Annotated in this window: 43 protein-coding genes (2 of these 43 only partly in view); 35 read left to right on the forward strand and 8 right to left on the reverse strand. The window is 63.0% G+C overall.

The genetic code is table 11. The features are described from left to right. The 5 genes from DLM86_RS22000 to DLM86_RS22020 all read left to right on the forward strand — a co-directional run. Positions 1 to 581, forward strand: partial view of an ATP-binding protein gene (locus DLM86_RS22000; RefSeq protein WP_158289611.1) — the 3' end only. Its footprint begins 2,764 nt before the window's first position; only the last 581 of its 3,345 coding nucleotides appear in the window; the start codon falls outside the window, past its left edge; it ends in the stop codon at positions 579 to 581. A 102-nt stretch (positions 582 to 683) separates the two neighbouring features. Then, positions 684 to 1,457, forward strand: coding sequence for a stalk domain-containing protein (locus DLM86_RS22005; protein WP_110842223.1), 774 nt, complete (start codon positions 684 to 686; stop codon positions 1,455 to 1,457). Positions 1,458 to 1,495: 38 nt separating this feature from the next. Further along, positions 1,496 to 3,352 (forward strand): S-layer homology domain-containing protein, encoded by a 1,857-nt coding sequence (locus tag DLM86_RS22010; RefSeq protein WP_110842224.1) that lies wholly within the window; start codon positions 1,496 to 1,498, stop codon positions 3,350 to 3,352. A 32-nt stretch (positions 3,353 to 3,384) separates the two neighbouring features. Continuing rightward, entirely contained in the window at positions 3,385 to 6,072 is a 2,688-nt protein-coding gene (locus DLM86_RS32510) for a tail fiber protein (RefSeq protein ID WP_110842225.1), read from the forward strand. A 346-nt stretch (positions 6,073 to 6,418) separates the two neighbouring features. Continuing rightward, positions 6,419 to 9,898 carry a carbohydrate binding domain-containing protein gene (locus DLM86_RS22020; protein ID WP_110842226.1) on the forward strand — a complete coding sequence of 1,160 codons (3,480 nt, stop codon included), beginning with the start codon at positions 6,419 to 6,421 and terminating at the stop codon, positions 9,896 to 9,898. Between the two features lie 68 nt (positions 9,899 to 9,966). Here the strand turns inward: DLM86_RS22020 and DLM86_RS22025 are convergent, their stop codons facing one another. Beyond that, positions 9,967 to 11,571: an extracellular solute-binding protein gene (locus DLM86_RS22025; RefSeq protein WP_158289612.1), complete on the reverse strand. Its 1,605-nt coding sequence runs from the start codon at positions 11,569 to 11,571 to the stop codon at positions 9,967 to 9,969. A gap of 215 nt (positions 11,572 to 11,786) precedes the next feature. On the opposite strand from DLM86_RS22025, the gene DLM86_RS22030 reads away from it, so the two are divergent. Together DLM86_RS22030 and DLM86_RS22035 are read left to right on the forward strand one after the other, a co-directional pair. Further along, positions 11,787 to 14,018 (forward strand): helix-turn-helix domain-containing protein, encoded by a 2,232-nt coding sequence (locus DLM86_RS22030; RefSeq protein WP_110842228.1) that lies wholly within the window; start codon positions 11,787 to 11,789, stop codon positions 14,016 to 14,018. Positions 14,019 to 14,280: 262 nt separating this feature from the next. Beyond that, positions 14,281 to 18,249, forward strand: a complete 3,969-nt coding sequence (locus DLM86_RS22035) for a heparinase II/III domain-containing protein (RefSeq protein ID WP_158289613.1) — start codon at positions 14,281 to 14,283, stop codon at positions 18,247 to 18,249. A 204-nt stretch (positions 18,250 to 18,453) separates the two neighbouring features. Here the strand turns inward: DLM86_RS22035 and DLM86_RS22040 are convergent, their stop codons facing one another. Both DLM86_RS22040 and DLM86_RS22045 read right to left on the reverse strand, forming a co-directional pair. Beyond that, positions 18,454 to 19,176 (reverse strand): response regulator transcription factor, encoded by a 723-nt coding sequence (locus DLM86_RS22040; RefSeq protein WP_110842230.1) that lies wholly within the window; start codon positions 19,174 to 19,176, stop codon positions 18,454 to 18,456. A gap of 108 nt (positions 19,177 to 19,284) precedes the next feature. Then, positions 19,285 to 20,301, reverse strand: coding sequence for a ketoacyl-ACP synthase III (locus tag DLM86_RS22045; RefSeq protein WP_110842231.1), 1,017 nt, complete (start codon positions 20,299 to 20,301; stop codon positions 19,285 to 19,287). A gap of 347 nt (positions 20,302 to 20,648) precedes the next feature. On the opposite strand from DLM86_RS22045, the gene DLM86_RS22050 reads away from it, so the two are divergent. The 11 genes from DLM86_RS22050 to DLM86_RS22100 all read left to right on the forward strand — a co-directional run bounded on the left by DLM86_RS22050 (position 20,649) and on the right by DLM86_RS22100 (position 38,195). After that, positions 20,649 to 21,461, forward strand: a complete 813-nt coding sequence (locus tag DLM86_RS22050; RefSeq protein WP_110842232.1) for a CAP domain-containing protein — start codon at positions 20,649 to 20,651, stop codon at positions 21,459 to 21,461. A 136-nt stretch (positions 21,462 to 21,597) separates the two neighbouring features. Beyond that, positions 21,598 to 22,386 carry a YhcN/YlaJ family sporulation lipoprotein gene (locus DLM86_RS22055; RefSeq protein WP_158289614.1) on the forward strand — a complete coding sequence of 263 codons (789 nt, stop codon included), beginning with the start codon at positions 21,598 to 21,600 and terminating at the stop codon, positions 22,384 to 22,386. A gap of 158 nt (positions 22,387 to 22,544) precedes the next feature. Further along, entirely contained in the window at positions 22,545 to 24,302 is a 1,758-nt protein-coding gene (locus tag DLM86_RS22065; RefSeq protein WP_146250270.1) for a cache domain-containing sensor histidine kinase, read from the forward strand. Positions 24,303 to 24,323: 21 nt separating this feature from the next. Beyond that, positions 24,324 to 25,856 (forward strand): response regulator, encoded by a 1,533-nt coding sequence (locus tag DLM86_RS22070; protein WP_110842236.1) that lies wholly within the window; start codon positions 24,324 to 24,326, stop codon positions 25,854 to 25,856. Positions 25,857 to 26,123: 267 nt separating this feature from the next. Further along, positions 26,124 to 27,092, forward strand: a complete 969-nt coding sequence (locus DLM86_RS22075; protein WP_110842237.1) for an ABC transporter permease — start codon at positions 26,124 to 26,126, stop codon at positions 27,090 to 27,092. A gap of 16 nt (positions 27,093 to 27,108) precedes the next feature. Continuing rightward, positions 27,109 to 27,984 carry a carbohydrate ABC transporter permease gene (locus DLM86_RS22080; RefSeq protein ID WP_110842238.1) on the forward strand — a complete coding sequence of 292 codons (876 nt, stop codon included), beginning with the start codon at positions 27,109 to 27,111 and terminating at the stop codon, positions 27,982 to 27,984. A 43-nt stretch (positions 27,985 to 28,027) separates the two neighbouring features. Next, entirely contained in the window at positions 28,028 to 29,692 is a 1,665-nt protein-coding gene (locus DLM86_RS22085) for a type 2 periplasmic-binding domain-containing protein (RefSeq protein ID WP_110842239.1), read from the forward strand. An 89-nt stretch (positions 29,693 to 29,781) separates the two neighbouring features. Continuing rightward, a complete protein-coding gene (locus DLM86_RS32165) occupies positions 29,782 to 29,919 on the forward strand; it encodes a hypothetical protein (RefSeq protein WP_158289615.1) in 138 nt (45 codons plus the stop codon). A 66-nt stretch (positions 29,920 to 29,985) separates the two neighbouring features. Beyond that, complete coding sequence (locus DLM86_RS22090) at positions 29,986 to 35,397, forward strand: CBM96 family carbohydrate-binding protein (protein WP_211326569.1); 5,412 nt, start codon at positions 29,986 to 29,988, stop codon at positions 35,395 to 35,397. Positions 35,398 to 35,450: 53 nt separating this feature from the next. Then, a complete protein-coding gene (locus DLM86_RS22095) occupies positions 35,451 to 37,151 on the forward strand; it encodes a hypothetical protein (RefSeq protein ID WP_110842240.1) in 1,701 nt (566 codons plus the stop codon). A gap of 147 nt (positions 37,152 to 37,298) precedes the next feature. Next, the gene (locus DLM86_RS22100) at positions 37,299 to 38,195 is read left to right on the forward strand and encodes a hypothetical protein (RefSeq protein WP_110842241.1); all 897 of its coding nucleotides are present in this window, start codon (positions 37,299 to 37,301) and stop codon (positions 38,193 to 38,195) included. A 66-nt stretch (positions 38,196 to 38,261) separates the two neighbouring features. On the opposite strand, the gene DLM86_RS22105 is transcribed toward DLM86_RS22100, so the two are convergent. After that, positions 38,262 to 38,576: a DMT family transporter gene (locus DLM86_RS22105; protein WP_110842242.1), complete on the reverse strand. Its 315-nt coding sequence runs from the start codon at positions 38,574 to 38,576 to the stop codon at positions 38,262 to 38,264. Continuing rightward, positions 38,576 to 38,917 carry a DMT family transporter gene (locus tag DLM86_RS22110; protein WP_110842243.1) on the reverse strand — a complete coding sequence of 114 codons (342 nt, stop codon included), beginning with the start codon at positions 38,915 to 38,917 and terminating at the stop codon, positions 38,576 to 38,578. Before DLM86_RS22110 ends, DLM86_RS22105 begins: the two co-directional genes overlap by 1 nt. Before the next feature lie 162 nt (positions 38,918 to 39,079). Between DLM86_RS22110 and DLM86_RS22115 the strand changes: the two genes are divergently transcribed. The 6 genes from DLM86_RS22115 to DLM86_RS22140 all read left to right on the forward strand — a co-directional run bounded on the left by DLM86_RS22115 (position 39,080) and on the right by DLM86_RS22140 (position 45,627). Further along, a complete protein-coding gene (locus tag DLM86_RS22115; RefSeq protein WP_110842244.1) occupies positions 39,080 to 39,934 on the forward strand; it encodes a LysR family transcriptional regulator in 855 nt (284 codons plus the stop codon). Positions 39,935 to 40,200: 266 nt separating this feature from the next. Next, the gene (locus DLM86_RS22120; RefSeq protein ID WP_138877617.1) at positions 40,201 to 40,425 is read left to right on the forward strand and encodes a helix-turn-helix domain-containing protein; all 225 of its coding nucleotides are present in this window, start codon (positions 40,201 to 40,203) and stop codon (positions 40,423 to 40,425) included. 403 nt (positions 40,426 to 40,828) lie between these two features. Further along, positions 40,829 to 41,509 carry a response regulator transcription factor gene (locus DLM86_RS22125; protein WP_110842246.1) on the forward strand — a complete coding sequence of 227 codons (681 nt, stop codon included), beginning with the start codon at positions 40,829 to 40,831 and terminating at the stop codon, positions 41,507 to 41,509. Continuing rightward, positions 41,506 to 42,882 carry a sensor histidine kinase gene (locus DLM86_RS22130; protein WP_110842247.1) on the forward strand — a complete coding sequence of 459 codons (1,377 nt, stop codon included), beginning with the start codon at positions 41,506 to 41,508 and terminating at the stop codon, positions 42,880 to 42,882. The genes DLM86_RS22125 and DLM86_RS22130 overlap by 4 nt, the downstream gene beginning before the upstream one ends. 81 nt (positions 42,883 to 42,963) lie before the next feature. After that, positions 42,964 to 45,177 (forward strand): MMPL family transporter, encoded by a 2,214-nt coding sequence (locus DLM86_RS22135; protein ID WP_110842248.1) that lies wholly within the window; start codon positions 42,964 to 42,966, stop codon positions 45,175 to 45,177. A 6-nt stretch (positions 45,178 to 45,183) separates the two neighbouring features. Next, the gene (locus tag DLM86_RS22140) at positions 45,184 to 45,627 is read left to right on the forward strand and encodes a hypothetical protein (protein ID WP_110842249.1); all 444 of its coding nucleotides are present in this window, start codon (positions 45,184 to 45,186) and stop codon (positions 45,625 to 45,627) included. 122 nt (positions 45,628 to 45,749) lie between these two features. On the opposite strand, the gene DLM86_RS22145 is transcribed toward DLM86_RS22140, so the two are convergent. Beyond that, a complete protein-coding gene (locus DLM86_RS22145; protein ID WP_110842250.1) occupies positions 45,750 to 46,469 on the reverse strand; it encodes a stalk domain-containing protein in 720 nt (239 codons plus the stop codon). Positions 46,470 to 46,725: 256 nt separating this feature from the next. Here DLM86_RS22145 and DLM86_RS22150 point away from each other — a divergent pair, with 256 nt between their 5' ends. The 7 genes from DLM86_RS22150 to DLM86_RS22180 all read left to right on the forward strand — a co-directional run bounded on the left by DLM86_RS22150 (position 46,726) and on the right by DLM86_RS22180 (position 53,907). Further along, the gene (locus DLM86_RS22150; RefSeq protein ID WP_110842251.1) at positions 46,726 to 47,091 is read left to right on the forward strand and encodes a hypothetical protein; all 366 of its coding nucleotides are present in this window, start codon (positions 46,726 to 46,728) and stop codon (positions 47,089 to 47,091) included. Between the two features lie 587 nt (positions 47,092 to 47,678). Next, positions 47,679 to 48,794, forward strand: coding sequence for an N-acetylmuramoyl-L-alanine amidase family protein (locus tag DLM86_RS22155; protein WP_110842252.1), 1,116 nt, complete (start codon positions 47,679 to 47,681; stop codon positions 48,792 to 48,794). Positions 48,795 to 48,955: 161 nt separating this feature from the next. Beyond that, a complete protein-coding gene (locus DLM86_RS22160; protein WP_245954818.1) occupies positions 48,956 to 49,804 on the forward strand; it encodes an AraC family transcriptional regulator in 849 nt (282 codons plus the stop codon). Positions 49,805 to 49,953: 149 nt separating this feature from the next. Beyond that, positions 49,954 to 51,075, forward strand: coding sequence for a Gfo/Idh/MocA family protein (locus tag DLM86_RS22165; RefSeq protein ID WP_110842253.1), 1,122 nt, complete (start codon positions 49,954 to 49,956; stop codon positions 51,073 to 51,075). A 177-nt stretch (positions 51,076 to 51,252) separates the two neighbouring features. Next, a complete protein-coding gene (locus DLM86_RS22170) occupies positions 51,253 to 51,999 on the forward strand; it encodes a class I SAM-dependent methyltransferase (protein WP_110842254.1) in 747 nt (248 codons plus the stop codon). Further along, complete coding sequence (locus DLM86_RS22175) at positions 51,996 to 52,970, forward strand: MBL fold metallo-hydrolase (protein WP_110842255.1); 975 nt, start codon at positions 51,996 to 51,998, stop codon at positions 52,968 to 52,970. The genes DLM86_RS22170 and DLM86_RS22175 overlap by 4 nt, the downstream gene beginning before the upstream one ends. A 169-nt stretch (positions 52,971 to 53,139) precedes the next feature. Then, positions 53,140 to 53,907, forward strand: a complete 768-nt coding sequence (locus DLM86_RS22180) for a DODA-type extradiol aromatic ring-opening family dioxygenase (protein WP_110842256.1) — start codon at positions 53,140 to 53,142, stop codon at positions 53,905 to 53,907. A 62-nt stretch (positions 53,908 to 53,969) separates the two neighbouring features. Here the strand turns inward: DLM86_RS22180 and DLM86_RS22185 are convergent, their stop codons facing one another. Next, positions 53,970 to 54,497 carry a phosphatidylglycerophosphatase A family protein gene (locus DLM86_RS22185; RefSeq protein ID WP_110842257.1) on the reverse strand — a complete coding sequence of 176 codons (528 nt, stop codon included), beginning with the start codon at positions 54,495 to 54,497 and terminating at the stop codon, positions 53,970 to 53,972. A 201-nt stretch (positions 54,498 to 54,698) separates the two neighbouring features. On the opposite strand from DLM86_RS22185, the gene DLM86_RS22190 reads away from it, so the two are divergent. The 4 genes from DLM86_RS22190 (at position 54,699) to DLM86_RS22205 (ending at position 57,586) form a co-directional block, all read left to right on the forward strand. Further along, on the forward strand, positions 54,699 to 55,742 hold the full coding sequence (locus DLM86_RS22190; RefSeq protein WP_110842258.1) for a GerMN domain-containing protein: 1,044 nt from the start codon (positions 54,699 to 54,701) through the stop codon (positions 55,740 to 55,742). A gap of 216 nt (positions 55,743 to 55,958) precedes the next feature. Beyond that, positions 55,959 to 56,723 carry a ribonuclease PH gene (gene rph, locus DLM86_RS22195; RefSeq protein WP_110842259.1) on the forward strand — a complete coding sequence of 255 codons (765 nt, stop codon included), beginning with the start codon at positions 55,959 to 55,961 and terminating at the stop codon, positions 56,721 to 56,723. Further along, positions 56,707 to 57,381 carry a non-canonical purine NTP pyrophosphatase gene (locus tag DLM86_RS22200; RefSeq protein ID WP_110842260.1) on the forward strand — a complete coding sequence of 225 codons (675 nt, stop codon included), beginning with the start codon at positions 56,707 to 56,709 and terminating at the stop codon, positions 57,379 to 57,381. The genes rph and DLM86_RS22200 overlap by 17 nt, the downstream gene beginning before the upstream one ends. Positions 57,382 to 57,397: 16 nt before the next feature. Then, a complete protein-coding gene (locus DLM86_RS22205; protein WP_110842261.1) occupies positions 57,398 to 57,586 on the forward strand; it encodes a hypothetical protein in 189 nt (62 codons plus the stop codon). Positions 57,587 to 57,668: 82 nt separating this feature from the next. Here the strand turns inward: DLM86_RS22205 and asnB are convergent, their stop codons facing one another. Continuing rightward, positions 57,669 to 57,671, reverse strand: partial view of an asparagine synthase (glutamine-hydrolyzing) gene (gene asnB, locus DLM86_RS22210; RefSeq protein ID WP_110842262.1) — the 3' portion only. It continues 1,836 nt past the right edge of the window; 3 of the gene's 1,839 nt are visible here — the last part of the coding sequence; its start codon lies beyond the right edge, outside the window — the gene reads right to left on this strand; its stop codon occupies positions 57,669 to 57,671.

Consider the following 57,671-nt stretch of genomic DNA (forward strand, 5'->3'; position numbering starts at 1 on the left):
TAGCGCAGCAGAGGTACGAAGAGGCTGAGCTAACGCTCGAACGGTCGATTCGCATGGCCGTGCGTCTTCGGGCCCGCCGGCTCGAATGCGAGGCGCTCTATTGGATGAGCTTGGCGAAGCAGGGCCGCAACCGTGTCGAAGGCGCGGCGGAGGCCGCCGGGGAAGGACTCGTCATCGCCGAACGTCTGAAAAGCCGCGATAGGCGGGTCCGGCTTCACGTCCGGCTGCTGCTTCTGGAGACGGAGCTCGGACGGATCGATTCCGCCGGGGCGACGGACCGGCTGCAGCGTCTGCTCCGAGCGAATCCCGGGCGGCGGGAGGAGGCGGCGATCCGTTACGCGATGTGGAAGCTGGATCCCGGATCGTCGGAGCGCCGGGCCGCGGCGCTCGCGCTGAACGAAGAGCTTGGCCGGAAGACGGGCAAAACGGAGTATATCGACCGCTGCCGCGAGCTCGGCGGAGCCGTCCGTCCCGCGGCGCCCCGCCCGCTGCCGGCGGCGGCGGCCGAGGCTCTCGAGCACCGGGCGGACCCGCCGCGCGTCCTGGAGGAGATCGATCGCGAATGCGGCTTTTTCGTTTGAAGCGCTTTTGAAGCGCTTCTTTTTTTAGGATGGAACTGAAGCCGCGGCTCGGACGCGCCGCCGGCAAACGTTCTTTTCCCAAAACGAAAGGGTGAATTCGCATTGAAGACGAATCGGAAGAAAAACAAGACGGTCGCGATCGCTTCGCTCGTCGTCGCGTTCCTCGCCACCTCCTTCGGCTCCGCTTATGCGGCCGCTCAACTGGAGCCGATCAACGCTTTTTTCAACCGGGGCGTATCGTTCGTCCTGAACGGCGAGCGCTGGCAGCCCCAAAACGAAGAAGGGCGGCCTCTCGCGGCGATCTACTACGACGGCAACAATTACTTGCCTGTCCGCGCGCTGGCCGAGGCGCTGAACATACCGATCGACTTCGATCCCGCCACCCAACACATTTACATCGGAGCGAAGCGCGCGGTGAAAACGCCGATGTTTGCCGTGCCGATGGAAATCGACCACATCTATGCCGTCCTGACGAGAGACCCGAAGGAAACGAACGTGCACGACCGGCAGTTCGGGGAAGTGTTGAAGATCGACCAATACGGAGACGTCATCCTGACGCTCGACCGCAAGTTCAAGCGGCTCGTCCTCGATGCCGCCGTCGTAAGTCCGGGCGAGCACGAGGCGGAAATTTCGCTGTACAATGCGGGGGATAAAGCGGGCAATACGGCCTCTACGGTACTGGAAATGCACAAGGTCGCTCCGGACGAAGGCATCAAGACGCTCGTCTTCGACGTGGAGGGGCTGGACAAAGTGAAGCTTCACGTGCAAAGCCACCAATTGAATCCTTATATTTACGCCAGAATTCTGGACACGTCGTTCCTCGATAACGGGGATGCGGCGGAGAAGGACGGCTCGAAAGCAACCGGAAGCAAATAAGGGATGCCGGTTCGTAGAAAGGAGACGGACGATTGGGGATGGGCAAGAAGATTTCGATTCTGATCGCCATGCTGCTGTCGCTCCACGTTCTGTGGCCGGCGCAGCCGACGTATGCCGCCAGCATTACCAGGTTTTCCGTTCACGGGGCGGGGTCCTATTTGATCGCCGGGAAAGAATATGTGCCCTTGGCGGAAAGCGACAAGGCGTGGTCGACGGCCGTCCAGCACGTCAAGTACGAATATTCGCCCGACAACGGGGCGACCTGGCGCGATCTTCCGATTGCGATGGACCCGGCGACGGGAATCGGATTTTTCAGGCTGCCGATCGATCCGCAGCTGACGTCGGCACAGCTTCGGGTCAGCGCCTATTTCTCGCCGCTCATCGGATCGAAGAGCTACTCCGAGAAGACGATCGGGCCTTACACCGTTTTGCAGCCGGCCGACCCGACCGATTTCGTAGCGGTGTCGAACGAGGACGGCACGGTCACGCTGAAGTGGACCGACCAATCGAACATGGAGTCGCATTATCGCATTACCCGCCACGGGCCCGACGGGACCAAGACGTTCCGGGTGAACGATACGGCCGGGCATATCGGCCCGCTTCAGTACGCCGACAACGGGACGAACCGGCAGAAGAGCACCATTTACGTCTATTCGTTGACCCCGGTCATCGACGGCTACGACATGCCGGACGAACTGCAGCCCGGGACGGTCAACGTCGTCGCCAAAACGAAGGCGTCGGGACCTGCAATCGGGAACGCCTTCGATCTCGGCCGTCTTCATTCGGATATCGCCCAGCTCCGCATCTCCCCCGACACGCCGGCTTTGAAGCTGGACGACAGTTTGCGCTATCTGGAGTCGTTCCGTCTGACGGCCGCCGATTTGGTAAAGGTGGGCGCGAGCGGGGTGAGGCTGAATCCGAAATCGGTGACCTTGGAAGCGGGAGCGAGCGTGTCTCTGACCGCCGCGGTGACGCCTTCCGACGCCGCGAACAAGAAGGTCGTCTGGACGAGCGACGATCCCCGGATCGCGGAAGTGGACGACACCGGCAAAGTAACGGCCAAATCGCCGGGCACGGCGCAAATCAAGGCGAAGACCGAGGACGGCGGTTTTGCGGACGTATGCCTCGTCACCGTCATCGCGAACGCGGATAAGCCGTATGTGGATCCGAAAATCGTCGCCGTCCCGGTTCAATGGCCGGATCCGAGAGCGATCGACGACATCGTCGGCAAGAGGCGGCATGACCCGGTGCCGGGAGGGGGCGGGCAGTCCGGCGACAGTCCAGGCGAGACCGGAAGCGGCACGGGGACGAAGAGCGACCCGCCCGCTTCGACCGGCTTCCCCGATACCGAGGATCACTGGGGAAGAGCGGAAATCGCAAGCGCGGTGCAGGACGGAATTGTCGACGGATACCCGGACGGCACGTTCCGCCCCAATGCGAACGTGACCCGCGCCGAATTCGCGACCATGCTCATGAAAGGGCTGAAGCCGTCGGCCGAAGGGATGCCGCTGGCGTTCGCGGACAAGGACGCGATCGGAGATTGGGCGGTCCGGCCCGTGGCGCAGGCGGTGCGGCTCGGCATCGTCAGCGGATACGAAGACGGCACGGTTCGGCCGAACGCGAATATTACCCGCGCGGAGATGATCACGATGGTCATGCGCGCCTCGGGTTTGGCGCTTGGAGAGAGACGAGAGACCGGTTATTCCGACGATGCGGACATTCCGGATTGGGCGAGATTGGCCGTCTCCACGGCCCAGGAGACCGGCATTATTATCGTCGGCGGGCTTCCGGAAGACCGATTCGCGCCGCAAACCCCTTCCATCCGGGCGGAAGCCGCGGCGGCCATCGTGCGCATGCTGGAGGTCCGCGGGATGAGCGGAGCGAAAGCGGAGTGAAAGCGGAGTGGACGGAACGGAGGAGGAGTTTGTTGCATCATCGAGTTTTCGGGAAATGGACGCTATGGACGAATTGGCTGCTCGCGGCCGCCATCGGGGCGGCGGTCGCGCTGGGAGGGCTCGCTGCGGCGAAACCGGCCCGAGCGGCGGCGGCCGAACCGATGTACGGGGAAATCAAGCTGCTTCCATATCAGCGCGCGCCCGCAGGGTGGCTGTATTGCGCCGGACAACAGCTGCCCATCGCCCAAAACACCGCGCTGTTCTCCCTGATCGGAACGACATTCGGCGGCGACGGGAAGACGACGTTCGCCGTTCCGGATTTGAGAGGCTACGAGCCGTTGGACGGGTTGGGATATTACATCGCGAACACGGGCGTATTTCCGGGCAGGGAGAACCCGTCCGGCTATACGGCTGCAGGCGAAGCGAGACTGTTTCCGTACAGCTTTTCCCCGGGGGGATGGCTGCCGGCGGACAACCGGGAGCTTTCCGTCGCGGAGAACGCGGCGCTGTTCCAGGTGCTGGGGAACGGATACGGCGGAGACGGCGCGACGACGTTCCGGCTGCCGCGGCTCGATCCCGTTGCGGACGGGATCCATTACTACATCGCGCAGGCGGGGAGCGCTGCGTTTACCGGGCAGGAGCTGCTGGCCGAGCTGGTTTCGTTTCCGCGGAAGGCGAGATTCCCCTCCAAGGGAGGCTTGAAGGCGGACGGGACCCGGCTTCCGATCAACCAGAACCAGGCGCTATTTTCATTGCTGGGCGCTACCTTCGGAGGAAGCGGCAAAACCGACTTCGCCGTTCCCGACTTGAGCAACGATCCGCAGCTGACGTACTTCGTCATGACGATCGGCATTTTCCCGAGACAGGCGGAAGGAACCGTTCCGTCCTCCCGGGCGGACGACTATGAGGCCGTCGGGAACGCCCCGCTCGCGATCGCCGCACCCGGCGTGCTCGCCAACGATTCCGGAGCGCTGTCGGTCGTGCTTGTCGACCGGCCGCAGCACGGTACGGCGACGCTGCAGGCGGACGGCTCCTTCGTGTATGTGCCGGATGCGGGATATGCGGGGGCGGACAGCTTCGCCTACAAAGCCGGCAATTCGCTCGGCAGCGGGGCGAAGACGACCGTCCGCGTGAACGTGCGCGAACCGGAGGCCGTCGACCGAACGCCGCCGGTCGTAACGGGCGTCTCCGACGGCGCGATGTATGCGGACAGCCGGATCATCGTCTTCGACGAAGGAACGGCAACGCTGGACGGCAGTCCGTTCGCAAGCGGGTCGACCGTAAGCTCGGAAGGTGCCCACACGCTGGTCGTCGCGGATGCCGCGGGGAACAGCGTTACGGTGCGATTTGCGATTAGCCCGGAGCGGGATACGCCCCCCGATCCGCGGGATGAACCGAATGGACCGGGTACGCCGGATACGGATACGCCGAATTCTCCCGATGTGCCCGGTACCCCGGCTCCGGCTGATACGCCGGACCCGTTGCCCGAACCGGGGCAGTCCCCCGCTGCGGGCGAGGAGGAACGGAAGGTCAAGCTCGGGAATACGGTCATTGCGGCCGATATCGAGCGGGGCAGGACTCCGGACGGGCGATACGCCACGAAAGCGTCGATCGGCCGCGACGCGCTCGAGCGGGCGCTCGCTTCCGCGGCGAAGCCGGCCGCCGCCTTGGAGGTGACGAGCGGCGATCCGGCGATCGAAGTCGAGCTGTCCGTTCGGGCGATTCAGGATTGGGCGGGGGGACGGACCGATGCGTTCGTGGACATTCGAACTTCCTGGGCGAGCTTCCGGCTTCCCGTCCGGCTGCTGAAGGATGCGCCGAAGGATGCGGTCGTCTCCGTCTCGATGTCTTTGGCGTCGGACCGGGCTGCCGACGAGGCCGACGAGGCGGCGGCGCGGTTGAACGCGAAGACGGTGCCGGACCGCCCGGTCGAATTCGGGCTGCGGCTGAACGGCGCGGTCGTGGAAGACTACGGCGGCGTTTATGTCGAGCGGACGATTGTTTTGCCGGGCGCCGTGAAGCCGGACCGCATCGCGGCGGTATGGATCGGTCCGGACGGCGGATTGCATTTCGCGCCTTCGGTCGTCCCGGACGGCGGCGGCTCGCCGGCCGTGACGATCCGTTCCGCTCACGGCGGCATGTATACGGTCGTCGAAGCGGATACGGCGTTTGCCGATATGCGGAGCCATTGGGCGGAAGCGGACGTGAAGCTGCTGGCGGACAAATTCGTCGTGCATGGAATATCGGTCGACGAGTTCGCCCCGGAGCGCCGAGTTACGCGCGCCGAATTTGCGGCGCTGCTCGTTCGCGCGCTCGGCCTCCGGGAACCGGCTGAGGGTCAACCGTTCTCCGACGTGGCGACGTCGGACTGGTTCGCCGGAGCGGCCGGGGCGGCGCGGAAGGCCGGTCTGGTCGACGGCTACGAGGACGGAACGTTCAGGCCGAACGAATCCGTGACCCGGGAGCAGATGGTCGCCATGATCGCGCGCGCGATGGCGGCCGGCGGCAAACCGGCGGAGGCGAACCGGGAGCGGCTCGCTCCCTTCGCGGATGCCGGCGATGTCGCGGAATGGGCGGTCGGGCCGGCCGCCCAAGCTCTGGAGGCCGGCATAGTCGCCGGCCGGGCGGACGACGCGTTCGTCCCGCGGGAGCTCGCCACCCGCGCGGAAAGCGCGGCGATGCTGAAGCGCATGCTGCGTTACTTGGGCTTTATGAATTAGAAGCGAAAGAGGGAACAGATGATCCGCGGTATGCTCAGCGGGTCGTCCGTTCCCTTTCGTTCGTTCATCCGACCGGAGTCGTCTCCGCCGGTTCGAGCAAATGGCGGATCCCTTTTCGCGCCGCCTCACGGCAACGGATCAAAAATCGGACATCGGTTCAAAAAACGTCCATATCCCGCCGCGCCGCCGCCGTTCTACAATATTGGCACGACGGCCATTGACGTCGGAGGAAGGAGGGGAGCGGAAGCGAGCCGTAGCGGAACCCCGTGAAAACATAGAGTTCGGGGGCCCTCACCGAGAACGCGGGAGCGGAAGAACATTCCATACGCAGAAGGGAGACGGATTAATGGGGAAAAAATCGGTATCGCTGGGACTTGCCCTCATCGTCGCGATGACGTGCCTGCCGCTGTCGCCGGCCCTCGGAGCCGACCGGAGCGTCGACCGGTTCATGGAAGCGGACCAAAGCTTCAACTTCGGCCTGGGCAGCTCCGATTCGCCGAACGGGGGATCTCTCGCCTGGAGCGAATCGTATTTTCTTGACGGGTACATGAATATGTACGAGGCGACCGGGCGGACGGAATGGCTCGATAAAGTCGTCGACCACGGAAACCGGATATTGGCGAACGCCGTCGACCATGACGGCGACGGGTACAAGGGGTGGGCGGAAGCCCGCTATTCGCACAACCAGCTGAAAAACGACACGTTCGCGCTGGTCGGCTCGGCGACCGGCGCGGCCGAGGCCGCGCAAAACGGCTCCTTCGAGACGGACGCCGACGCCGACGGCTTGCCCGACGGCTGGCAGCGCCAAGGCGGCCCGTCGGCGACGTACCGTTCCGTCGCGGCGGGAGACGCCTATGCGGGAAGCGCGGGGCTGATCGTGGAGAGCGACGGGGCGAACGAGAACCGCGCGGTCCAATCGATCGCCTACACGCCCTCCGCCTATTACGTGCTCGAGGTGTTCGCCGGGGTGGAGACGGAGAAGACGCAGGGCATCGTCGATGTTTTCAATACCGCCACGAACGCGGTCGTCGCTTCGGTTCGGGTGCACCACGTCGGGTTCGAGCGGTACTTGCTCAACTTCCGCGCCCCCTCGACCGGCACGCTGCAGGTCCGGCTCGGGCTGCAGGATTACGCGGCCGCGGGCTACAAAGCCCGGTTCGACGCGGTCAGCATCAAGACGCAGGCGGCGGCCGCCCCGGCCGAGCTCGCCCCGAACCGGAGCTTCGAGACGGCGTCGGGCGGAGACGCGACGCTGCCCGCCGGCTGGACGCGGGCGCCCGGGACGACGTCCGCGGACGCGTACGCCTCGACCGGCATCAACAACTATTGGGCCGGCACGAAAGCGTTCGCGATCGCCTCGAACGGAACGTCCAAAACGGCGCAGGCGACGATCGCCTATACGCCTTCGCAGTCGTACGCGCTAAGCTTCTGGGGCCGTGTATCCGACGACCGGTACCGAGGACGGCTCGAAGTGTTCAACGCGACCGACAACGTTTCCCTCGGCACCGTCGATTTCAACAACACCCGTTGGGCGCTCAAGAAGATGAAGTTCACGGCTCCGGCGGCCTCGGGCAAGACGATCGTCGTCCGGCTGCATCAGGCCGACCCGGCCGCGACGTTCGTCTCGTATTTCGACCTGCTGTCCGTAAAGCCGGTCGTTCAGACGGAAGCGGCCGGCTGGGAGCGTGCATCCCCTCTTGCGAACGCGCATATGACGAACGAGCCGGAAGCGAATCCGAACGGGGAGTGGGGACTGGAGCTCGTCCACGACGGAACGTCCGGCTCGCAAATATCGCAATATTTGCTCAATTACCGTCCGTCCAGTACGTACTCGTTTTTCATTACGGGCAAAGTGTCGCCGGGGGCGACGGGAGCGATACGCGCCTATGACGTTACGGCGGGGACGACGCTCGGCGGCACGACGTTCGCGAACAGCGACGTTTTCAAGCAAACGTCGTTCGATTTCGCAACGCCTGCGGCGGCGGGACATCAAATCCGGATGGACGTCTACTTCGCCGGCGGCGGCGCGGGCGACAAGCTGTACAGCTACGACGTGCTGGCCGGGGAGAAGTGGGAGCAGCAGGTGCACGACGCGCTCGTCGGCGGGGCGCTGCTCCGGTTCGCCGCCGCCGTGTACGGCGATTCCGGCCTGCACGCCGGCTACCTGGCGTCGGCCGACACGTTCCGGAATTTCGTCGCGGATCATCTGGTGCATAAGTACGACCCGTATTGGCGGCAAATGACGGGAACGGACGGAAGCGACAACGGCACCGGCGTCTATGTATTCCCGTCGGGCTTCGTCACGGAATGGTTCCCCGGCCGCTCGCTGCCGCCGAACATGTACTTGAGCTACGCCCGCATGCTGTACCTGCTGTACGACGCGACCGACGGCGCCGCCGCCTACGCGGCCGACCGGCCGGTGTACCGGAGCCGCGCCAACGACATGGAGCGCGCGTTCAAGAGCAAGGTCGTCCCGCACCGGCTGAACGCCGCGCTCGGGACGGATGCGTACGAGTGGAAATATTGGGACAAGCTCGGGAGCTGGGACGACGGCCATTACTATACGACCGAGGGCGAGGATTTGTCCCACGCCGGCATAACGGTGATGGGCGCGCTCGAGGCGTACCGCCGCGGTCAAGTGTTCACGGCGTCGGATATGCGGAAGTTCGCGCGGACGTTTACCGACGTCATGTGGAACGGCAGCTTGACCGATCCGGTTCTTTCCTACTACAACTTCCGCGAGCCGATCGCGACGGCGGACAAAGACCGCGCGAACCAGTTCCACCATTGGGTCGATCTGGCCGAGTTCGACCGGACCGTATGGAACGTCGCCGACGCGCTGTGCAAGGAAGAGCTCTGCTCCGCCTACTCGGCGTCCGGGGTGGCGAAATGGAGCGAGAACAAGGCGGTCAACGCCGGCTTCGAGCTCGTCTCGCCGGCGGACGGCACGCTGCCGCTATATTGGTTCCGCTGGCAGTCGACTCCGGCCACCGCATACCGGGACGACACGGCTCCCTACGCGGGAGACGGGTCCGCAACCGTCAAGACGAACGGCTCGACGTGGCAGGTGCTCGAGCAGCCGCTTCCGGGCTACGAGCCGAATACGGCCTATACGGTCACATTCAAGGGCAAGACGAACGGCATCGTCGGCGGGCGCGCCCAAGCGTACGATTATACGACGGGTACCGTGCTCGGCAGCCTGCTGTTCTCCAACACGTCATGGCAGCCGTTGTCGTTTTCGTTTACGACGCCGGCATCGTCGGGGAACAATGTCCGCATCCGGCTGTACCACAGCTCCGCCACGACGCCGAACGGCATCGCCTACTTCGACGACGTCCGGGTATTGCCGCATTTGTTCGACTCCCGCGTCCCGAACGGGAGCTTCGAGACGGCGGACCGGTTCGATCCGTCGCTGCCGCGTTATTGGAAGCGCGGGACGGCGACGGCTGCGGCGGGAGCGGCGCTCGATCCGTCCGCGTTCGTCTCCGGCGGCCGATCGCTGAAGCTGTCGACCGTCGCGGGAGGCGCCGCGCAGGAGCTCGTCTACGACTGGAAAGGGTACAAGCCCGGCGCGGGCTACAAGCTGACCGTGCAGGGCAAAACGAACGGCTCGGCGGCCGGGGGCCGCGTGAAGATCGTCGACACGTCGACGTCGGCGGTGATCGCCGAAACGCCGGTTGCGGCGACGGCCTGGACCGGCTATACCGTCACCTTCACCGCTCCGGCCGCCCACGATCGTACGCTGCGCGTCGTCGTAACGCACGACGATCCGACGGCAAGCGGCGGCGTCCTTTGGATCGACGACTTGGGCATCACGTTCCAGTAAACACCGGCGCAAAAACAAAAAAGCCCCCGAACGCCGATGCGGCATTCGGGGGCTTGCTTTCATCGGCCTTACGGGGCGAGGCCGGCGGCTTTGATCTGCTGCTCGTACGCTTCGAACAGCTTGGCGCCGTTATACTTGGTCATCAGCTCCTCGCGGTAGGCCGGCCAATGTTTGCCCGACTTGTCCTCGAACACCGCCTTGACCTGCAGCTCGCGCTGGCGTTTGCGGAACGACCCGAGGTCGAATCCGGGAGGCGGCGTTATGCTCGTGCCGATATACGGCGCGGTCGGAATGGCCGAGATCGTCTTGACGATCTCCCGGTCGCGGTCGGTCTGCCTCGGGTCGACGACGTCGAGCTTGAACGCCGCCGGCGTATTCGGCGTGAACCAATCCCAAATCGACAGCCAATCGCCCTTCTTGACGATGTCTTCCTGAATGGCGTCCGGCTTCAGCGTAATCGTGCCGCCGCTGCGGGTATAGTGCTTGTTTTCGAGCCCGTAATGGGTCAGCAGGAACCCTTCTTCGCTGGCGAGCCAATCGAGAATGGCGACGATCCGTTTCACCTTCTCCGGATGCTTCTCGACGACCGTTTTGTGAAACAGGAACGGGTTCGCCGGCGCGACTCCCGACTGCAGCGGCTGGCTGCCGAACGGCGTGAACGGCACCCAGTTGGCGTTCGGGAACAGCTGCTTCGTCTTGGCCTGCAGGCTCGTCGGATTCGAATCGAAGGCGAAATCCTTGGTCGTACCGAGCACGACCCCGACTTTTCCTTGAGCCGCTTTGTCGATATGCTGCGTCCCTTTGTTCAGAAACCAGTCCGGATCGACCAGCCCTTCGCCGATCACTTTGGCGATATCGGTCAGGACGGCTTCGTTTTTCGGATCGGTCTGCATGTCGACGAATGTGCCGTCCTTCAGCGTCGAAGGGAAGATGAGCCCGTTTTTCGGGTATTCCGGCCAATCGAAGTAAACGCCGTCGCCCTGTCCCGACATCGAGAAGCCGTACGTATCCTTCTTGCCGTTGCCGTCGGGATCGTTGTTCGTAAACGCCTGAAGCGCCTTGTAATAATCGTCGTACGTCTTCGGCACCTGCAGGCCGAGCTTGTCGAGCCAGTCTTTGCGGATGTACCACGCCCGGTAAATTTCTTTGTTGTACGGGACGGGCGCGCGGAAAAAGCCTCCGGCCAGCTGGTACCGCTTCAACGTCGTTTCGTCCACCCAATGCTTGAAATAGTTCGGCATCGTCCGCGGGCTGACGAACGGGGTCAAATCGCCGAGCAAGCCGTCGAGCGCATATTTCGAGCCGCCGTCCCCGTTGCCGTCGCGCCATACGTCGGGCGGGTCGTTGGAGGTCAAGTAGGCGTTTATTTTTTTGTTGTAATCGTCGCCCAGCATCATGTACTCGACTTGCAGCGTAACGTTGAACTTCTCCTCGATCGTTTTCTTGACGAAATCGTCCTGCCCGCCGGGAAGCTGCGCGTTACTCGGCGCGTCGACGAACAGGCGCAGCGCGAGCTTCTCCTTCGTCCCGGCGGCTCCTTCCGGCACGCCCTTGCCGGCGTCGCCCGCCTGTCCGTTCTCTTCCTTCGGGCCGCAGGCCGTCAGCGATCCGGCCGCGATCGCAAGCGCCGCCAATGCGTTCCATGTCCGTGTCCGTGTCCGTGTCCGTTTCAATTCGTTCAACCCCTCTACTGTCGTTTCGGCTTCCGCCGCACGTGTGGCCTTTTCATCGTAGCCGGGATGCGTCCGTTTGCAAATAGAGCGTTTTTGCCGGATGAATCATTTTTTGAATCCGGCTGATCGTGGTTGACGGTGGCCCGGAGCGTGCGGAATAATGAAGAAAACGGTTGCACGGACTTTCGGACCGATGGGTCGAGGGGGAGCGCGGAATGAGGAGAAGTTGGTTCAATCGGCTGTTGTTTTCGTATTTGCCCGTGTTTTTGGCCGTGTGCGTCACGCTGCTGCTCATCACGTTCGTCAGCGTCCGTCAGCTGTCGGAGCGCTCCGCCGTCCGGTCGAACGAGGCGGTGGCGAACAACGCGCTGCAGCTGATCGAGCAGTCGCTGCGCACGATCGAGGACGCGATGTTCCACGCCGTCTCGTCGGACGCGCGCATCGCCGCCTTCTACGGAGCGGGAGACGAGTCGCTCGCGGCCTCCTACAAGGCCGCGGGGGCGCTGAACGAGCTGCAATCCCGGCTTCCGGCGCTGCATTCGCTCTATCTGTACCGGCCGGAGGACCGCACCGTACTCGGGTCCTCCGCCGTTCTCGGGTTGGACGATTTCGCCGACAAGCCGTTTTTGCAGGCGAAATTCGATGCGGATGCGCGCTACCGGTGGGGGGACCGCCGCCCGTTTGCGGAGAGTCCGCTCGCGCCCCGGCAGCCGGAGGTCATTTCGCTAGCCAAAATCGCCGACCTGCGGACGAAAGGCTTGCTCGTCGCCAACGTCGGCGTCGATACGCTGCGCGAGCTGCTCCTGCGGTCGACGGACGCGTCGTCGGGCTACTTGGAGCTCTTCGACGAGCGGGGCAGACGCATCGCATCGACGTTCGACCCTGCCGAGACGGGAGAGAGGGAGCGGAAGCGGCTCGTCGCGGCCGACATGCCGTATACCGGCTGGCGCATCGAGGCGGGCTTGCTCCGTCCCGGCCTGATCGGCTGGGTGGAGCCGGTGCTGTACGGCTCCGTATCGCTCGGCGCGCTGTGCGTCGCGGCCGGTCTCGCCTGGATCGTCTACGTCAGCCGCCGCCATTACCGGCCGATCGAATCGCTGCTGCGGCAAATCGGAACGTTCTCGCTGAAAAAAACGGTCGCCTCGGCGTCGGGCGGACGCGACGAGTTCCAGACGATCGGCCTTGCGCTGGACAGTCTATGGGACCAGTCGAACCGGTTGAGCCGGGAAAACGAAGAGAACCGGAAGTTCAAGCGGTCCCATCTGTTCCGCAGCTTGACCGAGGGGCGCGCCGACGGGGCGGCGCGAGAGGCAAGGCGGGAGGCGGAGCAGCTCGGCTTCAAGCCGGACGAAGGGCCGGCGACGGCTGTCATCGTCGAAATCGACCGGTATTTCGCGAACGTATGCCGGCACTATTCCGACCGCGACCGGCAGCTGCTGAAATATGCGCTGCAATCCGCGATCGAGGAGACGCTCGCGTCGCCGGACGCGGCCGTCTGGCCGGAGTGGGTGGCGGAGCACCGGCTCGGGGCGATCGTCTCGCATCGGGGCGATTCGTATGCCGAGCGGCGGCTGGCGGAGGGGCTGGAACGGTTTCGCGGCTGGACGGAGCGCCATCTGCCCTTCACGGTTACAATCGGCGTCGGCGCGCCGTCGGAGCGGCTCGATACGGTGTCGAGCTCGTTTCAAACGGCGAAGGAGGCGATCGGCTACAAGGTGCCCCTCGGCCTGAACCGGGTCATCCCGTTTCGGGAGCTGCCGTCGGGCGGCAGTCCGGAGATCGTACAGGAGCTGCAGCGGGTCAAGGAATTGAGCCGGACGTTCCGGATGGGGGAGCCCGAATGGACGGAGCAGCTGGCTGCGCTGCTGGAGGCGCTGCCGGACGGGCGGTTCGGCGCGGAGCAGATCAAGCATGTGCTGTTCATGCTGCTGTTCCATATCCAGCGCGAAATGATGGATATGCCGCCCGAGCTTCAGTCGGTCTGGCTGTCCGAAAGCTCGAGGATCGAGCGTTCGCTCAAGCAGGACGAGACGCTCGCGGATATCGGGGACGCGTTCCGCGAAGCGCTGGAAGCGGTAGCGGCGCGGATCGCCGAGTGGCGCGAAACGAAGATCAACCGCTCCGTCGTACAGGAAGTGAAACGGTACATCGACGAGCGGTACGCCGATCCGAACTTGTCGCTTGCGGTGCTGGGAGACGAGTTCCGGATCCATCCGACGTCGATCAGCCGCCTGTTCAAGGAGGAATACGGCGTCAAGTTCGTCGATTACGTCAATGAGGTCCGGGTCGAGCGGGCGATCGGGCTGATGGAGCAGACCGGGCTCGCGGTGCAGGACATCGCCGAGAAGGTCGGTTTCGTACACAGCCAGACGTTCATCAAAATGTTCAAAAAAATAACCGGCTTCACGCCGGGCACGTACCGGAAGGAGAAGGCCGGGGCGGGATGACGGCGAGGGCGGAGGGACGCCGGCGGCGCGGAGCGTCGGGGCATCCCTCCGTTTCCTCGTTCTCCGGTACTCGAGCGCCCAATTTCCCGTCGCTTCGACGAAAGAAGACCCGTTTCGCACCGGTCAAATAGGCCGAAAGCATCATGGAAACGCTTTCCACCGTTGCTATAGTAGACATTGTACAGACAGGTATCCCACTTGTATATATCGTATTCCGTGATGTCGTCTGTGCCAAATTTCGCAATGGGAAAGGAGCGTTATGATGAATGTTCGAAAGCGAAGAAAGACGATCGGCCTGCTCGTCGTCGCCGGGTTGTTGGCGGGCCTGCTTCCTTCGGCGGCATGGGCCGATCCGGCCTCGGACGAGCCCGCTGCGGCGATCGCGAACGGAGGGTTCGAGCAGGTCGCGGGCGGCAAGCCGGCCGGCTGGACCGGGCTGAACCCGACGTCCGTCTACGAGTCGGTGTACGAGCCCGTACACGGCGGCGCTTACGCCGTGAAGCTGACGGACGGCAGCGCCCAAGCCGGCAACGGCGTCCGCAGCAGCCGCGTCGCGGCTTCGCCGGGAAGCGTTTACAAGGCGTCGGCGTACGGCATGAACCCATCCGGCGGCTCGCAGCTGTATTTGGAGTTTTGGAACGCCGCCGACGCGCGGATCGGCGTCCAAATCGGAACGCTGCCGACCGGTCCGCAGTGGAAGCCGCTCGACGTCGTCGGGGAGGCTCCTCCGGGGACGGCATACGCCACGATGCTGTTGTACCAGCATCAGGGGAACGTGGGCGTCGCCTATTTCGACGACGCTTCCTTAACGGAACTTCCCCGGCAATTTCCGTATAACGGCGGCTTCGAGGAAGTAGCCGGAGGCAAGCCGGCCGGCTGGTCGGCTTTGGGCGCGGGAGTCGCCTATTCCTCGGTAACGTCGAACGTGTACGAGGGCGCCTACAGCGTAAGGATGGACGATCCGAGCGCCGACTCGGGGCCGGGCTTGCGCAGCGGGGCGATGCCGGTCGTGCCCGACCGGCTGTACCGGGCTTCCGTCCGCTCCTACAACGAGTCCGGCTCGTCGCAGCTGTACATGGAGTTCTGGAACTCGGCGAACGTCCGCATCGAGACGAAAATCGCGACGAATTCCGCGGTCGGGTCGTGGAACCCGATCTCGATCGAAAGCTACGCGCCGGCGGGAGCGGCGTATGCGACGCTGCTGCTGTACCAGCATAAGGCGAACGTCGGCACCGCCTACTTCGACGGGGCTTCGTTCGGGGAGGTGCCGCCCGAGCCGGTCCGGGAATTTCCGCTCGTGACGGCGAGCCATCCCCGGCTGTATTTCACGCCGGACGATGTGCCCGCCCTGAAGGCGAGAGCGGCCGATACGGCGAGCGCCCCGTTCGGCTCGACCGGCAAGCAGCTTTGGGACGCGATCCGAAGCAACGCCGACCTGTACATGACGGAGACGAGCTTCTCGCTGTCGTATTACGGCGGCAAAATCGTCACCTATCCGCTGCCGCCGGTGCAGCCGGGACCGATCCCGAACCCGCCGGGCTTCGACTCCCCGTATCCGTACTGGACCGCGATGTCGAAGGCGGTGCAGGACCGGCTCGAGGCGCTCAGCCTGGCGTACACGGTTACCGGCGACACCGCTTATGCCGACAAGGCGAGGCAATATTTGCTGTCCGTCGCCGGCTGGAACGCCTGGACCGATCCGACTTACCCGTGCGGCGGCTTTACGTGTCTCGATACGGCGCATTTGACGTTCGGGACGAGTATGGCGTTCGACCTGCTGTACGACCGGCTGACCGACCAGGAACGGACGCTCGTCATGAACGCGCTGGAGACGAAGGGCCTGCTTCCGCTTTATAAGGACGCCAGAAGCAAAATCGACCACAACATCCAGTCGCTGCGCGTATCCGCGCTCGGCAGCGGCGCCGCCGTCCTGCTCGGCCACAGTCCGAACGCGAACGCGTACTTGACGCGCGCGATGGATTACTACAGGTGGTATCTGGACGAGCGGATGTCGTCGGGCAAGCAGGAAGGGATGCTGTACACGAGCTACGCGACCGACAACATGATCAAGGCGTTCGATCATATCGACCGCGTGACGGGCGTTCGCGAGCTGGCCGAGCATCCGTTTCTGAACGACTTCCTCGTCCGCTGGGCCGTCTATGCGCTGGCTCCGGGCGGCACGGGGTTGGCCAACTTCTCCGACGCCAGCGCGGCCAACTACTTCGGCTTGACGATGAACGTCCTGAACGCCTGGCTGAGCAACGGGCAGGCAGGCTGGTACTTGAAAGAGACGAAATCGGCCGTAGGCGGCGTCGACGGGTTTCTGTACTTCCGCCCGGACGCGGTCGTGACGCCTCCGGACGCGTGGCCGGCTTCGACCGCGCTGGACGAGAACGGATGGGCGCTGCTCCGCAGCGGGTGGGAGGACGACGATGTCCTGTTCGCCATGGTCGCGAACGGGTCGAATCTCGGCCACAACCATTACGACCAGAACAGCTTCCAAATCGCGACGAACCGGACGTGGATCGCCTCCGACCCGGGGTATCAAGATTACGTCGCGGGTCCGGTCAACGATTTCACGGTTCGGCTCGGCCACAGCACGATTCAAGTCGACGGCAAAGGACAAAGCCTGCTTGGCAACGGTACGTTGACGAAAGGGCTGCTCGCCCCGACGTACGACTACGTGAAAGGCTCCGCCGCGGGCGCTTACGCCAACCCGAAGCTGACGAAGTTCGACCGGCACGTCGTTTATTTGAAGCCGGACACGTTCGTCCTGCTCGACGACCTTCAGGCGGATGCACCGCATGTGTACGACTGGGTGTTGTACAGCGGCGGACTGAAATCGTTCGAGATCGACGGGCAGCCGGCGGCGGCCGGCGTGACGACGCCCGGCAACGAGCTGTACTTGCAGGGAGGCGCGGCGGAGCTTGCGGCCAAGTTTTTGGGCGATTCGCCGCTTCCGATGACGGTCTCCCGCTACCCGGGCGCCGAATCGTACGGCTATTTCACGAAAGTCGGCAGCGGGGCCCCGACGGACGCGCACCGGTTCTTGACGGTGATGAAGACGCGGCCGTACGAGCTGAAAGGGCTGTACGACGAATCGACGCTGCTGCCCCTGACCGACAGCTCCGGCCGCGAGGCGAAGCTCGTCCAGGCGAACGGCAGTACGGTCATCTTCTACCGCGGCGCCGCGGCGGGCGACTACATGACGGTGACGGTCGACGTGCCGGAGACGGGAACGTACGAGCTGCAAAGCCATTTCCTGCAATCCCCGCTGTACGGCATCGTGCAAGCGTTCGTGGACGGCCAGCCGGTCGGCGGCGCCTATGACGGCTACGCGCCGAACGTAACGGGTCCGGTCACGTTCGAGCACGGCGAAGTCGTCTTGACGGCCGGACCGCATACGATCCGCTACGAGGTGACGGGCAAAAACGCCCAGTCCGGCAACTATTTTATCGGCCTGGATGCGATCCGGCTGCTGACGGCCGGCGCCGGCGAGCCGGAGAAGCTGGCGGTGGAGGCCGAATACGCCGCCGGCACGAACGGCGTCGGCGCGATCGTCGGTCGCGGCGACGGAAGCGGCGTTCGCGACGAGGTCGCCTTCCGGACCGGAGACGGAACGTACGCCGTCGGACGGGCGTCGGGCGACGCCGAGCAATCGGTCGTCAGCCTTGACGGCGGCGACGCCGTCGTCGGCTTCAAAATGACGCGCGGCACCGAGCTTCGTGCCGACGGCGCCGTGCTGCTGGCGGGCGGCTCGCCGTTCAGCGCCGCCTTCGACACGGACGCCGCCACGACGGATACGTACGGCGTCGTCGAGACGCCGGCCGCCCAGACGATCGGCCTCCGTGCGCCGGCGGACGCGATCGTCGTCGTCGACGGGGCGCCTCTCGCTCCCGGCGCGTATACGGTCGACGCCGCGGCCGGCACGATCGGCATCCCGCTGGACGCCGGCCGCCACGACGTACGCATCGTTTCCGCGTACGGTCGGGTCGAGGCGAGCGTCGGGGCGTGGGAAATCGGGGAGCCCGCCTCCGCGCAGCTGACGAACTTCGCGCGGCAGGCGGAGCATCAATGGAGCAAGGGGGCGGTCGACCGGGCCGTCTTCCATCTGGAAAAGCTGCTCGATCATTTGGATACCCCGGCGATTCGCCGCTCCGTCCCGGAGCCGGCCATCGCGGAGCTGAAGGAAGCCGTCGGCGGCGTGTTGACCCTCCTTCGGCAGCTTTAAGGACATGGCGAAAGCCGGGCGTTCGCGCCCGGCTTTTTGTGCATGCTCGTCTTCATCAAGCCTTAACGCGCGTTCAGCCGGCATTCCGCCTGCCGCGGCGAAGCCGCTGACCGAAGGTTCGTCGTTCTTCTTCGGCGGCCGGACGCCGCGGACGCTCGTCTGCGAAGAAAAACCCGTCGCATCGAATGCGGCGGGCTCGGAGGTTTACGGCACGGCCTCGATTTCCGACGGCGCGCCGTTGAATTTGTAGCCGCCGCCCCGCACCGTTACGATATAGGTCGGCTGCGCCGGATCGGGCTCGATTTTTTTGCGGATGTTGCTGATATGGACCATGACGGTCCGCGGATCGCCGATCGACGGCGATTCCCACACTTGCGTGAACAGCTGGTCGAGACTGAACACCCGGTTCGGATGCTGGGCGAGCAGCAGCAGCAGCTGGTACTCCTTCGCCGACAGCGGTACGGGCTCGCCTCTCAGCTTGACGGTGAAGCTTCTCGGCTCGATCGCGAGCTCCCCGTAACGAAGCGGCTCCTGGCCGTCCGACGACGGCTCGACGAGCATCCGGCTCCGCCGCAAATGCGCCTTCACGCGGGCGACCATCTCGCCCGGACTGAACGGCTTCGTAATATAATCGTCCCCCCCTACGCCCAAACCGAGTATTTTGTCCAAATCGTCGCTCTTGCAGCTTAAAAAGATGATCGGCGCCTTCGTCTTCTTCCGCAGCTCGAGGCACACCTCGAAGCCGTCCAAATCCGGCAGCTGAATGTCGAGAATGATCAGGTCCGGCTTCTGTTTCTCGACCATGTCGATGGCGCCGTAGCCGTCGAGCGCCGTAATCGTCTGATATCCTTCCTTGGCCAAGTAGAGGCAGATGAGTTCGCCGATTTCCGTTTCGTCGTCCACAATCAATATTTTTTCTCGTCGCATGGACTCCCCCCTGGTTTTCGTCCGACGATGCAAGCATGACTCTCTACTTATTATACCTTTTTTTTGAAAGATTTCTAGGCGATGTATGGCTCGCAAGGGACCGGCCGACTACTGCAACGTCTCTTCCCGCAACGGCCAGCGGACGAGCAGTCCGGCATGGGTCAGCCCGCCGCCGAAGCCGTACAGCAGGACCGTCTGCCCCGGCTTGAGCTTCCCTTCCGAGGCCGCGTCGGAAAGGGCGAGCGGAATCGACGCCGCCGACGTGTTGCCGTACCGGACCATGCTGACGAGCGTTTTGTCGACCGGGTAGCCGCTCTTCTCGCAAATCGACTCGACCATGCGCAGGTTGGCGCTGTGCGGCACGAACCAATCGACCGATTCCAGCGGCACGCCCGTTTCCGCGGCAAGCGCGCGCATGCCTTGCGGCACGGTTTGCACGGCCCACTTGTACACTTCCCGCCCGTTCTGCACGGCCATCTTCGTATCCTGGAGCGGCTTGCCTTGCCATTCGCTGCGGAAGCCGGTCCGGTACACGTGGATGCCGCCCGCGCCGTTCGACCCGAGGTGCGCCCCGAGGAAGACGGGAGACGCTGCGCCGTTCTCGACAAGCGCCGCTCCGGCTCCGTCGCCGAACAGGATGCAGGTGCTCCGGTCCGTATAATCGGTGATGCGCGACATCTGGTCCGCGGCGACGACGAGCACTTTGCGGTGCAGCCCGGCGGTGACGAGTCCGTTCGCCATATGGAGCGCATAGGAGAATCCCGCGCAAGTGGCGTTCAGGTCGACCGCTCCGGCCGATGCGATGTCGAACCGCGCCTGAATTTGGCAGGCGACCGAAGGGAACGGGAAGTCCGGCGTATGCGTCGCGACCAGGATCAGGTCGGCGTCGTGCACGGTGACGGCATATCGGGCCATCATGTTCTCGATCGCGGCGAAACACAGGTCGCTTGTGTATTGGTCGGGGGCGGAAATGCGCCGTTCGCGGATGCCGGTCCGCTGCACGATCCATTCGTCGTTCGTCTCGACCATGCCGGCCAAGTCGTCGTTCGTCAGCACCTTCTCGGGGACATACGCTCCGATCGCCGTTATCGTCGCCAAGCTGCGGGTCGATTGCCGTTCGTTCATCGGGAAAACCGCCTCTCCATTTAGGTGTAAAACTAAGTATTAGTATCAACTTTTAGTATCAGGTACTAAATCCAGCATAGCAGACGTTTCTTCGTTCGTCAATGCGGCGACGGTCACGACGGAAACGAATTTTATTACCCCATTTACCGGCTATGAGCGGAAGCCTGACGCGGCTTGCGCAGGAAGAGGAGAGACGAAGCCGGAGCCGGTCCGCAGCGAGGGCGAGACGGACGTTCGGGCAGGCTCCCGGAAGAATGGGCGAGCAAAAATAAGCCGTGCGAATAGCGCTTCATCCGTTATGGCATATTAGGGGTATCGCGCCGAAAATGGAGGAGTGCTACGTGAAAATGGCGATTCATCGCCGCTTCAAGAAATCGATCGTCATCGTCTTGGCTTTGGCCGTCTGCTTGTTCGGCTCGGCTCCGACAGCCGGCGCCTTCGGCAAGGGGGCGAAAGGTCCGGACGTTTATGCCGTGCAGGGGATGCTGAAGTCGCTGGGATATTTCGGCGGCATCATTACCGGATTTTACGGCCCGCAGACGGAGAGTGCGGTACGGCGGTTCCAGCAAAAGTACGGTCTTCCGGTAACGGGGGCCGTCGACGATAAGACGTTGGAATCGATTTTGTACGCTTACGCGAATATGAAAATTCCGCGTCGCGGCAGGCCCGCGCCGCCACCGACGCCCGCGCCCGCGCCTACTCCGGCACCGACGCCTACGCCTACGCCTGCGCCTACCCCGGCACCGACGCCGGAACAGCCGGAGCCCGCTCCGGGCTTGAGCGCCGAAGAGCAGCAGATGATCGATCTCGTCAACGCGGCGCGGAGAGAAGCCGGTCTCGCCCCGCTGACCGCCGACCCCAAACTGTCGGAGGTCGCCCGTCTCAAGAGCAAGGACATGGTCGAAAACAATTACTTCTCGCATCAATCGCCGACTTACGGCTCTCCGTTCGACATGATGCGGAGGTTCGGCATCGACTATTCGTCCGCGGGCGAAAATATCGCCTGCAACCAGTCCGTCCAAGCGGCCCACGAGGCGCTCATGAATTCGCCGGGCCATCGCGAGAACATTTTGAACGCCGGCTTCACCCATATCGGCGTCGGCATCGTCGACGGCGGTTCTTGCGGCAAAATGTTCACGCAGCAGTTTATCAAGAAATAGTGGAGGGAGCGGCCAGCCGCTCCCTTTCTCCCGTTCTCCCAGCGATTCGCTCCCGTCGGCAGGCATGAGCGCCGGAACGACCGCGCATCCTAACGGTGTTCGGCCATTCCCATACTGAAGACAGGAGCTGAGACGATTGGCAGCGAAAACGATTCGACTGGCGGTTCTCGCTTCGCTCGTCGCCGTAACCGCGGCCGGCTGCACCAATGCCCGGCACGAATCCAGCGGTACAAATGACGGGGCGAAGACGAGCAATTACCGGCCGTACCAATACGGCACGGGGAATACGGACGACATGCGGCTCGGTCTCGACCGCTACAGAGGGAACGATCCGGATTTGATCCGCGACGCCGACGATTTGCGCAGAGGCTTGAACCGCGATAACGGCGCTACCGGCTACGACCGGGACGGCGTCAACCGGTGGAGCGACTACCACGACCGGACGGGGGCGACCGGTACGGAAACGTACGGCGTCCACAACAACAGCACGGTCCAATCCGCCCAAGATATCGCGAGCCAGCTGACGGCCGTCGATCCGGTGCAGACGGCGAACGTGCTCGTGACGAACAACAACGCGTACGTAGCCGTGTCGACCAAAGACGGACAGGATATCGAGAAGGGCGACGTCAAGACGAGAATCGCCGACCGGGTGCAGGCGCTGCGCCCCGATATCAAAAACGTGTACGTCTCCGCGAACCCCGACTTCGTAGGGCGCGTCAACGGGTACGTCCAACAGCTGAACGCCGGCAAGCCGGTATCGGGATTTATCCATGAATTCAATACGATGGTGCAGCGGCTGTTCCCGGCTAACGCGTCCGGTTCGCGCATGAACACGTCCAACGCCGCCGACGGATTGACGACGAAAACGTCCGACGGAGCGGCCGCGGGCGGCCAAGGCGGAACGGCCGGCTCCGCTACGCCTTAACGCGGACGGCTGCGGTTCGAAGCCCCGATTCGATCTCCCGAATCGGGGCTTCTCTTTTGCGGCGCATGGAAGGATTTTCGAAACGGGGCTGGAATACGTAACAGCAAACGACGATCGATCGCCGCCTTCGGTCGAACGACGGATGGAGGGTGCCGCCGTTGAAAATCAGCATGTCCGCGAAGCTCATACTCGGCTTGTCCGTCATTATTTTGTTCTCGTGCTCGATTACGGGGTATTTGTCGTACCGGACGCATCTGCAGCTGTTCGAGGAGGAATACAGCGATCAGTATGCAAAGGCGAACGAGCAGGCGATGGCGAACCTGGAGCTGCGCATTCAGGAAATATACCGGATCTCGAATTACATCGTGTTCAACAGCGTCATCGAGAAGGTCGTCACGAAGCTGATGACGAACAAGGGAGACAACCTGTTCGAGGATTACTTGGAGCACGACGAGCTGCAAAGCCTGCTCCGGCAGGTAAAGCTCGACGCGCCGGTCATCAAAACCGTCCTCTTCTACGATTTGCAGGGGACGAACTATTATTACGGCCATATCGACGAATCGATCGGACGGCTGAACGACGAGGCGTTCCGGGACGTGATGCGCAACGTCGGTCCGTCGAACGGACAGCTGATCTGGATGCGCAAGGTGCTGCCCAGCCCGTCGGACGAAGGGAAATCGAACAACGTCATCATCGCCTCGCGCTGGATGAAGAAAGGGAAAACGCTCGAAACGTACGGCCTCCTCGTCATGATCCTAGACGAAGCGCTATTCTCCGGTCCTCTGCGCGATTTGGCGAAAGGCCGCGACGGCCGCGTCTATTTGTACGAGCAGCGAGGGCTTCCCCTGTACCAGCAAGGCGATTCGGGTCCGGCACCCGTACCGGAAGCCGACAGTCCGCCCGTCTATATCCGGCGGGAAAACGGCGGGACGAACTTGTATGCGCTTCATCGGTCGCCCATGTTTCAGTTTACGCTGTTGAGCCGCGTCTCGCTGGAAGCGTTTCAGGAGAAGAGCAAAATTTTGCTCAACATCAGCTTGTACTCCGGCTTGGGGGCGATCGCCCTGAGCTGCGTTCTGATCGCGCTGCTCAGCCGGCGTCTGCTCCGGCCGATGAAAGACCTCGTCAAGGCGATGCGAATGATGCGCGGCGGCAATTTCGACGTGCGGGTCCGTCCCCGGTCGAAGGACGAGCTCGGCTTTCTCGGCGAAAGCTTCAACGCGATGGCGGACAACGTCCGCTCGCTGATCGAGGAAGTGTATTTGCGGCAGCTGAGCGAGCGCGAAGCGGAGATGAAGGCGCTGCAGGCGCAGCTCAACCCGCATTTTTTGTACAATACGCTGAACGGCTTCTACTGGAAGCTTTATCTGCAAAACGACATGGAATCGGCCAACCTCGTCTCCGCGCTGTCAAGCCTGCTGAAATATTCGCTGGAGCGGGTGAGCAAGCGGACGACGCTGCGGGAGGAGCTGCAGCAAATCCGCAACTATTTGGACATACAGGCCGCTTTCGTCGAAAACCGATTCCAGGCCGAAATTCGCGCCGCCGACGAAGCGCTCGACTGCACGGTGCTGCGGCTCATCCTGCAGCCCGTCGTCGAAAACGCGTTCGTGCACGCGTTCCGCGACCGGGCGGCGGACAAGAAGCTCGTCATCGAGGCGTCGAGGGAAGGCGACATGCTCGTCGTCGCGATCGCCGACAACGGGTGCGGCATGACGGCCGAGCAAATCGGACGCATCCGGGAAGCGGAGCGGGCCGGGGAGAAGCCTTCGATCGGACTGCGCAGCGTCGTCCGGCGCATCGATCTGACGTACGGGGAGCCGTACGGGCTCGACATCGAGAGCGTGCCGGGGGAAGGGACGACGGTCGTGCTGCGGCTGCCGTTCGAAACGTTCGCGGCGCCGGAGAGCGCCTGACTTCAGCCAAGGAGGAGCGACATGATCGGAAAGCTGCTAATCGTGGAAGACCAGACCGTTTTCCGCAAAGGCTTGATCAAAATGATCGAAAACCATTCGCTCGGCTGGACGGTTGTCGGCGAGGCCGAAAACGGCCGAGAGGCGGTAAAGCTGCTGGACGAGCTGGAGCCGCATCTGATCTTGACCGATATCCGGATGCCGCTTATGGACGGCATACAGCTGGCGGAATACGTGCATGAGCGGAAGCGGGATATCGCCGTCGTCATTTTGACCGGCTACGAGGATTTCAAATATGCGCAGGCGGCGCTCAAGTACGGCGCCATCGACTTTTTGCTGAAGCCGTGCAACGAGCAGGTGCTGATCGAGGTGCTGAGCAAGGCGTACGACCATTTCCGCGAGGCCGAGCTTGCGAAGGAGCGGGCGCTGGCCGACCGGCGGGCGACGGAGGAGCACGCGCTTCGCTCGCTGCTGCTGCGGCTTCCCTGCGACGAGCGGCTCGTCGGCCGGGTGCGGGCCGAATATGCGGACAAGCGGGTGCGGACGATCCGGGTGGCCGATTATTTGCCGGCCGGCAAGCAGTACCGGGAGAGCGATCTGGAGCTGCTCCAGTTCGCGCTGTTCAACATCGTCACCGAGCTAGCCGGAGCGCGATCGTCCGGCTGCCGGCTCGTGGCGCTCGAGCACGACCTGTTCGCGCTTCTGACCGACGCCGGGGAGACGGAGGACGGTCTGTCCGAGGCGATCCGCGCCGCGATCCGCGACTACTTGGGCATCGACGTCGAAGTCGACGAGGGCGGCTCATTCGGGCGGCTCACGCCGATCGTCCGTCCGGCGGTCCAGACGGCGGCGGCCGGAGCTCCTTCCGCGGAGGCGACCGGGGGAAGCGCCGGCTTGCCGCACTGGGCGAGCCAGGCGAAGATCAAGGAGCTGCACACGCGGCTCGCGACCGGCATCGTGCTCGGCCGGCTCGATCAAGTGACGCGCGACATCGAGACGATCGTGTCCGGGCTGGCCGGCAGTTCGGTCGAGGACGCGAAGATCGATGCGCTCACGTTCGCGATCGCGCTCCACCAGACCGCGAATCAGCTGCTTGCGGAGACGGGCGGCGCGTTCGATTTGTCGGAGCGGATCGAGTCGCTGCAGGCGATCGCCGCGACGGAGGAGCTGGTCCGCTGGACGCGCGAGCAGGCCGACCGGTTTCTGCACCGCTTCCAGACGTGGCAGGCCGACAAGAGCAAAAACATCATTTCCAAGACGATCGAATGGCTCGACCGCCATTACATGGAGCCGTGCGGCTTGACCGAGACGGCGGAGACGTTCCATATGAGCGGCACCTACTTCAGCAAGCTGTTCAAGAAAGAGACGGGAGAAACGTTTACGAACTACGTGACGAAGGTGCGGATGGAGAAGGCGAAGATGATGCTGTGCAACACCGACATGAAGGTGTTCGAAATCGCCGCCGCCGTCGGCTACGACGACCCGAACTATTTCACGAACGTCTTCAACCGGACGCAAAACGTGTCGCCGACCGAGTTTCGCAAAATGTGCAAGTAAGCCTTCACATCCGCAGCCCAAACACTCTTCGGGAGTATGGCGCCCGGGCGGGAACTCTCCCGGGTCCCGTCCGCCCGCCATCCCCTCGCACGAACCGCCGCTCGATTCGCTCTTTCCCTCTCCTTCATATCGCACCCCCATCGGACAAAAAATTACAGATTTCCGACCGGATATTCAAGGCGACGCCGTTCGCCAAGCCCTACACTAAAAGGGCAAGGCAAACATAACGCTGCTGCTCCGCAAGCGGGCAAGAGGTGGGAGGAACTTATGATAACGGCGGAACAGAATCGGATGGGGGCGATGGCCGCAACAGAACCGAATGCCGCAGCCGGCAAGGCGCGCCGCAAGCGCAATTGGAGACGAAGCTTGCCGCTGTTCGTCATGTTCGCGCCGGCGATCGCGTACTACTTGACGTTCCGGTACGCGCCGATGGGCGGACTGATCATCGCATTCAAGGATTACAACTTCGGCGACGGCGTGTTCGGAAGCCCGTGGGTCGGCTGGGACAACTTCGAGCTGCTGTTCAATCAGGCGCAAACGGTCAACATTATCCGCAATACGCTGCTGCTCAGCGTGCTCGGCCTCGTCGTCGGCTTCCCGGTACCGATCGTGCTGGCGATTCTGATGAACGAGGTGCGGAAGTCGTGGTTCAAGCGGTCGGTGCAGACGATCGTGTACTTGCCGCACTTCCTGTCGTGGGTCATTATCGGGGGGATCGTCGTCTCGCTGTTTTCGCTCGATTCGGGCACGGTCAACCGGTGGATCGAAGCCGTCTTCGGCGAGCCGTATCCGTTTCTGTACGAGCCGGTACCGTGGATCTCGATTTTCATCGGCTCGGGCATCTGGAAGGAGATGGGGTTCAGCGCGATCATCTATTTGGCGGCGCTCACGACGATCGATCCGCATCTGTACGAGGCGGCGAACATGGACGGCGCCAACAAGTGGCGGCAAATTTGGCACATTACGCTTCCGGGCATCGCGCCGACCGTCATTTTGCTGCTCATCCTGAACATCGGCAAAGTGATGGACGTCGGCTTCGACCATGTGTTCGTCCTGCAGAACGAAGCGGTATCCGACGTCTCGAACGTCATCAGCACGTACATTTACACGTTCGGCATCCAGCGCGCGCAGTTCAGCTTGACGACCGCCATGGGCTTGTTCGAAAGCTTGGTCGGCTTCGTGCTCGTCCTCGGGGCGAACGCGATCGCGCGCCGGTTCAATCAAGGCTTATGGTGACGGGAGGGGCATCGGGATGAAATCGACGTTCGGGGAAAAAGTGTTTTACGGCTGCAACTATTTCGTCTTGTTCGCGCTCGCCATGAGCTGTCTGCTGCCGATCGTGCACATCGTCGCGCTGTCGCTGAGCGACGCCCACGCCGTCATGTCCGGGCACGTGTCGCTCTGGCCCGTCGGATGGACGCTCGAGTCGTACACCGCGCTGTTCGAAGGGACCCGCATCGTGGAGGCGTTCCGCAACAGCATCGTCATTACGATCGTCGGCGTGGCGGCGTCGATGACGTTCACGATTTTGGCGGCGTATCCGCTGTCGAGGCGGTATTTTATCGGCAGGCGGCCGTTTTTGCTCGCGATGGTGTTCACGATGATGTTCTCGGGCGGGCTCATCCCGTCGTATCTCGTCATCAAGGAGCTCGGGCTGATCAACACGTACGGCGCCATCTGGCTGCCGGCGCTGATCAATACGTACAACCTGCTCGTGCTGCGCACGTTTTTCGAGAACGTGCCGGACGAGATCGACGAGGCGGCGCGCATGGACGGCTGCGGCGAATGGCGGCTGATGGCGCAAATCATGCTGCCGCTGTCGCTGCCGGTGCTTGCCACGCTGACGCTGTTCTACGGCGTCGGCTTCTGGAATTCGTTCATGAACGTGCTCATCTACATCAACGACACGGACAAATACAACTTGACCGTGCTCGTCCAGCAAATGATCAAGAAGCAATCGCTGCTGCAGGAGCTGACGAGCGTGCAATCCGACGACCTGTCCGCGATCACGCCGGAAGGAATCAAGGCGGCGGGCATTATGGCGCTCATTATTCCGATGCTGGTCGTCTACCCGTTCCTGCAAAAATATTTCGTCAAGGGCGTCATGATCGGCGCCATCAAGGGGTAAGCAACACTTCACTTTTTGGGGGAAAATTAGGAGGGGGACATCGATGGAAGGGAAAACGATGAAACGATGGGCGCTGCCCGCGGTCGTCGCCGTCGTATCGGTCGGCGCGCTGCTGACGGCGTGCTCGGGCGACCGGAAGGAGGAGCCGGCGCAAGGAGCCGGTACGGACGCGGGGCCGAAGCCGGCGGTCAAAAAAGACATCTCCGTCACCGTCTACGAGCGCGGCCTCGTGCCGAAGAGCGAAGGGACGGTCGAGGAAAACCGCTGGACGAAATGGCTGAACGAGAAAGGGCCGGCCAACGTCAAGTTCGTCGCCGTGCCGCGCTGGGAGTCGCAGCAAAAGCTGAACGTGCTGTTCGCCTCGTCGAGCGCGCCCGATCTCATTTTCGAATACGCGCCGCATATCAAAAACCCGATCTACGACCAGAAGCAAATGATGCCGATCGGCGACCTGATCGAGAAGCACAGCACCGAATACAAAAAAATGCTCGAGCAGTACCCGGCGCTCAAAAAAGTCGGCATGAAGGCCGACGGCAAGCTGTACGAATTCGCCCGGCTGAACGAGGTGACGCCGATCCATGCGCTGTTCATCCGCGAGGACTGGCTGAAGAAGCTGAACCTGCAGGTGCCGAAGACGACCGAGGAGCTGTACCAGGTGGCCAAGGCGTTCCGCGAGCAGGATCCGGACGGCAACGGGCAAAAGGACACGTACGGCATGGCCATCAGCTTCCAATCCGGCCAAGTCGTCGACCAAATATTCCAGGCGACCCGATGGGTCGTCAAGGACGGCAAGCTGACGCGCAACTGGGACAACTTCCAGGCGGTGGCCGAATTCAAGAAGCGGCTGTTCGAGGAAGGCATCGTCGACCGCGACTACTTGAACGACAAAAACGGCGCGAAGGCGAAGCAGGACTTCGTCAACGGCAAAATCGGCATTTACCCGATTCAGGTCGCGTGGACGACGTTCGTCAACAACGACTTGGCGACGCTGAAGAAAAACGTCCCGGATGCGAAAATTACGCCGATCCCGTACCCGAAAAGCCCGGCCGGCGAATTCAACCCGGCGTTCACGAACCCGGTGCAGGCGACGGCCTTCGTCAACGCGCAGGCCAAAAATCCGGACGCCGTCGTCAAGTTCATCGATTTCCTCGTCCGCCAAGATACCGTCAACACGCTGCGCTGGGGCATCGAGGGCGAGCATTGGAAGACGGGCAAGAACGGCTGCCCGGAGCGGATCGACGCCGAGAAGTCGAAAAACGAAGTGAACTGGACGACCGACTATACGATGATGTCCTCCATCATTTTGGACAAAAAATGCGGAACGACCGAAGCGTCGTTCGATCCGTCGGTGCCGATTCAGAAGGAAGGGCTCGACATTTACAAAAAAACGTTGGAGCTGTATCTGGACACGAACAAGCCCTACGTCGAAATTACGCACCCGGAGCATATGCCGCAGCTGCCCAAAGAGATCGATACGATCTCGACGAACTTGACGAAGCCGATCGACGATCTGCTCGTGAAGGCGGTCGTGGGCGGCAAAGACTACACGCCGGCGCAGGCGATCAAGGAAGCGCAGGAGACGTGGAACAAAGGCGAAGGCAAAAAAATCGAGGATTGGTTCGCCAGCTGGTGGGAGAAAGACCGCAGCAGCGCGTTTTTGGCCAAGGACATTTACGACGTGCTGAAGCAGCAGCAGGCGGCCAAGTAACGGCGGTTCGACAAGGAACGAAGCTTGGCCGCAGCCAGGAACGATAACGACGAAGCCGACATGCCGGCCGCTCCGCAAGGACGGTCGGCATGAAGCCGTCGGATGCGGCGTCGGCGGGAGACGGAACGGACGATGCACAGACGATCGCGGCGTACGAGAATAAGACCGGCATGACACGGCACGATACGGCAAGCAAGGCACGGCACACGTTCGCTTCGATCCGTTAGCGCCGTTCGTCTTTATAGCCGACTATTCGCATCCGAACAATAAATAATGGCAAGGAGGGCTACGTAATGACATTTCGCAAACCGGCACTGCTGCTCTGTCTGGGTACGATGCTTCTGTCGACGCTGCTGCCCGGCATCGGGGCAACCGCAAGGGCGGACGGACTCGAGTCGGCAGACGGCGAAGCCGCGACGTCAACCGCGGCGGACGTGTCGACCGGGAACGAGGTTCTCGTCGACGACCTGAACGACTGGAGTAAAACGTTTTCGCATTCGCCTACGCTGACGTTCCAGACGTCCGCCGGCGGCACGTCCGATCCGAGCCGCGTGCAGCGCAGCGCGGCGGCGAACGAGAGCTTCGTCTACAAGACGGACTTCGCCATTCGCTCGTTTTCCGTAAGCGCTTACTTCAATCCCTCCGGCAAGCCGTACGAGCATATGGCGTTTTTCGTCTCGGCCGACGGGGCCGCCTATCAACCGGTCACGCCGCAGGCGATCGACCTGGGCGGCTATCCGAACGCGTTCGCCTACGAGCTGACGACGCTGCCGCCCGATACCCATTATTTGAAAATCCAATTTCGCGGCGGGCTCATCGTCAAGTCGCCCGCGATCGGCAAAGTCGTGCTGAACGGCCCGGCGTCCGTCGTCCCGAGCGTCCCGCCCGGCATCGTCGAGGCCGGGACGCCGCTCGCGCTGACGTCCGCGACGGTGTCCGCGGCCGTCTACTACACGACGGACGGCACCGATCCGCGCACGTCGCCGACGCGGACCGCGTACACGGCGCCGATCCCGATCGACGGCGCGGTCGCGGTGAAGGCGTACGCGTCGCTCGGCGACGCCGAAGGCGCGACGAGCCATACGGGCACGTTCCGCTATATCGCGAAGCGGGCGGACGACGTGCTCGTTCCCGTCTCCGAGGACGCGACGGTCGATTCCGGCTCGCCGGACGCCAACTTCGGCGCGGCCGCCCCGCTGTTCGTCAAGGCGCTGCGCAACCGCGAAGCGTATTTCAAGTTCGATCTGTCCGCGCTTGACGATCATATCGACCGGGTGACGCTGCACGTGTACGGCTTCGCGCAAGATCCTTCGCTTGCCGCGGCCAAGCTGCGCGCGTACGGCACGTCGGCCGGCTGGACGGAGTCGACGCTGACGTACAACACGAAGCCGCTGCCGAAGCCGATTCCGGCCGGCACCGAGCTCGACGAGGTCGTCCTGCCTTACGAGGAGCCGGGCTGGCTCGAGTTCGACGTATCGGATTACGTGAAAGGGCAAAAATGGGGCGGACAAAACGCCGTATCGCTCGCCATCGTGAACGCGACCGACGGCGGAACGTATTTGAACGCGAAGGAGTCGGGGGCGGCGGCGGCGTTTCTGAAGGTGACGAAGGCGGACGCGGGCGTACCGGTCGGCCTGACCGATCCGCTCGACAACTTCAGCCTCGTCCACGAACGTTCCAACGCCCGCATCGAGACGGCCGACGCGCCATACTTCGGCGGGGATACGAAGCGGATGACGCGCAACACGACGGCGCCGGGCGTTCTGATCTACAAGACGCCGTACGAGCTCCGGTCGTTCGCGGTGAGCAGCTACTTCCTGACCGGATACGCGGTCGACCATCACGCGTTCTACGCTTCGCCGGACGGCACAACGTATACCGAGATCGCGCCTTCCGTCTTCCCGAGCGGCAAGCCGGTCGCCAACTGGCAGCCGTTCGTCTATGAAAGCTTCGCGCTGCCGGCAGGGACGCATTACTTGAAGATCGAGGTGAAAGGGGCGGACAAGGCGTGGACGCCGCAGGTGTCCAAGGTGACGCTGAACAAGAACGTCGCTACCGTCGAAGCGACGCCGCCCACGGGTACGATCGGGGACGAGCCGCTCGCGGTGACGCTGTCGAGCGCGACGCCGGACGCGCAAATTTACTACAAGACGGCGTCCGATACCGAATTCAAGCTGTATACGGCACCGCTGTCGCTGTCGCAGTTCACGGCGCTGGACGCGTACGCGGCGAAGCCCGGCATGGAGCCGAGCGCGGTCAAGACGTACACGTACTACTCGACGGCCGATCTGATCGTCGACAAGTTCGGCCAAGTCATCGCCGCCTCATTCCCCGAGAAGGTGACGAGCGAGCAGCAGCTCGTCGACGACGTCGCGGCGGACGCCGCCTATTACGGCGGCATCCAGGCGCCGGATTGGGACGAATACGGGGGCTTGAAGAACAGCTCGGCGGCGTACGGCCTTGCGGCGACCGGCTTCTATAGCGTCCAGAAAACCGCGGACGGCCGCACCGTCATGGCGACGCCGGACGGCAACGCGTTTTTCAGCGTCGGCGTCAACGGCATTCAGCCGAACGATTCGTATACGAAGGTGACCGGCCGCGAGCACGTGTTCGAATGGCTGCCGGCGTACAACGGCGAATACAAGTCGGCGTTTCTGAATTCGAAGGACTATTTCTCGTTTTATTTGGCCAACCGGATCAAGAAGTACGGCGCGCCCTACAATTCCCGCTCGTTTTACGAGGACAGCCTGAACCGGCTGCGCAAATGGGGGTTCAACAGCGCGGGCGGCTGGTCGCCGACCCCTTCGGCCGTCGAGTTCGGCGTTCCGTATGTGCCGTTCCTGCCGTTGAACGACATGGAATGGGCGAAGGTGCCGGGGCTGAAAATATTCGATATTTTCGCCGAGGGGGCGGAGCAGAAGCTGGACGAGGCCTTCTCCCGCGTGCTTCCGCCGAACAAAGACAACAAGAAAATCATCGGTTATTTCCTAGGCAATGAATATCACTACCACGAATTTATCGCGAAGGTGCCGAAGCTGAAGGCGAGCGAGGCGGCCGTGAAGCGGGCGCTGGTCGACATGCTGGAGGAGAAGTACGGCACGGTCGCGGCGTTCAACGCCGCCTGGAACGCGTCGTTCGCGAGCTTCGCCGACATGGACGACTCTCCGCTGTTCATCGATACGCAGCAGGCGCAGACGGATATCGAATCGTTTCTGAAACAATATTTGGATACGTTTTACGGCACGATCGCCCGCGTCTTCCGCAAGTACGACCCGAACCATCTGCTGCTCGGGGACCGGTGGCTGACGACGCCGACGAACAACGCGAAGCTGCGCGGCTTCCTGGCCGAAGCGGCGGGCAAGTACATGGACGTCATCAGCATTAACCATTACGCCAAAAACCTCGACAAAACGATGCTCCGCCACGTGAACGAAGCGTCCGGCGGCAAGCCGGTCATGCTGACGGAATGGGGCTTCGGCACGAAGGAGCAAGGGCTGACGGCGCCGATTCTCGTCGAGAACCAGACCGAGCGCGCGCTCCGGTACCGCAACTACGTCGAAGGCGCCGCCTCGCTCGGCTTCGTCGTCGGCTCGCATTGGTTCACCTACTTGGACCAGGCGGCGACGGGCCGGTGGTCGGAAGGGTTTAACGGCGAGAAATACAACTTCGGCCTCGTCAACGTGGCGGACCGTCCGTACAAGACGTTTCTCGAAGGCGTCATGGCGACGAACCACGACATATACAGCGTCGCGCTCGGCGAACGGCCGCCGTTCTACCACGATTTCGGCGATGCGCCGAGAGAGCCGGGCAACCAGACGATCGACATCCCGCGCACCGCGTCTCCGATCCCGATCGACGGCGAGGTGAACGGGTTCCCGGCGACGGCGTCCCCCGCGACGCTGACGGTCGCGAACCGGGTGAGCGGCTCGGGCGGGGATGCGATGAAGGCCGATTACTACTTCGCCTGGGACGACGCGAAGCTGTACGTGACGGCGCAAGTGACCGATCCGACGCCGATGAAAAACCAGTACCGCAACCAGAACGTGTGGAAGGGCGACGGCGTCGAGCTGTTCGTCGGCCCGAACGATCTCGTGTCGCAGGGCGATCTGCTGTTCCTCGACAGCCAAATCATCCTGAGCGCGGGCTTGACCGACGGCCAGCCGTACGCCCACTGGTTCAATTCGAGCCGGCAAAAGCCGCTCGACATGGCCGTGAAGCCGAAGGCCGACGGCACGGGCTACGTCCTCGAGGCGGCGATCCCGTGGGAGTCGCTCAACATCGATCCCGCGGCCGGCACGAAGTTCAAGTTCGACTTCGGCTTCGACGACAGCGAGGACGGGGCGAACCGGAAGCGGCAGTGGGTCTGGAACGGCACGAGCTCGAACGCGACGAACCGCGGCCATTGGGGCAAGGCGTCGCTGACCGAAGGCGTCCCGGCGGATACGGAGCCGCCGGTTATCGCGATCGCCGGCGTCGAGGACGGCGGCAGCTACACGGGCGAAGCGGTCCCGACGGTCGCGTTCGACGACGCGGGCAGCGGCGTCCGGACGGCGTCGCTCGCGCTGGACGGCGAGCCGTGGACGTCCGGCGCGCCGGTGACGGCGAAGGGCGCGCACACGCTCGTCGCGACCGCCGAGGACGCCGCCGGCAACGTCGCGAAGAAGACGGCGACGTTCGCCGTCTACGCGCCGACGACGCTCGCCGTGGCGGACGCGTCCGGCGCGTACAGCGACGACGTCGCGCTGCGCGCCGTGCTCGCGGAAGCGGATGGCACGCCCGTCGCGGGCGCCGCGGTGGCGTTCCGAGTCGACGGCGCGGACGTCGGCGCCGCCGTCACGGACGCGAGCGGCGCGGCGTCGGTCGCGTACCGCGTCGCCGTCGGCGCGGAGGCGCCGCACGCGGTTAGCGCCGCGTACGCGCAGGACGACGCCGCGTACCGCCGCGGCAGCGAGGGCGCCGCCGCGCTCGCCGTCGCGCCGGAGCAGGCCGCGCTCGCGTACGCGGGGCCGCTGGAGGCGGTCGCCGGCTCCGGCGGCGGCGTGACGCTGGCCGCGCGCGTCGAGCAGCAGCCGGACGGCGCGCCGGGCGCGCTCGGCGGCCTGCCCGTCGCGTTCGACGTGGCGGCGTGGCGCCCGGACGGGACGCTCGCGCCCGTCGCGACGGTGACGCAGGCGGTGTACGCGGCGACCGACGCGAGCGGGACCGCGACCGCGACGGTCGCGCTGCCGGCGGGGCTGTACGCGGTGACGGCGCGGCTGCTGCCGAACGCGTACTATGCGCCGGCCGAGGCGCGGGCCGACGTCGCGGTGTCCGATGCCGCGCCCGGCGCGGCCGGCGTGTACGGGAGCTTCCCGCTCGCCTCCGGCGAAGGGGACCGTTTCTTCGGCGGCGGCGCCCGCAACGTGCACATGGCGGGCATCGCGTCCGCCGTGCGGAACGGTCCCCCGGTCGGCGCGATGCGCATTCACGCCGAGCCGAAAGGGGCGGATCTGACGGTCCGCACGTTCGATTGGCTCGTTATCGCCGGCGCCGCCGCCTTCGTCCAAGGCCGGGCTTCCTATGAAGGCGAGACGTATACGGTCCGTTATATGGCCGAAGGCCGGAACGTGACGCTGATCGTCTGGAAAGGGAGCGACACGTCCGCGATTCCCGTGTTCCGGCAAACGGGAGCGGGGCTCTCGGGCGTCGTCCGAATCAGCCGGTAAACCCGATGCGGCGGCCAGCCGGCCGCCGCCAAGACAAAGGAGAGAGACGCAACATGAACGCAATTCGACCGATTCCGCACGAACGGCTGCTGCTCGAGCGGGTCCGCCGATGGGAAGACGAGTACAACCCGGAGCTCGGGCTGCTGCGCGTGCCGTTTCACAGTCCGGGCTATCATACGACGCTGCGCGGCGTGCCGTTCGTCCACGCGACGTACCCGAACCTGATCTACGCCGTCGCGCTGCTCGATACGGGGCTGGCCGAATACGAGCGGCGGGCGTTCGGCGTGATCGAGAACGTCGTCTCGCTGCAGGATACCGACCCGGGGCGCGACACGTACGGCATATGGCCGTGGTTTTACGAGGAGCCGCTCGAGCGGATGTCGCCGCCCGACTGGAACTGGGCCGACTTTTGCGGCAAGCTGCTCGTGCAGGCCGTCTCCCGGCACGGAAACCGGATACCCGCGGAGCTGGCGGAGACGGTCAAGCGGTCGATCTTCCGGGCGTGCGACGCCATCATCAAGCGGAACGTCGGTCCGTCGTATACGAACATCGCCATCATGGGCTCGTACGTCACGCTGCTCGCCGGAGAGCTGTACGGACGCGGCGATTATGCCGAGTACGGCTTGGCCCGTCTGGAGCGGTTCGCCGACTTTACCCGCCGGCTGAACGCATTCCAGGAATACAACAGCCCGACGTACGCGGTCGTGGCGATCGTCGAGCTGTCGAAGATCGCGTCCGGTACGAGGAGCGAACGGGCGCGGGAGCTGGCCGGCGAGCTGCTCGACTTGACGTGGCGCATGGTCGCCGAGCATTTCCACCCGGCGACGGGCCAATGGTCCGGGCCGCACAGCCGGTGCTACCAAACGCTGCTCGGCGACGAAGTCAAGTCGTTTTTGCAGGTCGGAACGGACGGGGCCGTCGCACTGCTGCCGGACGACCGTCTGATCTATTCCGCCGAATGGTACAAGGCGGGCATTCGCTGCCCGGACGACTATATCGGCTACTTCCTCCGGCCGGACACGCGGACGGTGCGGCAGCTGTACGTCGACGACGAGAAGAAGGGCGTACGGAAATGGGCGACGACGCACGTGACGCCGTCCTACTCGCTCGGCACGTTCAGCCGCGAAATTACGTGGAACCAATGCCGCGACCTGCTCGCCTACATCGACAACGGCGGGGAGCCCGTTTACGTGCATCTTCGCTGCTTGAGCGACGGCTACGACTTTTCGTCCGGGCTGTTCGAGAGCGTCCAGCACGAAGGCGATGCGCTGTTCGGCGTCGGCTTCTTCACGAACGGCGGCCATACGCATCCGGTGCTGGACAAAACCGGGGGAACGCTCGAGACGGGCGATTTCCGCCTCCGGTTCGAGGTCGGCGGTCGGCTCGACGGCGTCGGCTGCACGGTCGACGGCGACACCGTCTCGATCCGGATAGGACCGCGGACGATCCGCATCCGCTCGCTGTATGCGGCGTTCGTCGAGGAGGGACAGCCGTCCCCGGCGCTGCGCTGGGAGACGGTCCGTTCCGGCGACGGCACGATCGGTCTCGACTTGACGATGTACGCCGGGCCGCGGCGGACGATCGATCTGCGCCGCGTGACGAAAGCGGGCTTCGTGTTCGCGCTGTCGATGGACGGCGCTCCGCCGGCCGACGCCGCCGTCCGCGAAACGGCCGACGGCCGCGCCGAAGCCCGCTGCACGCTAGGCGGAAGCGTGGCGGCCTTGTCCGTCGCGCTGCGCCCCGACGACGTGTAGCCGTCCGTGGCGGTGGCGCCTTGCCCCCACACGCAACGCAAGCCGGTCCCCGATGGGATCGGCTTGTTCCAGCTTTTCCTTCGCCGCGTTGCCCCCTTATCCCGCCGCTCCGGTACGAACTTACATGATAAGAGGTGACGAAACGCGATGGAAACGAAACAGTGCATCTTTTGCGGCAAGATCGTACCGGTTCAGGCGAAGGGCGAGACGTACCGCTTCGTCGGCTGCCTCTGCGCGCCCGAAAGCTCCTACAAGCTGCGCGCGGACAGCTGCGACGCTTACGCCGCGCTGCCGGTCCAGACGAAGCAGCTCCTGTTCCCGATCCTGTCCGGCTACATCCGGGAATTGACCGATTGCGACGAGCCGGTTTGCCTGTCCATTGACGATGCGGAGACGATCCGCAACTCGCCGCGCGTACCGGTAACGGTCGAAGCGAAGGCGGACAAGCTGCTCCGCTTTTTTTACCGGCGCTCGGGCGGGCCGAACGAAACGATCGTCCTGCGTCAGCTGGGCGACCATTTCAATTTGACCTATTCCCCTAACCTGCAGGAGCTCGTCCATATTATCGAGAAGCTGCGGGACGAACGGCTGATCGAGCGTACCGGCTCGGCGTTCCGGCTGACGGAGAGCGGGTGGCGCGAAGCGGCCGCCAAGGCGGAAGGGAGACGGCTGAAGCGGTGCGCCGTCGTCGTCCGTCATCGCGACGGGATGCGGGGAGAATGGGCGGAGACGGTCTTTCCCCGGCTCGAGCAGTGCGGCTTTCTTCCGAGCTACGTCGAATACACCCCGACCGGCAAGCTGGGCGACGACGCCCTGCAATCGATCGCCGACAGCAAGCTGCTCATCGCCGACTTGTCCGGCGCGAGCCCTGACGCGTATTTGGCGGCGGGCTATGCGCTCGGCCTGGACGTGCCGGTCGTGTGCACGGTGCAGCGCGGCGATGCCGATCGGCTGCCCGTGCAGTCCGGCCATCTGCGGCCGATCGTATGGGAGCAAGCGGCAGGGCTCGCGGATATGCTCCAGCATCGACTGACGGCTCCTTGACGAAAACGGCGGGTTCGGGACGCGGAAGGAATTCCGCCGTTCCGGCCTGCCGTTCTTGATTTTGGACTAGGATACGATCTTCAGTCCGATCGCCGACGCGGCGATAAGACCGATGCAGAAGACGCGCCTCCACTCCTTCGGCTCGCCGAAGGCGAACATCCCGAGCAGGGTGCCGCCTGCCGTGCCGATGCCGGTCCATACCGCGTAGGACGTTCCCATCGAGATCCGGCCCATCGCCAGCGTGAGCAGCGAAAAGCTCGACAGGAAAGCGACGGCGAGCAGGGCGTACGACTTCGGGTCGCGGAACGTCGTCACCCGTTTGATGGCGAGCACGCCGAGCACCTCGAACAAGCCCGCCGCCACGAGAGCGATCCAAGCCATTACGCCTCGCCCCCCTTCGCGTCCCCGTCCGCCGTAACGAGCTTCAACCCGATCACGCCCGCCGCCAGCGTCGAGATGAACAGCAGCTTGAGCGGATGAACCGGCTCGCCGTATACGACGATTTCCGTAACGACCGTAGCGGCCGTCCCCAATCCCGCAAACACGGCGTACACCGTTCCGACCGGCAGCTTGGCGGCCGCATCGATCAATACTTTAAAGCTGGCCAATATCAAAGCAACCGTGCCGAGCCATTCCCACCATGCGGACGCATGCTTCAGTCCGGATACCCAGACGGCCTCGAAAACGCCCCCGATCAGGAGCAGCCACCATTCCTTCTTCATGCCGATGCCACCTTCTTCCCCCACTTGTGAGATACGGGCGCAAAGCGTCCATCGATCCTAATATACGGCAATCGATCCATATCGTATAATGATAGATATTGATAGGGATATCACGAAAATCGATAGGCTTGATCGATTCGCGGCACTACAGGAGGGGTATCGATGGAATTGACCGATTTGAAGGTATTCGCCGCGGTGGCGGAGGAAGGCAGCATCTCGCGCGCCGCGGAGCGGCTCGAATACGTGCAGTCGAACGTGACGGCCCGCATCCGCAAGCTGGAAAGCGAGCTGGGCGTTCCGCTGTTTCGCCGGCATCCGAAAGGAGTCGAGCTGACCGAGAAAGGAAAAGCGTTCCGCGAGTATGCGGTGCTTATCGTGAAGCTGTCGGAGGAGGCCGCGAACGCGGTCAAGGAGACGGATGTCCCGAGCGGCCCGCTCGCCGTCGGCGTCGTCGAAACGGTTACATGCGGCAATTTCATGAACGCGTTGGCCGAGTTTCAAACCCGGTATCCCGACGTTTCGCTTTCGCTCGTGACCGGCACTTCGTCGGAGCTGTTGGCGCAAGTGCTGGACCGCCGGCTGGACGGCGCCTTCGTAACGGGGGACGTCGACTCGCCGAAAATCGTTCGCGAATACATGGAGCGGGATGAAATCGTCCTCTTGTCCGGCGGCGACCCGACGGAACCCCCGGATTTGGCGAACGTCCGTTGGGCCGTTTCGCCGGTCGGCTGTCCGTTCCGTGGCGTACTGGAGCGATGGCTTCGGGAGGAGGGCGTTCCGTTCCGGAACAAAATCGAGATCGGGTCGCTGGAGACGCTTCTGAACAGCGTCAAGGCCGGGCTTGCCTGCACGGTGCAGCCGAAGTCGGTGCTGACCGGCGCTTACGACGGGCTTATCGCGTATCCGCTGCCCGAGAAGTTCCGGTATGCGGAAACGAGTCTGATTCGCCGAGACGACCCGCTGCCGAACCGGGCGTTCGCCGCGTTTGCGGTCATGGTCCGGTCGCGCGGGCTGTAGTCCTGAAAGGTTCTGGAATGGGGGGCGGCCGGCGTCAGCTGCGCCGTCCCTCGCCGGGGAGAACGAAGGATAGGAGGCAGCGCGCGCATTTCGCTTCGTTGTTCCCGATGCTTCCGCGTCCTCGTCCAATCGCACGCCCCGCTTCGTCCGCCGCCCATTTTAACGCCGCCACCGCACCAAGAAACCGCCCCGCTCATATCATAACTTTGACTGTATCCCTACACCTTGTAACATATACAAAACCCAAGCAAGGAGGGGTGGCGATATTGAAGGGCAACGACCACAAAAACAAATTTCTTCTGACCAATCGTGAGCGCGAAGTTTTTGAACTGCTCGTCCAAGACAAAACGACAAAAGACATCGCTGGTCAGCTGTTCATCAGCGAAAAGACCGTGCGAAACCATATCTCTAACGTGATGCAGAAGCTGAACGTGAAAGGTCGATCGCAGGCGGTTGTCGAGCTGATCAAGCTTGGGGAGTTGAAAATCTGACGTTTGCCGAACCCGGCATAAACCGGCCTTCTCGCCGAATCCGCGATCCAGCGGCAGCGAGGGGGTTTTTTCTTTTAAAGGAATTTTGATCAAATGGAGCTTTCCCGTAGATAGCCAAAAAACAAGCGATGCCGGAGTTCCGGACATCGCTTGTTTTATTTTTCAAACGAACATCGCATGGTTTCAAAGTCGACCTTGCACCCGGCTCTTATCATGAAATCGATGCCCAGTTGTAGCATGCTTATCCAGTAAGGCTGAAAGGGGGGCATTCTCGAAAGGCTGCAACCTTCCCGCAACCCCCGCACTCCGTGCGGCGGCGGGGAGGTTTTTTCTTTGCGTTTACTTCCCCGATCCGTTCGCCTACAATGGGGGGGACAACGCGGCTACGGGAAGGGGAACGGTCATGAGAACGCATCTGCTCGTCGCGGACGACGATCCGCACGTTCGGGAGCTGCTTCGGTTTTTGTTCGAAAAGGAAGGCTACGTCGTTTACGAGGCGGAGGACGGCGAGCAAGCGACACGCATCTTGGAGAGCGAGACGGTCCATCTGGCGATCGTCGACGTCATGATGCCGGCGAAAGACGGCTGGGAGCTGTGCGAGGACATACGCCGGGACTACGATATTCCCGTCATGCTTCTAACGGCCAAGGCGGAGCTGCGCGACAAGGAGAAGGGGTATTCGTCCGGTACGGACGATTACGTCGTCAAGCCGTTCGAGCCGAAGGAGCTGCTGTTCCGGGCGAAGGCGCTCCTGCGTCGATACCGGATGGTGTCGGCGGACGTCATTCGCCTGAACGGCACGATTATCGACCGAACCGGCTACGAGGTGAGAATCGGCGGGAAGACCCATGTCATTCCGCTCAAGGAATTCGAGCTGCTGGCGCAGCTGGCGAGCCAGCCGGGACGCATTTTTACGAGGGAACAGCTCCTTCAGCTTTTATGGGGCAACGATTACGAAGGCGGCAGCCGGACGGTCGACGTCCATATCAAACGGTTGCGGGAGCGGTTTGCCGACGAAACCGACGATTTCGTCATCACGACGGTGCGCGGGCTCGGCTACAAGCTGGAGGTGCCGGAACGGTGAGATCGCTGTACGTCCGCATCGCCCTGACCTTCATCGGCATCTCCCTGTTGAGCGGGCTGCTGGCGCTGCTCGTCGTCAACGTCTATTACACGAACAAGCTGAAGGGGTACAGCGAGCAAAAAGTGATGAAGATGGCGAAAGAGATCCGCGAGCTCCTCGAGGGCGTTCCCGAGGCGGAATGGAACGGGCAGCTGAACCGGATCGGCAGCTTGGGCTTTCAGCTCTATGTCGTCGACGACCGGCTGAAAGGCCGAATGTACGGCTCGCCGTTCAAGCACGACCGGTTCGACCCGGAGCAGGCGCGCCGGGTATTGGCGGGAGACACGTATGACGGGCTGACGGAGCAACGCCGACTGCTGAACGTATCCGGTTATTTCGAGAACAGCATCGCGAATACGGTCGGCCTGCCCGTCCATGCGGAAGGGCGCGCTTACGCGCTGTTCGTCCGGCCGGATCTGGAGCAGCAGATCGGCGAAGTGCGCATCCTGCTGGCGGTGCTGCTCGGCTCCGCGTTCGCGTTCAGCATCGGCTTCATCGTCATCTTCACGCGTCATATCGTCAAGCCGGTCCGGACGCTGACGGAAGCGACCCGGACGATTATCGAGGGGAGGTACGACATCGGGCTGGACGTGTCGCGGCGGGACGAAATCGGCAATTTGGCGCGTCATTTCTCGCAAATGGCGCAGTCGCTCAAGCGGCTGGACGACATGAGGCAGGAATTCGTCGCGAACGTCTCGCACGAGATCGGGTCGCCGCTGACGTCGATCCAAGGCTTCGCCCGGACGATTCTCGATAACGCCGTATCGCCCGAAGAGGCGCGGCGGTATTTGGAAATCGTCGAAGAGGAAAGCAAACGGCTGTCCGGCTTGAGCCGCCAGCTGCTGACACTCGCCTCCTTGGACAAAGAGACGAACGCGGTGAAGCGGACCGCGTTCCGGCTGGACGAGCAGATCCGTCATGTGCTGCTCATGACCGAATGGCAGTGGACGGACAAAGGGCTGTCCCTCGAGCCGGACTTGCCGGAAATCGTCGTCACGGCCGATCCGGAGCTGCTCGTGCAAGTATGGTTGAACCTGATGACGAACGCCATCAAATTTTCCCGTCCGGGGGGAACGATCCGCATCCGGCTGACCGTGGACGATGCCGTAACCGTGACGGTCGAGGATACGGGCATCGGCATTCCCGCCGCCGACTTGCCGCACGTGTTCGAACGGTTTTACAAGGCGGACAAAGCGAGAAACCGCTCGCGATCCGGAAGCGGCCTGGGCTTGTCGATCGCCCGAAAAATCGTGGAGCTGCACCGCGGCACGATCCGCGTCGACAGCGAGCCCGGCGCAGGCACGACGTTCACCGTCCGATTGCCCCGATCGTAATGCTCCGTTCATCGTCCGTTCACATTCCTATCCTAAAGTGGAATCCGCAAGAGACCAATGCGGAAAGGAGTGATCGGGACGATGAATCGTATTTTTCGCTACTTGGCCCGCTTGGTCGGCAGCCCGAAAGGAGCGTGGGCGGTTGTCGCTTGCTGGGCGCTGCTCGTCGCGGCGCTCGCCTCAATCGCCCCCGGGGCGAAGCCGTACGCCGTCGGCAGCGGGGAAGGCAGCGTTCGCGGCGATACGCCGGCGGCTCGGGCAGGCCGGTTGCTGAACGAGGCATTTCCGTCGGACGACGGGCCGGTCGCGCTGCTCGTCTTCCACGGACGTGCGGCCATAACGGCGGACGAACGGGCCCGAATCGCGAACGTGAGCGAGTGGCTCGCCTCCGGCGACAAGCCGGAGCATGTCGCGAGCGCCCTGCCGTTTCACCGGCTTCCCGAGAACGTGCAGGACGGCCTATTTTCCGCGGATCGCACGACCGTTTTGCTCAATGTGGCCCTGCGGCCCGACTTGGAGTCGGATGCGATCTTCGAAACACTGCAGCAAATCCGGACGTACGCCGAACAGTCGGGAATCGGAGGGCTTCGGCTTGAAATAACGGGGCCGGCCGGCATTACGGCCGATACGATTACGCTGTTCCGGAATGCGGATCTGGTTTTGCTGCTCGCAACCGTCGGACTGATCGTGGTCCTATTGATCGCCATCTACCGCTCCCCGCTGCTGGCCGTCATGCCGCTCTTCGTCGCGGGGACGGTCTATGCGACGGTCGACCGGCTGCTCGGGCTCGCCGCGAAAAACGGATGGTTTCTCGTGGACAAGCAGGCGCTGTCGATTATGACGATCCTGCTGTTCGCCGTGCTGACGGACTATTGTCTATTCGTCGTTTCCCGCTACCGGGAAGAGCTGAAGCGAATCGGCTCGCGGTTCGACGCGATGAAGGCGGCGTTTCTCCATGTCGCGGAGCCGATCCTGTTCAGCGGCGGCACCGTGCTGCTCGCGGTAACGACGCTATTCGCGGCCGTATTCGCGCCGTACCGTCATTTTGCGCCGGTGTTTGCCGTGGCGATGGCGGTTATGATGCTGGCGGGCGTGACGCTCGTCCCGGCCGTATTCGCTCTGTTGGGGCGCAAAGCGTTCTGGCCCTTCGTTCCGAAGTTGGAGGAGCGGGAAGCGAGAACGGCCGGATTTTGGACCGGAATCGGCGACGGCGTCGTGAAAAAACCGGCGGCGATCGCGGCGGTTTTGCTGATCGTCTTGATCGTGCCGTCGCTCTCGATCGGGACGATCAAACCGTCGTTCAACTTGATGAAGTCGTTTCCCGAGACGATTTCGTCCCGCCAAGGCTTCGAATTGCTGGAGGAGCGGTTCCCGCCGGGGAAGCTTGCGCCCGTATCGGTCTTGTTGATGGCGGAGACGGACATGACCGCGGATGCGGCGTTTGTCGACAAGCTGGACCGATTGGCGTCGCGGATCGGACGGGAGGCGGGCACCGTCGCGCCCGACCTTTCGGCATGGCGGTCCCGATCGGCGGAGGAGCTGCCGGACACGCTGCTTTCGACCGACAAGCGGGCCGTCAAGCTGCAAGTGACGCTGCCGATCAACCCATACGATGCGGCCGCGCTGGACTTGCTGGAATCGCTGCGGGCCGAAAGCGGCGCGATGCTGCGGGACAGCGGCTTCGATCCGTCCCGCTTCTCGCTTCATTTCGCCGGGCAGACGGCCGAGCAGCTCGACGTGCGGACGATGAATGCGCGCGACACCGTCGTCGTCTTCTCGCTGATCGCCGGTTCGATCCTCGTCATGCTCGCTTTCCAGGCGCGCGCTATTGTGCCGGCGCTCGTCATGATGGGGACGATGCTGCTGTCGTATACGGCGACGCTCGGGCTCGGCTGGACCGTGTTCCATCACCTGATGGGGCACGATTCGATCAGTTACCGGCTGCCGATGTACACGTTCGTCTTCCTCATCGCCCTCGGCGTCGATTACAACATCATGCTCGTCTCCCGGATCCGGGAAGAAGCCCGGACGCACGAGTGGAAACGGGCGATCAGCCTGGGCGTAGCCCGCACCGGCGGCGTCATTTCGTCCGCGGGTCTCCTTCTTGCGGCCACGTTCAGCGTGCTGATGACACAGCCGCTGCAGGAGCTGTTCTTGTTCGGGATGACGATGGGGATCGGCATTCTCGTCGATACGTTTCTTGTCCGGGGCGTGCTTCTGCCGGCGATTCTATCGCTGACGCCGCGACTGCGATCCGGCGCTTCGGCTGCCGCCGATCAATCATACGGGAGGTAATCTGCGATGTTCGGATTTATGCTGTTCCTGCACCTGACGGGATTGTTTCTCTGGATCGGCGCCTTGCTCGCCGTCGTCCTCGTCCTGCCGCTTATGAAAACGCAGCTCGGCTCCGGGCCGTCCAATACGCTGGCGAAGCGGTTGATTCGCGTCGCCGGCTTCGTCGCCCATCCCGGCGCGGCCGCCGTTCTCGTCAGCGGCGTCTATATGATCCTTCAGCTTGATCTCGGGAAGGACCGGCCGCTCTGGCTCGAGGTGATGGAGAAGGGCGGCGGTACGCTCATTGTGGCCGCACTCGTCGTTACGGGCGTAATGGGGAGCTCGATCAAGAAACGGCTTTCCGCCGCAGGCGCGGGGGAAGCTCCCCGCTTGACCGGTTACGTGACGACGACAGCCGCCTTTCTCGTGCTGATCGTAGCGGTCGTCTTCGTCGTAAGCATGAAACTTTGATCTCCGGCATAGGGGAGCCGGGTTCGCCCGAATCGCGAAAGGAACTCCGACTTCCGTCGTCTGTCCCGAAGAAACGGAAATCGGAGTTCCTTTCGTTTCGCGGCATGCACCTCCGAGCCCGCCTACTTGCCCAGCGACGGCTCCCCGACGATGCTTTTGTCCCCCTGGACGTAAATCCGCAGCGCCTTCGTATCTTTGACGTCGAGCTCGAGCTCGGTGATTGTCCCCGATTTGACTTTGACGTCCTTGACCGTCACGTTGTTTTCGTCGACGATTTTCACTTGCAGGTCGTCGGTCGTCAGCGAATCGGCGGCCCATATTTTCGCCTTGAATTTGCTGTATTCGAATTCGGTGGCGATCTCCATGTTGACCGAGCGGCTGCCTCCGGTCACATAGCCGTAATCGAGCACCGTGCCGTCGGCCGTCGTCAGCTCCTCGGGCGTGCGGCTCGCCAGCCGGTAAATGCTGTTGCCGTTGTAGACGAATTCCGGCGACACTTTGATGTAGCGGGTTTCGCCCTTGGCGATTTCGCCGCCCGTCTCGCCCAAATAAGCGGTCTCGGTGTTCGGATCCCACGTCACCTGGAGGCCCGACGCCTCGGCGACCGCCCGCAGCGGCAAATACGTGGAGCCTCTGTACGTAATCGGGACGAGCTTCGTCCCGTCGTCCGGGTCAACCGGCTCGAACGATTTGCCGTTCAGCACGACCTTGATGCCGGTGTTCAAATACGCCTCGATCTCCGTCAGCGTCCCCGCCCCCATCGCGTTGAAGGAAAGGCTGACGAACAGCGCCGCGCCGAGCACGGCCGTGCCCGCTCCTTTCTGGGTCCATCTCCTTTTCATGATCCATCCTCCTCATTTCGCGCCTTGCTTTTTTCTCCATAATCACGGTAATCGTAATGCAACCGGCTTCGGGGCAACAAGCTGCCTGAAACCCATCTTTCGGCGGCGCTTTCGTGACTCGGTCACGGAACGGTCATGGCATCGGGGCGATCGGAACAAGCCGGCCGCGTGATTTCAGAAAGGCTTAAGAATTGCGCCGCACTTCTGTTAAGATTTGGCGGTTATACTGGAGGAAATGACCAAAGGGGCATATTCGATGAAAAGATGGATCGCATTCTTTATTCTGATCGGCCTGGTCCTCGTGACCGGCTGCTCCGACCGGTTCGCGTTTGCTGGCAAAAGCGAGTTTTGGAGCGTCGCTTGTTCCATCTCCCCGAAGGGGAAGACATACGAAATCCGATATATCGGAGACAAAGGAAAGACCGGCAGCGTCGTTCGGTACCAGTTCGAAAACAGCGAAAATTTCAAGGACAAGGGAGAAGCGACGCCGAAGTCGGCGTCGAAGCTGGTTATCCGGGGCAGCTCGACGCTCGACAAGCCTTACGTCGTGGAAAAGGAGTTCACCCTGCGCATCCAGTGGGACGGCGGGGAGGAAGAGATTCGTCTGACGAAGGACGAATAGCGCAAGGGTGTCCCGATCGGCCGGCGGTGTTTCGTCCGCGAAGAGGATGATGTCGCGGCGAGCCGTCGATCCAACGGCTCGGACCTTGCGTACAACGCCCGCGAAGTCGTCCTCCCATTGGATTGCATCCAATAGGGAACGACCCGGGGGACGCGTACCGGCCGTCGATTGGATTTCATCCAATGGAATCGCGTGCAAGAAGCCGAAATTCGAAAATGGCGGCAATTCTATTGGATAGGTTCCAATCGAGAGCTTCTTTTGGAGTCGAAAAGAGCCGTTCGATGGACAACATCCAATGAAGCAGACCGAAAGCGGAGCAGCGTGCCGCTTGCGCGTACCCGCATGCCGCCCGATCGACGGCTGCATCAAGGGTCGTCCCTTCCGGATCGGCGCCGGCCGGGCCGGATAGATACCGGGACCTAGATCGCGGGGCGAATTGCGCAATTTTTCCGCACGATTCGAGCCATTCCCGCTTTTTTCGCGCCATTCGTTCCTGCGGCCCGGTACGGTTGGCGGTTGTTTCGCGCTGACAGGCATGGTACATTTGTAAAAACTGGACTGTCATTTCAACCGAACGCGAGGGTGCCATGAAACGGACTGTACGGAAGGCGATACTGGCGGGCGGCGTCGCGCTCGGCGCGTTGTTGGCCGCGGCGGGGCAAGCGGATGCGGAGACGTATACGGCCCGAGTGGCCGCGGATACGCTGAACGTTCGCGCGGAGCCGGCGGGTCGTGCGCGCATCGTCGGGACGCTCGGCAAAGGCGCGAGCGTAACCGTTTCCGAGGAATCGTTCGGATGGGCCAAAGTGCAGACGGGCGGCCGAACGGGCTGGGTCGCGGCCCATTATTTGGTGAAGACGGACGTCAAGCCGGAGCCGAAAGGCGGCGCCAAAGTCGCGTCGGCAGCCGCCGGCGGCGCGTCGGCCAAAACCCGGGACGGCGTCGTCACGGCGGACAAGCTGTGGCTGCGGGAAAGTCCCGGAACGGAAGGCGAAGCGAAGCGGCTGCTGACGAAAGGGACGAAGCTGAGCATTTCGGACGACCGCAACGGCTGGATGCGGGTGCGCACGGCGGACGGCGAGACCGGCTGGGTTTCGGGACGCTACGTGGACGCGTCCGGACGCGCCGCCGCCGCGGAAACGAAGCGGGCCGGAGGCGGGCTGCGAGGCAAGCTGATCGTCGTCGACCCCGGCCACGGCGGAAGCGATCCGGGTGTCATCGGGACGACGCACGGTACGGAAGAGAAGAAGATCAACTTGAGCACCGCGAATTACGTCGCCGAAGAGCTGCGCCGCGCGGGGGCGCAGGTCGCCATGACCCGGACCGGCGACAAGGAGCAGCCCGAGCTGTCCGATCGGGCGGAAGCGAGCAACAAACGGCGGGCCGACGCCTTTGTCAGCATCCACTATAACGCCTCGCCGAAAAAAGTGTCCGGCACGCTCGTCTACTTCTATTCCGAGGCGAAGGACCGGGCGCTCGCCCACAGCATCGAAGAACGTCTGGCGAAAGACGGCGTCCTGAAAAGCAACGGCATTTCGTTCGGCGATTACCACGTGCTGAGGGAGAACGACCGCCCTTCGGTGCTGCTCGAGCTCGGGTTTTTGACCGATTCCCGCGACGAGTCGATCGTGCGCAAGGACGACTACCAGCGCAAGGCGGCCGCCGCCATCGCGGCCGGACTCGCCGACTACTTTGCCGATTGATCGGCGACCGGCATGACGCCTGGCCGCAGCTCCTCCGAGCTGCGGCTTTTTTCTTGTGCCCGAACCACCCGGCGTCTTCGGCAAGCGGCCCCGCTCGCTCGCGTTTTATGCTACACTGGAAGCAGGAGAACGACCGTTACACGGACGAAGGAGGTGCCGCCATGGCGGCGTCACTCGGCTCCTACTCCCCGACGGTGGAAATCCGATACAGCGAAGGCGGGACGGGCATGTCGTTCCACTCGCACGCGCACTTCGAGCTGTATTACTTCCACGGGGGGAAGGGCCATTATTTGATCGGGGACAAAATATTCGTCCTCTCTCCCGGCGACCTGATCCTCATGCACGGCATGACGCTGCATTGCCCGAACATGGACGCCAGCGTACCGTACCGGCGGACGACCGTTCATTTCGATCCCGCCTTCGTGAAGGCGCTTGCCGACGACAAGCCGTTCGAGGTGAACGTGCTGAAGCCGTTTTACGAGCTCAAAAATTGCCGCATCCCGCTCTCGGGCGACGTGCGGCTCGAGGTGGAGGCGCTGCTCGAGAAGATGCGGAAGCTTTCGGACGATCGGGGCAAGGTGTCCCGCGACCGGATGCTGGTCGCCTTCCTGGACTTGCTGCTGATCGTCTACGACGTGTGCGAGCAATCCGCGGATTCGGCTTCCGCCTTTCCGACGGACAAGGAGAGACACGTGCAGTCGGTCGTCGACTATTTGGAGGAGCATTACCAGGAGGACGTTCATCTGGAGCATTTGGAGGAACGGCTTCACGTGAACAAATATTATTTATCCAAGCTGTTCAAGGAAGTGACCGGCGCGACGATCTTCAATTATCTATACCATCGCCGGATCAATCAGGCGAAAATCCATTTCCTGCTCGAGCGCAGCTTGTCCGTCACCGACGTCTGCTACAAGGTCGGGTTCAAGCACCCGTCGCACTTCACCCGGATGTTCAAGCAGCGGGTCGGGGTGACGCCGGAGCAGTACAAGCGTCAAGCGGCCCGTTCATGACGCCAATGACAGTCAATTGGGCGAAACCGTTACGGCAACGACGGTAAAGTCGCCGCGGTGCTCCTATGGTAGCATGGAGGGAGCGGAAGTTGTCGTCACGGCATTCCCGCGAATATCCGGGCTTGGTCGCAAAGGAGCGGAATAAACGAATGGAACGAGTGCGAATCGGGATCGTCGGCATCGGCAATATGGGGTCGTCGCATGCCAGATATATCGCGGCGGGGGAAGTCGCGGGAGCGGAGCTGGCGGCGGTGTGCGACATTAGCGCCGACCGGCTTCGGTGGGCGAAGGAGCAGTTCGGCGAGAAGCTGCAAACGTTCGAGACGGTGGACGCGATGCTGGAGTCGGGCGCGGTGGACGCCATCCTCATCTGCAATCTTCACTTCGACCATCCCGGCACGGCCATGAAAGCGTTCGCGCGGGGCATCCACGTGCTGTGCGAGAAGCCGGCGGGCGTCTATACGAAGCAGGTGCGCGAAATGAACGAGGCGGCCGCGTCGAGCGGCGTACGCTTTGCGATGATGTTCAACCAGCGGACGAGTCCGCTTTACATCAAGCTGAAAGATTTGATCGACAGCGGCGAGCTCGGGGAAATTCGCCGGACGAACTGGATCATTACGACGTGGTACCGTCCGCAAAGCTATTACGATTCCGGACAATGGCGCGCCACCTGGGCCGGCGAGGGCGGCGGCGTGCTGCTCAACCAGTGTCCGCACCAGCTCGACCTGTGGCAGTGGACGGTCGGCATGCTGCCGTCGCGCGTGCGCGCGTTTTGCTCGTTCGGCAAATACCGCGACATCGAGGTGGAGGACGAGGTGACCGCCTACGTCGAATATCCGAACGGCGCGACGGGCGTGTTCGTCACGACGACCGGCGAGACGCCGGGAACGAACCGGCTCGAGGTGACCGGCGACCGGGGCAAAGTCGTCATCGAGGACAACAAGCTGACGTTTTGGCGGCTGCGCGTACCGGAGCCGGAGTTCAACCGCACCTTCCAAGGCACGTTCGGCCAGCCGGAATGCTGGAAAATCGACATTCCCGTCGGACCGGAACCGAAAGGGCACCGGTCGATTACGCAAAACTGGGTCGATTCGATCCGTCTCGGCACGCCGCTCGTCGCGCCGGGCGAGGAAGGCATCCGCGGACTGTCGCTGTCCAACGCGATGTACTTGTCCGCCTGGACGGACGATTGGGCCGAGCTGCCTGTCGACGAGGACAAGTTTTACGAGCTGCTGCGGCAGCGGATCGAAACGTCGCGCTATCGCAAATAAGGCTGCGGCCGCCCGCCGCACCGTGGGAGGACGTCACCGGAACGCATGTCCGGGGGCGTCCTTTTTCGCCATGGCCCGGAAGTTGGCGCGCAAAGCCTTTTTCCGGGGAGCGGAGAATGGTACAATCGATATCGGAACGCTACAGAATGGCGATAGACGGGGTGCGAGGACGAAACGATGGAACGATGGTACGAGGAGAGCTTCGGCGACGATTACTTGGTGGTGTACAAACATCGCGACGCCGCCGGGGCGTACGAGGAAGTAAGGGCGATGATCGGCTGGCTCGGGCTTCCGCCCGGAGCGTCCGTGCTCGATCTGTGCTGCGGCATGGGCCGGCATTCGCTCGCGTTGGCCGATTTCGGCTACCGGGTGACGGGCGTCGATTTGTCCGGCGTGCTGCTGGCCGAAGCCCGCAAGCGCGATACGATGCGGCGCGTCCGCTGGCTGCGGGGCGACATGCGCCGCGTTCCGGCGGAAGGGCCGTTCGACGCGGTCGTCAATCTGTTCACCTCGTTCGGCTATTTCGCCGCCGACGCGGAGAACGAGAAGGTGATCGGAGAGATCGCGCGTCTGCTCGGCCCGGGCGGCCGGTTCATCATCGATTTCCTGAACGCCGCTTACGTGGAGACGAACCTGGTCCCTTGCTCGGAGCGCGCCCAAGGACGATGCCGCATCGAGGAAAACCGGCGCGTCGAGGAAGGCTTCGTGCGCAAACGCATTCGGATCCGCGAGCCGGGCAAGCCGGTTCGCCATTACGACGAGCAAGTCAAATGCTACGGGCTGGAGCAGTTCGAGGCGATGACGGCCGCCGCCGGTCTTCGCATCGACCGCGTCTACGGCGGCTATGACGGAAGGCCGTACGAGCGGACGACGTCGCCGAGACTTATCTTGACCGGAACGAAGGAAGGAAACGTACAGCCGTGATCAAACCGATCCACATCATCAACGAGACGATCTTGCAAGTAAAAGTGCCGCTGCCGTTCCCGCTCCGGTGGGTGAACGGCTACGTCGTGCGCTCCCGCTCCGGATGGACGCTGATCGACCCGGGGCTGCATACGCCGGAGGCGGAGGAGCTGTGGAACCGCGTCATGGAGGAGCACGATTTGCCTCCGACGGCGCTGGAGAGCATCGTGCTGACCCACCACCATCCCGACCATTACGGGCTGAGCGGCTGGTTTCAGGAGCGCTCCGGCGCCCCGGTGCATCTTTCCGCCGTCGGGCGGGAGCAGACGAAGGCGCTGTGGGGCGAGGGCGAGACGATGAGCGCGAAGCTGCTGGAGCTGTTTCGCGCGCACGGCATGGACGAGCCGACGCTCGAACAGATGGCCGAGCATATGAAGGGGTTTCTTCCCCAAGTGTCGCCGCAGCCGCAGCTGACGACGATCGAGCCGGACCAGCCTTTCCGGATCGGCGACCGGACGTACCGTCCGATCGTGACGCCCGGGCATGCGGCCGGCCATTTGTGCTTTTACGACGAGGAGCGGTCGGAGCTGTTCTGCGGCGACCACGTCCTGCCGCAAATAACGCCGAACGTCGGCTACCTTCCGGGCTTCGACGACAATCCGCTCCGCTCGTATTTGCGCAGCTTGGACGACGTGAGCCGGCTCGCGGTCGACGTCGCGTATCCCGGCCACCGGGAGCCGTTTCGCACGTTCGGCGAGAGAGCGAGGGAGATCGTCCGTCACCACGAGGAACGGCTCGCGGCGATGGAGGCGAAGCTCGATTCGGCGCCTACGTCCTATGCGATGTGCCGCGCCCTGTTCGGCGACCGGCTGTCGATCCACCAACTGCGGTTCGCCTTGTCGGAGACGATCGCGCACTTGATCCATTTGCGCGACGAAGGCCGCATTCGCGAGACGAGCGACGGCGGCACGATTCGGTATGTGCGGAAATGAAGAATGCGCCCGCGAAGCGGGCGTTTTTTGTTTTTTCGGAAACCCGCGCCGAAGTTCCGGGAATGCTAAGGTTCGCGGCGCACGGAATCCGCTTGACAGGTCCATTGATACAATGTATAGTAACTTACATAAAGTAACCTACTAACAGACGAAAATAGGAGGTGTCCGCATGGTTCCTTCGCTTTTTTTGGCGCACGGCTCGCCCATGCTCGCCATCGAACAAACCGATTACACCCGATTTCTGGCCGAGCTCGCCGGCCGATTCCGGCCGAAGGCGATCGTCGTCTTCACCGCGCATTGGGAACGGCCGGTCACGACCGTCTCTTCGTCGGACGGCGTCTATGACACCATATACGATTTCGGCGGCTTCCCCGACGAGCTGTACCAAGTGACGTACCCGGCGAAAGGCTCGAGCGCCGTCGCGGAGAAAGTGAAGGAGCGGCTGCGCGGCGCCGGCATCGAGGTCGCCTCCGATACGAGCAGAGGGCTCGACCACGGGTCGTGGACGCTGCTGCACCGGATGTACCCGGAGGCGGACATCCCCGTCGTACAGGCGTCCGTCAACCCGTATTTGCCGCCCCGCGAGCAGTACAAGATCGGCGAAGCGCTGCGCGGGCTCGGGGAGGCGGACGTCCTCGTCATCGGCAGCGGCGTGACGGTGCACAATTTGCGGATTATCAAGTGGGGGCAAAAAACGGCGGAGCCGTGGGCCGTCGAGTTCGACGATTGGCTCGTCGAGCGGATGGAGAACGGGGACCTGGAGGCGCTGTTCGACTACGAGGAGCGCGCGCCGCACGCCCGTCTCGCGGTTCCCCGCGCGGAGCATTTCGTGCCGCTCTACATCGCGATGGGCGCCGGCGATCCCGGCCGCAAGCCGGAGGTCATCCACCGGAGCTACGATCTCGGCACGCTCAGCTACATGTGCCTGCAATTTTAATGAAGAGACGAAACGAAGCCCCGATTCCGGAAGTTCCGGAAACCGGGGCTTTTTGCCGCGCTTCACGCCTCGTCGATATGCTCCTGCGTCTCTTTCTCCGCCTGCTTCCGATGGGCGATGCGGCTGCTGGCCGCCGCCGCGATCGCGCCGACGATATCGTCGAGAAACGTGTGGATGTCTTTGCCGTTTTTCGTGTTCAGCCGCTTCAGGACGCCCGGCTTGCTTTTGTCGATATAGCCGAAGTTGGTGTAGCCGATGCTGCCGTACACGTTCACGATCGACAGCGACAGCACCTCGTCGCAGCCGTACAACCCCTCGTCGTTGAATATCATATCCTGCAGCGGCGGAAGCAGCCTGCCCTCCTCGGCCAGCACGTCGAGCTGAATGCCCGTCAGGATGGCGTTTTGCACCTCGCGCTTGGACAGCACCCGGTCGACGGATTCGAGACACTCCTCCATCGTCAGCTCGGGATAATAGTCCTTCTGCAGGAAGAGCACCAGCTCGCCGATTTCCCGCTTGTCGACCCCTCGTTTGGCGAGCCACTCCTCCGTCGCCTTCGCCACTTTGCGGCTGTTCAGGCTGTAAGTCACGGCGATCCCCCGTTTCGTTATCAGTTCGTATCCGGCTTCTATACATTGTTGCCAACGAACGCCCGTTTCATTAGAGATTCGAGAGACGCCGGTTCCTATGGCGCGCGGATCGGCCCGTACCGTCTCCCGGACAAAATGTAGTTATAAATGCTTGGCAGGCTCGTATACATAGTAGTACAAGATACGATGAGGAGGATTCCAATGAGACTGACGAAGTGGACGAAATGGGTCGCCATAGCCGGGGTTACCGTTGCGCTGACGTCCGGGTGCTCGCTCTTGAAATCGAAGGAAAGCGAGCAAATCGACCCACCCCCCAACGTGACCAATACGGGCGCGAAGGGCGACGACGCGGTTCCGGGCAGCGCGACCGTGCAGCAAGGGGCGCAAGTTACCGTCTATATGAAAGACAAAAACGGCAACGTCGCGCCGGTAACGGTGCGCATCCCGAAAACCGAAGCGGTCGCCCGCAAGACGCTCGAATTCATGGTGCAGGACGGGGCGGGCAAAGACGCGATTCCCGCCGGCTTTACCGGCCTGCTCCCGAAGGGCACAACCGTGAAAGGACTCGACATCAACACGACGACGAAGACGGCGACGGTCGACTTCTCGAAGGAATTCAACGCTTACGATCCGGCCGACGAGCGCAAGCTGCTTGAAGCCGTCACGTGGGCGCTGACCGGATTCCCGAACGTGAACGAGGTGCGCATCTGGGTCGAAGGCAAGGAGCTGAAGCAGATGCCGCAGGGCAAGCTGCCGATCGACGGGGCGCTCACCCGCGCGATGGGCATCAACCTCGAGCGCGACGCGGACGCCGATTTCGGCCAGACGACGCCGGTCACGCTGTATTTCCTCGCCCAGACGGACAGCCACGAGCCGTACTACGTGCCGGTCACCCGCCTGATCAAGCGGACCGACGACAAGGCGAAGGCGACGATCGAGCAGCTGATCGCCGGACCGAGCGAGAAGTCGAAGCTGTCCTCGGTCGTGGCGCCGACGGTGGAGCTGCCGAAGATCGAATCGGCGAACGGCTTGATTACGGTCAACTTCTCGGATACGCTGCTCGGTCCGGACAAGAAGGCGCCGGGCGAAGCGCTTCAAGCGATCGTGCTTTCGTTGACGGAGATGGCGGGCGACGCGAAAGTGCAAATCAAGGTGAACGACGACGTCAAAATTACGTCGACCGACAACCAGACGTACAGCAAGCCGGTATCCCGCCCGACGAACGTCAACGCGATCAAAATGTAAACGAACGAACCCCGGGAACCGAATTCCCGGGGTTTTCGCGTCCGGCCCGATCGGTGTTTCTTTTCGTTCCGGCATTTGGTAAAATGAGGTAGGCTTTCGGGTGAGAATGCCGCCGTCCTTTATCAAAAACTATACCGGTTGTGCAAAAGAAGGAACGCTCGCTTTTGCCCAATCGTGAACAATCGACGGAAGATGAATACATACGGGGGTGCCGGCATGAGAAGCGACGGAAGACGATTCGACGAGACGCGGGCGGTCACGATGACGCCGAACTATATCAAGCATGCGGAAGGCTCCGTCTTGATCGAGGTAGGGGATACGAAGGTCATTTGCACCGCCTCGATCGAGGAGAAGGTGCCGCCGTTCATGAAAGGGCAAGGACGCGGCTGGATTAACGCGGAATATTCGATGCTTCCCCGGGCGACGCAGGTGCGCAACCAGCGGGAGGCGACGAAAGGCAAAATCGGCGGCCGCACGATGGAAATTCAGCGGCTGATCGGCCGCGCGCTGCGCTCGGTCGTCAGTCTGGAGACGCTCGGCGAGCGGACGATCACGATCGACTGCGACGTTATCCAGGCGGACGGGGGGACGCGGACGACGTCGATTACGGGCTCGTTCGTCGCGCTTTGCTTCGCGATCCAGAAGCTGATGCGCGACCAGAAGCTGACGAAGTCGCCGATTACCGACTATTTGGCGTCGGTCAGCGTCGGCATCGTCAAGGACGAAACGTGCCTCGACCTGAACTACGAGGAAGACTCGCAGGCGAAAGTGGACATGAACGTGGTCATGACGGGGCAGGGCAAATTCGTCGAAGTGCAGGGGACGGGGGAGGAAGCGCCGTTCTCCCGCGAGGAGCTGAACGAGCTGCTCGCCGTAGCCGAGCAGGGGATCCAGTCGATGATCGCGAAGCAAAAAGAAATTCTCGGCCCGTTGAACGCCGTCGTCGGAACGGAAGCGAATGCGCATGCGGCCAAACGATAAGACGGAAGAGCTGATCGTCGCAACGCGCAACGCGGGCAAAACGAAAGAGTTCGCCAAGCTGTTCGAGCCGCTCGGCATCCTCGTCCGCAGCCTCAATGACTTTCCGGACGCTCCGGACATCGTGGAGGACGGCGAGACGTTCGCCGACAACGCCTGGAAGAAGGCGCGGACGATCGCGGAGGCGTACGGGCTTCCGGCGCTGGCGGACGATTCCGGCTTGTGCGTCGACCGGCTGGGCGGGCGCCCCGGCGTCTACTCCGCGAGGTACGCCGGCGAGGGGGCGACGGACGCCGACAACAACGCCAAGCTGCTCCGCGAGCTGGGCGCACTCGGCGAACCGGACGCGTTCGACCCGGCCGCGGAGGAGGCCGCCCGGCATACGGGCGTGCGGCTGCTGAGTCCGGCCCGGTTCGTCTGTGCGCTCGCGCTGGTCGACCCGGCGGAGGAGGCTCCCGTCCAAGTGGAAGGGAGCTGCGCCGGCTACGTCATCGACCGGCCGCTAGGCGAGCAAGGCTTCGGCTACGACCCGCTGTTTTTTCTGCCCGACCTCGGCGCGACGATGGCGCAGCTGCCGCTCGAGAGGAAAAACGCCGTCAGCCACCGGGCGCTGGCGCTGCGGCTTTTGCAGGAGCGGCTCGGCGAACGGATCGGGCGATAAGGGGAGGCGGGGACGGATGGCTTGGACGAGCGTCTGGTCGAACGACCGGATCGAAGTCCGGTACGACGACGGCGACCGGACGGCGATGATCGAAGTGAACGACGGCGGGCTCGTTCCCGCCTATATGACGCTCAGCTTGGAGAAAGCCGAGCTGGACGAGCTGCTTGGCGCCTTGAACCGCGTCAGGCGGCTGATGGACGAATAGGCCGATCCGGGATCGTCGCGATCACGGCAAGAAGCCTCCCGCGGGTGCATAGGCGGGAGGCTTCTTCGCGCATTCGGGCGGTTTA

This window comes from Paenibacillus flagellatus, assembly GCF_003217775.1.
GTDB classification, from domain to species: Bacteria; Bacillota; Bacilli; order Paenibacillales; family NBRC-103111; genus Paenibacillus_AB; species Paenibacillus_AB flagellatus.

What these genes read in the sequence shown, in the direction of transcription:
- DLM86_RS22070 (WP_110842236.1), top strand. Translation starts at nt 24,324, where the DNA reads ATGATCGGAAAGCTGCTAATCGTGGAAGACCAGACCGTTTTCCGCAAA.
- DLM86_RS32165 (WP_158289615.1), top strand. Translation starts at nt 29,782, where the DNA reads ATGAAGCCGTCGGATGCGGCGTCGGCGGGAGACGGAACGGACGATGCA.
- DLM86_RS22085 (WP_110842239.1), top strand. Translation starts at nt 28,028, where the DNA reads ATGGAAGGGAAAACGATGAAACGATGGGCGCTGCCCGCGGTCGTCGCC.
- DLM86_RS22105 (WP_110842242.1), bottom strand. Translation starts at nt 38,576, where the DNA reads ATGGCTTGGATCGCTCTCGTGGCGGCGGGCTTGTTCGAGGTGCTCGGC.
- DLM86_RS22080 (WP_110842238.1), top strand. Translation starts at nt 27,109, where the DNA reads ATGAAATCGACGTTCGGGGAAAAAGTGTTTTACGGCTGCAACTATTTC.
- DLM86_RS22145 (WP_110842250.1), bottom strand. Translation starts at nt 46,469, where the DNA reads ATGAAAAGGAGATGGACCCAGAAAGGAGCGGGCACGGCCGTGCTCGGC.
- DLM86_RS22180 (WP_110842256.1), top strand. Translation starts at nt 53,140, where the DNA reads ATGGTTCCTTCGCTTTTTTTGGCGCACGGCTCGCCCATGCTCGCCATC.
- DLM86_RS22110 (WP_110842243.1), bottom strand. Translation starts at nt 38,917, where the DNA reads ATGAAGAAGGAATGGTGGCTGCTCCTGATCGGGGGCGTTTTCGAGGCC.
- DLM86_RS22165 (WP_110842253.1), top strand. Translation starts at nt 49,954, where the DNA reads ATGGAACGAGTGCGAATCGGGATCGTCGGCATCGGCAATATGGGGTCG.
- DLM86_RS22075 (WP_110842237.1), top strand. Translation starts at nt 26,124, where the DNA reads ATGATAACGGCGGAACAGAATCGGATGGGGGCGATGGCCGCAACAGAA.
- DLM86_RS22115 (WP_110842244.1), top strand. Translation starts at nt 39,080, where the DNA reads ATGGAATTGACCGATTTGAAGGTATTCGCCGCGGTGGCGGAGGAAGGC.
- DLM86_RS22035 (WP_158289613.1), top strand. Translation starts at nt 14,281, where the DNA reads ATGAATGTTCGAAAGCGAAGAAAGACGATCGGCCTGCTCGTCGTCGCC.
- DLM86_RS22030 (WP_110842228.1), top strand. Translation starts at nt 11,787, where the DNA reads ATGAGGAGAAGTTGGTTCAATCGGCTGTTGTTTTCGTATTTGCCCGTG.
- DLM86_RS22045 (WP_110842231.1), bottom strand. Translation starts at nt 20,301, where the DNA reads ATGAACGAACGGCAATCGACCCGCAGCTTGGCGACGATAACGGCGATC.
- DLM86_RS22040 (WP_110842230.1), bottom strand. Translation starts at nt 19,176, where the DNA reads ATGCGACGAGAAAAAATATTGATTGTGGACGACGAAACGGAAATCGGC.
- DLM86_RS22125 (WP_110842246.1), top strand. Translation starts at nt 40,829, where the DNA reads ATGAGAACGCATCTGCTCGTCGCGGACGACGATCCGCACGTTCGGGAG.
- DLM86_RS22150 (WP_110842251.1), top strand. Translation starts at nt 46,726, where the DNA reads ATGAAAAGATGGATCGCATTCTTTATTCTGATCGGCCTGGTCCTCGTG.
- DLM86_RS22140 (WP_110842249.1), top strand. Translation starts at nt 45,184, where the DNA reads ATGTTCGGATTTATGCTGTTCCTGCACCTGACGGGATTGTTTCTCTGG.
- DLM86_RS22010 (WP_110842224.1), top strand. Translation starts at nt 1,496, where the DNA reads ATGGGCAAGAAGATTTCGATTCTGATCGCCATGCTGCTGTCGCTCCAC.
- DLM86_RS22160 (WP_245954818.1), top strand. Translation starts at nt 48,956, where the DNA reads ATGGCGGCGTCACTCGGCTCCTACTCCCCGACGGTGGAAATCCGATAC.
- DLM86_RS22020 (WP_110842226.1), top strand. Translation starts at nt 6,419, where the DNA reads ATGGGGAAAAAATCGGTATCGCTGGGACTTGCCCTCATCGTCGCGATG.
- DLM86_RS22095 (WP_110842240.1), top strand. Translation starts at nt 35,451, where the DNA reads ATGAACGCAATTCGACCGATTCCGCACGAACGGCTGCTGCTCGAGCGG.
- DLM86_RS22205 (WP_110842261.1), top strand. Translation starts at nt 57,398, where the DNA reads ATGGCTTGGACGAGCGTCTGGTCGAACGACCGGATCGAAGTCCGGTAC.
- DLM86_RS22135 (WP_110842248.1), top strand. Translation starts at nt 42,964, where the DNA reads ATGAATCGTATTTTTCGCTACTTGGCCCGCTTGGTCGGCAGCCCGAAA.
- DLM86_RS22090 (WP_211326569.1), top strand. Translation starts at nt 29,986, where the DNA reads ATGACATTTCGCAAACCGGCACTGCTGCTCTGTCTGGGTACGATGCTT.
- DLM86_RS22170 (WP_110842254.1), top strand. Translation starts at nt 51,253, where the DNA reads ATGGAACGATGGTACGAGGAGAGCTTCGGCGACGATTACTTGGTGGTG.
- DLM86_RS22200 (WP_110842260.1), top strand. Translation starts at nt 56,707, where the DNA reads ATGCGGCCAAACGATAAGACGGAAGAGCTGATCGTCGCAACGCGCAAC.
- rph (WP_110842259.1), top strand. Translation starts at nt 55,959, where the DNA reads ATGAGAAGCGACGGAAGACGATTCGACGAGACGCGGGCGGTCACGATG.
- DLM86_RS22050 (WP_110842232.1), top strand. Translation starts at nt 20,649, where the DNA reads ATGGCGATTCATCGCCGCTTCAAGAAATCGATCGTCATCGTCTTGGCT.
- DLM86_RS22190 (WP_110842258.1), top strand. Translation starts at nt 54,699, where the DNA reads ATGAGACTGACGAAGTGGACGAAATGGGTCGCCATAGCCGGGGTTACC.
- DLM86_RS22100 (WP_110842241.1), top strand. Translation starts at nt 37,299, where the DNA reads ATGGAAACGAAACAGTGCATCTTTTGCGGCAAGATCGTACCGGTTCAG.
- DLM86_RS22155 (WP_110842252.1), top strand. Translation starts at nt 47,679, where the DNA reads ATGAAACGGACTGTACGGAAGGCGATACTGGCGGGCGGCGTCGCGCTC.